This window comes from Acetobacterium sp. (assembly GCF_039830195.1).
In the GTDB taxonomy this organism is placed as follows: Bacteria; Bacillota; Clostridia; order Eubacteriales; family Eubacteriaceae; genus Acetobacterium.
The window spans coordinates 115,343-173,013 of sequence record NZ_JBDODG010000011.1; the positions used below are offsets into that span (position 1 = coordinate 115,343).

Consider the following 57,671-nt stretch of genomic DNA (forward strand, 5'->3'; position numbering starts at 1 on the left):
GCCAATATCGGGGATACTGGAACTCATGATTTCGCTTTTCCAGCCCTGACGTTCAGCATAGCGGGTCAGCATTCTAAAGAGGTCTCCGGCAAACAAGGCCGCCTCACTGCCACCAGCCCCGGCGCGAATTTCAACGATAACGTTTTTATCATCATTAACATCCTTGGGAAGGAGCAGAATTCTTAATTCTTCTTCCTGTTCCACCCGCTTTTTTGATAGTTCGTCCAGCTCAGCTTCGGCCATTTCTTTAAAATCTTTTTCCAGTTGCTTATCTTCCAGCATCTCTTTGGTGTCATCAATAGCTGACAAGGTCTCGGAAAATTCATTGTATTTTTGAATGATCGGTTCGATGTGGGCATGTTCTTTCATCAGTTTTCGCCACTGATTCTGATCACCGATGATCTCGGGATCACTGATCTTTTCATTTAATTCAGCATACTTTTCTGCTAAAAAATCTAACTTAGCTAACATAATACTCCTTATTTTTTATTAAATGGATTCGTTAATTACAAAAGTGCCGTGAGCTTCGCTGCCGGTTTGCGCGAAACAATTTCTACATTGTACGTCGTACAGTTCTACGAACTGTTCGCCTACACGTTACTAAATTGTTTGCGGAAACCAGCATCAAAGCAATTTTTGTTCGAAGTTCTTATTTAAAATGTCCCTTTAGCGCTATTCAAACTGAAAGGCCTCTTTCCATTCATCAAAGAAAAAGACGGCCAGGGTTCCGGGGCCGGAATGGGTTAAAACCGTTGAGCCCAGGGGGACTATTTTAAACCGATCGGTATCAAAACGCTTTCCTGCCATTTTTACAAACAGCTCCACCAGTTCCATGTTATCGGCATGACTGATGCCGATGGTTTGCTTCTTGATCTGGTCACCGTTTGTTTCCAGATAATCGACCATTTTTTTGATCAGCTTCTTTTCGCCTCTGACCTTATCAATTTGTTGTAGCTCGCCCGTTTTACTAACTTCAAGCAGCGGATTAATGTTCAGCATATTGCCGATAATGGCAGTACCTTTGTTCAGTCGGCCACCCCGATACAGATATTGCAGATCGGTCACCGTAAAAACATGTTTAACATGATCGATATAATAATTGATCCGCTTCATCAGTTCATCCATGCTGGCGCCCTCAGCTGCGGCTTTGGCAGCCCCATAAACAATGTGCCCCAGGCCATAGCAAACCGCTTTGGTATCAACGACTTTAAAGATCGCCGCCGGATATTTTTCGTTTAAATCCCGTTCTGCCAATGCTGCTGCCTGATAGGTGCCGGACAGCCCACTGGAAAAAGCCAGATAAATAAAGGGTTGATTCATAGATATCAGTTCTTCAAATCGTTTGTAAAAATCCCCATAGGGAATCTGCGATGTTTTATAACGCACACCTTTTCGCATATTGTCGCAAACCACCTCGGATGAAATATCAATCCCATCACGATAGGTCGTTTCATTTTCAACGACGTAAACCGGTATGATCTCAATATCAAATTTTTGTTGATCGCTTTCCAGTATGTCACAGGCAGAATCGGTGATGATTTTTATCGTCATACTCTATGTCCTTTCCCACTTGATTTCAAGAACTTATTTTATCATAGTTTAGTCATTTTTCAAAAACAATTCTTGGGCATATTGCCGGGGATCAGCAAACAGCACCCGACCTTTGCTTTCGAGGTAATCAATCAACCTATTAGCATCCAGGTTAACAATCAGTTCATCTGGGAAGTCAATGGCGTCGAGAACCTTGTCAACATAAGGAAAATCACCGATATCTGCGGCAAAATGAGTATCGCTGCCTATAATAATCGGGATCTCCAGTTCTTTACAGCGGTTTGCGATCCATTCACAGTTGGGTTTGGAACCTTTTCGGATAAAAAAAGAACCATTATTGATTTCAATCAGGGTATTGTGTTTTTTGGCATCCTGAAGGATTGCCTCATAATCCAGATCATAGGTGGGATTGCCGAGATGGCAGATAAAATCGATATGCGGATTGGCAATGGCTCCCAGTACGGCACTGGTATTGACGGTTTTCGTCTGCGGTTTAAAGGTTGGGGTATGGAGCGACGCCGAAATAATTTCCAGAGATTTGATGAAGTCCATGGGAATATCGGTATTTCCGTCGGCATCCATAATATTACTCTCAATACCTTTAAGTACTTTAACATTGTTTATTTTTCCGGGGATCACCTTATAATTGGCAAAAAACAAGGGGGTCGGAGCGCCTGGCAATTCCGGTCCGTGCTCAGTGATACAGATCATCTCCAGATTTTTTTGGGCCGCGGCATCGACTAATTCCAGGATGGTATTATAGGCATGTCCGCAGGCCAGAGTATGGGTATGGGCATCTAAAACGTAATTTCTCATTTCTAATTCTCTTTTCTCTTTTTATATTAACTGACATTTGTAAAAAAAACTACCGGTTGTTTCATGGCCCGTCTACTGCATCTCATCCTGTTTTATCTTTTCATCCAGTTTTTTCTTTTCTTCCCGTTTCTGCACTTCCAGATCGTTTTGATGGGCAACCCGATCACAAAAAACCTGGGCTGAATGATAACCATATTGTTTGGTCCGATTATTGATGGCAGCCGTTTCGATGATACAGGCCAGATTTCGGCCGCCAGATACGGGAATCATTACTTCCGGAACTTCAATTCCCAGTATGGCCAAGGTTTGTTCATCCAGTCCCAGGCGATCATAAGGGGATCGTTCATCCCAGTTTTCCAGCCGGATGACCATGTCTATTTCCACATCTTTTTTGACGGCTCTGGCCCCATAAAGGGTTTTAACGTCAATGATGCCTATGCCCCGGATTTCCATGAAATGCTGGAGCAGTTCCGGGGCTGTCCCCATCAGGTGGCCGTCCCGAATCCGTTTTACCTCAACCACATCATCGGCAATCAGACAGTGGCCGCGTTTGACAATTTCCAGCGCAGTTTCGCTTTTACCAATCCCGCTGGGCCCGGTAATCAAAACTCCGACCCCAAAAACCTCAACCAGTACCCCATGCAAACTGATCCGGGGGGCTGACAACTGGTCAATATAATTAACCAGATCATAAAACAAGGTGGTGGTATGTTCCTTGCTTTTCAACAGGGTTCGTCCATATTTTTTGGCCGCATCCACAAACAGATGGGTCTCGTCCAGATCCCAACAGACAATAAAACAGGGGAATTCGTAGGAGAAAAAGTCGTCAATCTTCTGCTTTCTCACTTCCGGATCTAGATCCAGTAAATAGGCGACTTCCACCTTACCAATCACCTGAACCCGATTGGAATCAAAATGTTGATAATAACCATGGAGCTGCAACCCCGGCCGATTGATGCCGCTATTGGCCAGGTTCAGTTCCGTCGACTGATAATAAATTTTTTCAAGTTTGATTTCTTTGCAGAAATCGTCTAAATTTACTTTACCATTCATACTTCTTTTATCTCTTTTCATTGATTTACTGCTGATTAGTTTACTCAAGTTATTCTACCTCAAAGTTTCCGTTGACAAAACATTTCATTTCTAGTTGTGAAAATACTCAAAAACCGCCTGGGCTGTTTTCACCTGCATCCCAGGAACTGATGTCAGTTCTTCCAGTGTTGCTTTTTTGATCTTATCGATCTGCCCAAAATGGGCCATCAGAGCTTCTCGACGTTTTTTGCCGACGCCGGGAATTTCCTCCAGTTGGGAGGCCAACATTTCTTTTTTTCTTAAAATCTGGTGGTAGCCCAGGGTGTAGCGGTGAACCTCTTCGGATATTTCAAACAGAAAAACGCCCAATGGGGTCGCTTTTTTAATCGGGTATTCGGTGCCTTTGTGGAAGATTCCCCGCAGCCGGTGGTGGTCGTCTTTAACCAGTCCGCACACCACGATGTCAACTGGGTATAAGGAAACGATGCTCTCGGCTGCATTCACATGGCCGATCCCACCGTCGATCATCATGATTTCCGGTAAGGGTAGAAAATTGTTGACTTCCTGGGTTTTCATGGCCCGTTCCATCCGTCTGAAAATCATTTCCTGCATGCTGGCATAATCGTTCTGACCTTCCACCGATTTGATTTTAAAGCGTCGGCAGGCTTTCCGGTTCAGCTTGCCATCGTCGAAAACCACCATTCCGCCGACGTTATTGGTGCCGCTGATATTGGAAATGTCATAGGCTTCAATGCGACTGGGCCGCCGGGTCATGCCCAACAGTTCCTGCAGTCCATCCAATCGGCTTTTGGAGCGGATTTCTTTTTCCCGCTTTTCCAGCAATTGCTGTTTCAGAGCCAGATCGGCATTGTCCGCAACCATTTCCAGCATTTTGATTTTCTGCCCCCGTTGCGGCGAGTGGACTTCGATTTTTTTACCAGCCAAATCTCCCAGCCATTCTTCAATGACCGGTTTGTCTTCCAGAGGCTCTTTCAAGATAATTTCCCGGGGGATAAAACCGCAACTGGCATAATACTGCTTAACAAAACTTTCCAGCACTTCACTGGGGCTCACATCCCCAAGCTCTTCAAGAAAGAAATGATCCCGTCCCATTAACTTGCCCTCCCGGACATGAAAAACCTGGACGCAACCGAGATCGTCACTTTGCGCCAAACCAATAAAATCCTGATCCTGTTTGGTGCTGGAACTGATTTTCTGTTTTTCGATGATGTGCTGGATACCGGAAATCTGATCCCGATATTTGGCCGCTTCTTCATAATTCTGGTTTGATGCGGCAGCTGTCATTTTATCATTCAGGTTTTTAAGCAGATCTGGATGACGACCATTTAAAATATCCAGAATTGACTGAATATCCCTGGCATATTTTTCTTTGGATACATTACCCTGACAGGGTGCCTGACACTGACCAATGTGATAGTTGAGACAAGGCCGGCCGGCTTTTTTGCCGTAAACAACCTGACGGTTGCAGGTTTTTAAGGGGTAAATCTTCAAAATGGCCTCAATGGTATTTTTTACCGCATAAGAACTGGTAAAGGGTCCAAAATATTTGGCGCCATCTTTTTTATATTCCCGGGTCATCAGAATCCGGGGGTATTCTTCATTGACGGTCAGCCGAATCCATGGATAGCTTTTATCGTCTTTCAACAGAATATTATAACGGGGATGATGGGTTTTAATCAGATTGCATTCTAAAATCAGGGCTTCCATTTCTGAATCGGTGACGATGGTTTCGATGGTTTCGATGTGAGATACCAGGACCACTGTCTTCGTGGAGAGCTGACTGGCCGAATGGAAATATTGCCGCACCCGATTGCGCAGATTTATGGCTTTACCGACATAGATTATCTCGCCATTATTATTTCTCATAATATAAACGCCGGGGCTCTGGGGCAGATCTTTTAATTTTTCTTTATCATACATATGTGGTCAACCTTAAATAAATATTTTTTTGGATTTTTTTGTTTATTCGCCACCTAATTTTGGTATAATAATAATACTTTTTTAAACATCAGATTATTATACAGAAAGGAAGTGTTACCATGTTTGAAAAAATAACTGTAGATGGCCACAACACCCTGATTTCTTTCGGTAATTTCGAAGTGAAGATTGTTCCGAAAATTTATGGTGGATTTACACTGACAAAATCAATTAAAGACAATCCCTTTAAAATCATCGAAATACGTGAGATAAGACTTCCACTTTCAGAAAAAGAAGTTATCAAGGAAGCAAAAGATCTGTTAAAACGAAAATATGATTCCATTGACTTTAACAGCTATTGTACCACATAAATCTTGAGTTCAGCTTTTTTTGATCCATCTCGTCTCTTGTCAGTCGAGATGGATCAATTTATTTGCTGCTCAAGTTTTTTCGGTAACAGGTAGCGATTATCATTCTTGATGATTCTTTAAACATTTAAAGTGTTTTTGAAATCAGTTGACATTAGCCTTAACCGGGTGTATAATGAAAAAGAATTAAAGTGTATTTATTGATTTCACATATTTTTGCAAGTCATTTTTACGTTTAGATGATTTGCAAAAATATGTGTTTTTTGTTTTTGCATCACGATTTACAAATAATATTTAGGAGGTACCTAAAATGAATAATGGTACAGTAAAATGGTTTAACGAGGAAAAAGGATTTGGTTTTATTTCAGTAGATGGCGGCGAAGATGTATTTGTACATTTCTCGGCAATTATTGCTGACGGTCGTAAAAACCTTGTTGAAGGACAACGCGTAACTTTTGATACCGAAAAAACTGACCGTGGCTTACAGGCTACAAACGTTTTTATTGCATAATTAAGTCTTTAAAAAGCCCCACCAGCTCTGCTGGTGGGGCTTTTTTTCTAAACTGCCGTACCGACCAATTGTTAATCTTAATCTTCTTTGGGCGGCACCGTTTTGATATGGCAGCCTGCGCAGCCCGCGCCGCCTTTACAACCTTCACAGGAAAAATCGCCTGCTTTCATTTTCTTAACCTTCTTGAAGATGACATAGCCTGCCGCACCTAAAATTAATGCTGCCAGAATCCAGGTAATCATTTTTCTTCCTTCTTTCTTCTATCTATAATACGTTAAACTCTAAACAAAAATCCGACTGCCGACCTGATAAACGATAAATGAAACGGCATAAGCCAAACCAATTTGATACGCCAGAGCAAAGAAAAAATCCCGCCAGTTTCCCAGTTCTTTTTTCATGGTGGCGATGGCGGCCATACAAGGTGACGCCAACAGCACAAAAATCACAAAACTATAAGCCGATACCGGGGTAAAGATTTGGCTGATGGCAACCGTAAAACTGCTATCCTGACCTGACAAAAGCACGCTCATGGTACTGATAATCATTTCTTTAGCAGCGATTCCCGTCAGCAGGGCAACCGAGGCGACCCAGTCACCAAAGCCCAGCGGGATAAAAATTGGGGCGATAATTTTACCGAACATCGCCAGGATACTTTGATCCGGCGAATCCACCATCAGGAAGCTGGGGCTAAAACTTTGTAAAAACCACAACACCACCGATGCCGCAAAAATAATCGTGCCGGCCCGAATGATAAATTCTTTAATTCGTTCCCATACCTGGGTTGCGGTATTCTTAAGCTTTGGCAATCGCAGCGGTGGAATCTCCAGCAAATAACCGGAATCCGCTCCCTTGAACCAGGTTTTTGACAGGACAAATCCTGATCCAAAAACCACGGTTAAGCTGACCAGATAAAGCGAGAATACCAACAACGTCTGATATTCGGTAAAGAATACCGAAGCCATCAAGACATATATGGGCATCTTGGCACCACAGGAAATAAAGGGTGTCAATACCGCCGTCAATTTACGTTCCCGTTCATTTTCCAGGGTTCGGGTGGCCATAATGCCGGGAACCGAACAACCCAGGCCGACAACCATCGGGATAAAGGATTTTCCCGATAAACCAAAATGTCTGAAAATCCGGTCCATAATAAAAGCGACCCGGGCCATATAACCGCTGTCTTCCAGAATCGAGATGAAAATGAATAAAACCACTAACTGGGGCACAAAGGTCAGTACTGCACCAACCCCGGTGATTATTCCGTCATTGATCAGGGCGATAATCCAATCGGCCGCGCCGAGACTGCCCAACCCGGCGGACACCGTAACCATCAGTACTTCATTGATAAACCACTCGATCGCGCCGATGGTAATATCCCCCACCAGCGTTATCGAGACATAATAAATGACAAACATAAAAAGAAAGAAAATCGGCAGGGCGGCGTATCGGTTCATTAACACCTTATCCAGTTTTTCCTGAAATTGGATGGCATTTTCTTTGGTTTTCCTGGTTGCCTGACTGATCCCTGCGGTGATAAAACGATAGCGATAATCGGCAATGGCACTGTCGACATCTTGCTTTGAGATGGCTAATATTTTTTTTCTGACCACAGCAATATCTTCCAGCAAATCACCATTTTCATGGATCTTCAGTAGTACCTCTTCGTCTTTTTCAATTAATTTGATGACACGAAACAGGTGCGGATAAGCTGCTAAGATCTCCGGATACTTATTCTGGATCAGCTCGTCAAATTCATTGAATAATGTCATTATTTCCGGGGGAAAGATTTGCGGAAATTCTTTGAGCTTTTTGATCTCCAGCGTTTTTTCAACCAACTTGATTAATTCATCAATTCCGGTTTCTTTTTGGGCGGATATTTCAATAAAGGGATATCCAAAGATTTTTTCCATCTCCCGGACGTCGATCTCAACCCCGGTTTTCTTAACCACATCCATCATATTCAAGGCTCCGACCATGGGACAGTTAAGCTCCATCAACTGGGTGCTTAGATAAAGATTTCGTTCTATGTTGGAGGCGTCAATAATATTGATAATCAGATCCGGCCGTTCTTCCAGCAGGAAATTCCGCGATACAATCTCATCCATAGAGTAAGGTGCCAACGAATAAATCCCCGGCAGATCGACCAGGGTGATATCCTTATCTGTATCTCGCAGATTTCCTTCTTTTTTTTCAACGGTTACACCCGGCCAGTTTCCGACATAGAGATTACTGCCGGTCAGACAATTAAAAAGGGTGGTCTTTCCCGAATTGGGATTTCCCGCCAACGCAATTTTATATTTCATTTCATTTCCTCATTTCCCTTGATGCCAGACTAAAATGCTGATTAAATAAATTTAAACAACGAAACCACCTATAAGGTGGCTTCTCGTTTATTACTGAACCATTAAAATATTCTCAGCATCTTTTTTCCGGAGACTGAGCGAATATCCTCTTAGACGAACCTCGATGGGATCCCCAAATGGAGCTGTTTTATTAACTTGAATCTCTACACCTGGTGTGACACCCATATCCATGAGTTTGCGACGCATTAAGCCTTCTACGGCAATAGAGCCTACACAGGCTTTCTGGCCTGGTCTTAAATCTTTCAAAGTAAACATAAACACACCTTCTATTCTTATGGTTTAAATTCATAAATGGAATCTGTCAAAATTTGTTAATGATGACTTCCTTATTTGTTAGTTTTATTATACTCTAATTGAAATTCATTGTCAATTAGAGTCTGAAACTTTTTATGGTCTTAAGCTTTATTTAAACGTATCTAAAAAAGAAAGCTGGATCAGCTTTCTTGAGATTAGTCTTATAATACCGTACCGGCCAATTGTTAATCTGTTGTCGGTACTGGGTTATCTTATATTCTATCACTTTAAGATTCTCTTGAGATATTGGCCGGTGTAGGATTCGGGGACTTGGGCGATTTCTTCGGGGGTTCCGATGGCGATGATGGTACCGCCTCCGTCGCCGCCTTCGGGGCCGAGGTCGATGATGTGATCGGCGACCTTGATCATGTCCAGCTGGTGTTCGATGACAACCACGGTACTGCCACTGTCGGCCAGCCGCTGGATCACGGTGATCAGCTGATGGACATCAGCAATGTGCAACCCGGTGGTGGGCTCGTCAAGGACGTAGAGGGTCTTGCCGGTGTTGCGTTTGCTTAATTCGGTGGCCAGTTTAACCCGCTGGGCTTCGCCGCCGGATAGCTGGGTTGATGGCTGTCCCAGGCGCACATAACTGAGACCGACATCGTATAAGGTTTGGAGTTTGTCATTAATTTTGGGGATGTTGCTGAAAAATTCCAGGGCTTCTTCCACTGTCATATCCAGCACATCGGCAATATTCTTGCCCTTATACTTCACTTCCAGGGTTTCCCGGTTATAGCGCTTGCCCCCACAGACCTCACAGGGCACATAGACATCCGGTAGAAAATGCATTTCGATTTTGATAATTCCGTCACCGCTACACTTTTCACAGCGGCCGCCTTTGACATTAAAACTGAACCGGCCTTTCTGATAACCTCGGGCCTTGGCTTCCGGGGTTTTGGCAAAAAGATCCCGGACCAAATCAAACACCCCGGTATAGGTAGCCGGATTGGAACGAGGGGTTCTGCCGATTGGCGATTGATCGATATCAATGACCTTATCGATAAATTCGACGCCCTCTATACTGTTGTATTTTCCCGGTTTTTTAAGGCTGCGATAAAGCTTCTGGGAAATCCCCTTGTATAAAATTTCATTGATCAGGGTACTTTTTCCCGATCCGGAAACCCCGGTTACACAGATAAATTTTCCCAACGGAATATCCACATCGAGATTTTTTAAGTTGTTCTCCCGAGCACCAATAATTCTAATTGTCTCGCCGGTTCCTTCCCGGCGCCCTTCCGGAATCGGGATAAATCGCTTGCCGCTGAAATATTGGCCGGTAATGGATTCAGGCACCGCCATAATTTCTTCCAGACTTCCCTGGGCGACGATTTCACCGCCGTGAACCCCGGGCCCCGGGCCAATGTCAACAATATAGTCAGCGGCTTGCATGGTTTCTTCATCGTGTTCCACCACGATCAGGGAATTCCCCAAATCGGTTAACCGCCGCAGCGTTTCCAGCAGTTTCTGATTGTCCCGCTGATGGAGCCCGATACTGGGTTCATCCAAAACATAGAGCACCCCCACCAGACCTGAGCCAATCTGAGTGGCCAGACGGATCCGCTGGGATTCACCGCCGGACAAGGTGCCAGCATTCCGCGACAGGGTCAGGTATTCCAACCCAACGTTTTTGAGAAAATTCAGACGGGCGTCAATTTCTTTGAAGATCGATTCACCGATCATCATTTCCCGATCAGTCATGATCAGGGTATTAAAGAATTCAATCAATTTGCCAATCGACATATCAGTAATTTCGATAATGTTCCGATCATGAATCGTTACGGCCAGACTGGTTGGGTTCAGCCGCTTCCCATGACAGGTGGGACAGGGCGTTTCCGACATATAGCGTTCAATTAGAGACCGCATCCGCTCTGAGGTGGTTTCAATATAGCGCCGTTCCATATTTCTAATCAGTCCTTCAAAGGTGGAGCTATAGGTTCCGGAAAACTTGCCCTCGTAGGCAATTTCCAGCACCTCGTCACTGCCATATAAGAGGGCGTTTAAAAATGCCTCGCTGGCATTTTCCAGCGGTGTTTCAATCGAAAATTGGTGTTTTTCGGCCAGGGCCTTGATTAAATTATAATAGTATTTGGAATCGCTTTTTAAGCCAAAAAACTTGATCGCCCCATTGGCAATCGATAAACTCTTGTCCGGGATCAGCAAATCCGGATCCACTTCCTGATGAAAGCCCAGGCCATGACAATCCGGACACATCCCAAAGGGATTATTAAATGAAAAGGTGCGTGGTTCCAGTTTATCCATGGCAATGCCGCAATCGGCGCAGGCCAGTTTTTCGCTGAACAGCTGCTGTTCGCCGCCAATCACATCGCAGATCACCAATCCGCCGGAAAGCTTCAGGGCAATTTCCAATGAATCAGTCAGTCTTTTACCCAGATCTTCCTTGGCCACCAGACGATCTACGACCACTTCGATACTATGCTTCTTGTTCTTATCCAGATTGATCTCGTCGTTGACCTCCATCGGTTCGCCATCGACAATAATCCGCACAAAACCTTCTTTTTTGATGTGATCAATGGTTTTTTTATGCTGGCCCTTTTCTTTCCGGATAACCGGAGCCAGAATCTGGAATTTCGTTTTTGGTGGCAGGTTAAGAATCGCATCGACAATTTGATCCACTGACTGCGATGCCACCACCTTTCCACATTTGGGGCAATGGGGAATCCCGATCCGGGCATAAAGCAGCCGCAGGTAATCATAAATCTCGGTTACTGTACCAACCGTGGAGCGAGGATTGCGGTTGGTTGTTTTCTGGTCAATGGATATCGCCGGGGACAACCCATCGATGCTCTCCACATTCGGTTTCTGGGACTGACCCAGAAACTGCCGGGCATAGGAGGAAAGGGATTCCATATAACGACGCTGCCCTTCGGCATAAATGGTATCAAACGCCAGTGACGACTTCCCCGATCCACTCAGACCGGTGAAAACCACCAGCTGATCCCGGGGTATTTTCAAGTTGATATTTTTTAAGTTGTGCTCTTTCGCACCTTTTATTTCGATGTACTTCATGATTCTCCTTATATCAGTTACTTATCTTCGGTAATTCTTAAGATGATGGATTTCGTCGCGCAGTTTAGCGGCCCGTTCGAATTCCAATGCTTCCGCCGCCGTCATCATTTCCAGTTCCAGTTCCTTGATTTTTACATCAATATCCACTGCTTCGTCGCCAACGTGATAGGTATCCGGCTCCTCGGCAACCTTGGTCGCCTCGATGATCGAGCGGATATCTTTTTTAACTGAGCTGGGGGTAATATTATGGGCCTCATTATGCGCCGTTTGAATCGCCCGACGACGATTGGTTTCGCTGATGGCCCGATCCATGGATGGGGTGATCTTATCAGCATACATAATAACGTGGCCTTCCAGGTTACGGGCAGCCCGGCCAACAGTTTGTATCAGGGAGGTTTCAGATCTCAGGAACCCTTCCTTATCGGCATCCAGAATCGCCACCAGACCAACCTCGGGCAGGTCCAGCCCTTCTCGGAGCAGGTTGATGCCCACCAGCACATCAAAGGTCCCTAAGCGTAAATCCCGGAGAATTTTCATCCGTTCAATGGTATCTACGTCCGAATGGAGATAATTCACCAGGATCCCATTCTCTTTCAAGTAATCGGTAAGATCTTCGGCCATTTTTTTCGTCAACGTGGTGACCAATACCCGATTGCCTTTGCCGGTGGTCAATTTGATTTCACCCAGCAGATCGTCAATCTGACCGGCCACCGGGCGAACCGTTATCTCCGGATCAATCAGACCGGTGGGACGGATGATCAGCTCAACGGTATTCTGACTGTGTTCTTTTTCGTATTTACTGGGTGTCGCCGTGGTAAAGACAATCTGATTGATCTTGCCTTCAAATTCGGAGAAATTCAGGGGCCGGTTATCAAAGGCCGAGGGCAGACGAAAACCATAGTCCACCAGATTGCTCTTGCGGGCCCTATCCCCAGCGTACATGCCGCCAATCTGGGGGATCGAGACGTGGGATTCATCGGCAATTATCAAAAAATCCTTGGGGAAGTAGTCAATCAGGGTATATGGCGGCGAGCCCGGGGGCAAACCGTTAATATAACGGGTGTAGTTTTCAATCCCGTTGCAATAACCCATCTCCCGAAGCATTTCAATATCGTAATTGGTCCGCTGTAGAATCCGCTGGGCTTCTACCAGGCGGTTGTTAGTGGTATATTCATCATATCGCTGTCGCAGCTCCTGCTGGATTCCGGCAATCGCCCGTTCCAGATTTTCCGGGGTAGTGGTATGATGCGAGGCCGGGAAAATCGAAACATGGTTCAGTTCGCCATAAATCTCCCCGGTCAGCGTATCAATCTCGGTAATCCGCTCGATTTCGTCACCAAAGAACTCCAGGCGAATCGCTTTGTTTGATGAGGCCGAGGGAAATATCTCGAGGATATCCCCGCGAACCCGAAAATTGTTCCGTTCGAAGGCAATATCGTTCCGGGTAAACTGGATTTCCACCAGTTTACGGATGATCGTATCGCGGTCTTTTTCCATTCCCGGGCGGAGGGACAGCATCATGTTTTCATAATCAAAGGGACTTCCCAGTCCGTAAATACAGGACACACTGGCCACCACAATCACATCCCGCCGTTCAAACAGGGCCGCCGTGGCGGAGTGCCGCAATTTATCTATTTCATCATTAATGGACGAGTCTTTTTCAATAAACAGATCCGAGTGTGGGACATAGGCTTCCGGCTGATAATAATCATAATAGCTGACAAAATATTCCACCGCATTGTCCGGAAAAAAACTCCGGAACTCATTCGTCAGCTGGGCCGCCAGGGTCTTATTATGGGCAATCACCAAAGTTGGTTTTTGGACTGCTTCAATGACCTTGGCCATGGTATAGGTTTTACCTGACCCGGTTACCCCCAATAAGGTTTGATATTTTAAGCCATCCTGGATTCCTTTAGAAATCTTTTCAATGGCCGGTCCCTGATCCCCCTTGGGTTCGTATTCCGAGACAACCTTAAATGCATGCTTCATTTCTTTCATCAGCACCCTCCAATCGATAGGATGAACATTCGTTCCATTATTCTACCACAGCTTTTTTTTAATGGCAAATGATAATCCTTCTGATTTAATAAATTCTTAATTATTCCGTTCGAAAAAGAAAGAGCATACCAATTTGGCATGCTCTCAAAATCAATTGGTTCCGCTTAGAACCTGCAGGGCTTTTTGTAGCTGGACATCTTCCTCGTCAGTAAAGAAATTATTTTTCATAAAGTCGGTGGCTTCGATGACAACATTCGGCTCCAGGCCTTTTTCGTGAATATTATTGCCGTTGGGCGTGAAATATTCAGAGTTGGTTACCTTAAACCCACCGCCATCGGTGAGACTGATGATTTCCTGAACAATGCCCTTGCCGAAGGTCTTGGTTCCCACTAACTGGGCAACTCCGGTATCTTGAAGCGCGCCAGCCAGTATTTCCGCTGAGCTGGCTGACCCGCCATCGACCAGCGCCACCATCGGTAGGTTAAGCTGTTCGGTACCGTCCGACTTATATTCGGTTTTATTGCCATTTTTGTCAACCGTGTAAACAACCATGGTTTCGCCCAGGATCCGGTCGGCAATTTCCACCGCTTCCTTTACGCCACCGCCGGGGTTGCTTCGCAAATCGATGACCAGACCGGTGATGTTCTGCGCCATCAACTCAGTAAGCTGAGTTTCAAAATCATCAGCGGTTTTATCGGTGAACTCTGATATCTGAATATAACCTTTATCGCCAATCACCCGGGATTCCACCGTTTTGGCTTCGATGGTTTTGCGCACTAATTGCATTTCGATGATTTCCTCACCTCGCGCAAAGGTGATGTTGACGGTGGTGTCCGCCGGTCCCTTCACTTTGGCAACAACTGCATCCGATCCGATGGTGGTGACATCCTCACCATCAACCTTGATAATCTTGTCTCCGGTTTTGATACCAGCCGCCTCTGCCGGTGTGCCTTTCTGGGGTGCGATGACATAGGTAACACCCTGTTCGTCTTCTGTTACCACCACGCCAATGCCTTCATAAACGCCGGTAGCCATTTCCATGTATTTCTTGAATTCTTCGGTAGTAAAATAGGTACTATAGGGATCACCAAGGCTGTCAAACATCCCCGTAATGGCACCATCAATCAGGGTCGTGTTATCCACATCTTTATAATACTCTAAGCTAATCTGTTCTTTCAACGCCAGTAGTTTTTTTATGCCGGCGGCTGTTTCGCTGCTGTCAACCGTCACAATCAGCTTGTTTCCGATCAAAAAATTGCCGGTTGTCGCCACTGTGAAGGTGATGATATTGGTAATGATCAGCACCACAATAATCACGATCAGCTTCGTTTTTTTTGATTTATTTTCCATTGTCTTCACCTAATCCCAAATTTTTATTCTGCTACAAATAAAACAGGAGAAAAGAATCATGATTCTTTTCTCCTGTTCTTTCGTTATATTCTACAATGTTTCGCTTAAAAATATCCTAAAGGATCAACAAATGATCCACCGGAAAGTACCCCAAAGTGCAGATGGGCGCCGGTAGAATCCCCGGTTGAGCCAACGTATCCGACCACATCGCCTTTATTGACGGTTTGACCAGCTGATACGGCGTAATCACTCATATGAGCATACATGGCCTGAACGCCATTTCCTAAATCAACAATGACACAATTTCCATAGCCGCCATTCCAACCTGCGGATATGATGGATCCATTACCCATGGCCAGAATTGGGGTTCCTGATGGAGCACCCATGTCGACACCGTAATGGGTTCGGTAATCACCCCAGATCGGGTGTAGTCGAGTCCCGAAGAAATCATCATCATAAATCGGGTAATAACCCGGGCAAGGCCATTGATATGTTCCATTTGATGGTACAAAGGAAGTGCTTCCGCCAGTGGTTGATCCGCCCGAGGCCGCGGCCTGAGCAGCCATCGCTGCGCGCACCTGGGCTTCAATATTCGCTGCATTGGCGGCCTCAGCTGCGACAATCGCCTGATATTCCGCGACAATGGCCTGATTCTGGGCTAATAAGCTATCTTTTTGAGCCTTAACTTCCTGTTGTTGCGCTAATGCTGTTTCCTGCTCGGACTTTTTAGCAACTGTTTGCAGACGATCTGCTTCAATTTTAGCTTTCTTTTCATCGATGATTCTTTTTGTTTCGGCTAGAGCATCCAATGATTCTTTATCCGATTCGATAATATAACGGGACATGTCTACCTTGGTGACAAAATCCGCAAAATCACTTGATGTAAACAAGAATTCCAGCATGCTACCGTTTCCGTACATGTACATGGTTCGAACACGTTCGTTCATGGCTTCTTCCTGTTCTTTTCGTTTGGCTTCCGCGATGTTCAGTTCTTCCTGTGTTTTAGCAATATTGGCTTCCAGCACTGCAACTTCAGCATTGATTTTATCAATGACGCCGGTAATCCGGCTCATTTCTTCATTGGCTTTGCCAATTTCAGCTTCAATTCCGGCAATGGTATTCTGGGTCATATCAATTTGATATTGGGCTGCCGCCTGTTTTTCATTACTCTCTGCCAGTTGTTCGGTCAGGGATGCTGCATTTACCGGAGATATCAGAATCCCCAATGTAACAATCATACCCACAATGCCTGAAATAATTCGTTTTTTTGTCATACGACAATCCTCCTGTGTTTGACCAAGTCTAATCATTTATACATCCAAGAATTTGCGAATCGCAAATACACTGCCTACTGCTCCAATAAATCCTCCATAAAGCAGGAAGAAAAATATCAATTGTCCCATTACTGCATCCGGTGAAGCCAAACTGGCATCCACTGGCAGAAAGAGATTCCCACCAACTAAACCTAAAATATAATAATAGGTGATCCGGATAATCAGGAATGCCACAATAGCTCCCATTAACCCCAGCAGGGTTCCTTCCAGAATGAAGGGTGCCCGGATGTAGGCGTTGGTAGCCCCCACATATTTCATGATTCCAATTTCCCGACGTCTGGCAAAAACGGTTAGTTTAATGGTGTTGTAAATAATAAAGATGGAAATCATCGATAACACCACCAGCACCACAATACTCAAGGTGTTGGTAAATTTATTGAAACTCACCAGCGCTTCCACATATTCCTGACCGTACCGGACATACTCAACCCCTTTGCCGGCAAAAGACATGGCCAGGGTTTGAACTTCTTCCATGTCATTCGGATCCGTTACCCGGACTACAAAAGATGCCGGCATCGGGTTGTTTTCCGAATTATAACCACTAAGCAGCGGCGCATAATCTTCCAGACTGACCGTGAATTTTTCTAATGCCTCCTCGGCACTTTCAAAGCTGACATTCTCAATCAGATCGCTTTTTTCCAGCGCCTGCTCGATGGTTTCTTTTTGGGTGTCGGTGAAATCTGACTGGAGAAATATTTTCAATTCCAGTTTCGATTCCACATCCTTGGTAACTTCCTGAACATTAATGGTTAAGATCAGAAAAATCCCCAGAATAATTAAGGCGGCAATAACCGACAGCACCGAAGCGGCACTCATCAGATTATTTCGTTCAATACTCTTTACCGTATCCCGGACAACATTTTTGGGCATTGTTTTGATGGAACTAAACTTCATAGCCGTACCTGCCTGTCGCGTCATCTACCTTTAAAACACCATCTTCCAAGGTCAAAACCCGTTTTTTCATGGTATCAACGATTTCCCGGTCATGAGTTACTACCAGGATTGTTGTTCCGCGTCGATTAATTTCTTCCAGGATACTGATGATTTCATATGATGTTTCCGGATCAAGGTTCCCGGTGGGCTCATCGCAAATCAAAATGGATGGATTATTAATAATCGCCCGGGCAATTACCACCCGCTGTTGTTCCCCCCCGGATAACTCGTGGGGATAATGGTTCATCCGATGGGATAAACCAACCATGTCCAAGGCCAGCGGCACCCGCTTCTGGATCTGCTTTTCTGATTTACCAATTATTTCCATGGCATAGGCCACATTTTCATAAACACTTTTGTTTTCCAGGAGCCTAAAATCTTGAAATACAATTCCCATTTTTCTTCTTAAAAACGGAATTTCCTTTTTTGAAAGTTTTGATACATTAAAATTATTAATATATACCGAACCTTCGGTGGCCTCAATTTCTCTTAAGAGAAGCTTAATAAATGTGGATTTCCCAGCACCGCTTCGGCCGACAAGAAAGACAAACTCCCCCTTATCAATAAAGAGACTGACATTTTTAAGAGCATCACTCTTGTTCTTATCATAACCCTTGGTTACATTTTTAAATTCGATCATATCTTAGCCACTCCTAAATTACTTATCCTTCTAGATTGCTTTGACAGGGCATTTTAACATGCCCTATCCTAGTTTCTGCTTAAATCGGCAATAAGTTAAGATTACTTTAATTATTTAATCCGGAATGTAAAAGCCTTTTAAAAAACAACAGTTCTTTCGCCTTTCCGGCATTCCTTGTTTGAATCTGAATTTATTTTAACATACTTTTTGAATAATTTCATTAAAAAAATAAATATTTTGTAACAAATGTATCTGAATTCGTCCGAATTTTTAATTTTACTTATCATAATTACTTATTAAACGTACTACTAATTTCTTGATTTTTTTGTAAAACAATAACCCGCAAAAAAAGAAAAGATGGTTTAATAATTCCCCATCTTTTCACAATTATCTTTGCAAATTATTTAAAATCATGGACTAATTGCGGTACCATACTGTCTTATTTCAAAATGTAAATGGGCACCTGTTGAATTGCCGGTACTACCAACAGCGCCGACCGTTTGTCCGGCACTTACCATCTCACCAGATGAAACATTGATCGCGCTTAAATGCGCATACACTGCCGAAATTCCATTTCCCAGATCGACGATGACACAGTTACCATAACCACCATTCCAACCAGCCGATATGACTACGCCATTTCCTCCACAAGCAACCGCGGTGCCTTCAGAAGCGCCGATATCAACGCCTGAATGAAATCGTATGGTCCCAGGATTAAGCGGATCATCACGATACCCGAAGGGACTTGTGATTTCACCATCACATGGCCACATATAGCCATTAGAATAGCTGGGTGTGGAAGTTCCGCCACCACCGGTACTCGAACCATCACCACCACTCGCGGTACCATCACCCGTTTCGCTGTTGCCGTTATTTTGAGCTGCCTGTTCGGCGGCGGCTCGCTGCTGTTCATAATAAGCCTGCAATTGACCTTCAATCTCAGCTGAGGTTGCTGCTTCAGCTTCTTCTATGGCCTTATATTCGTTCAATGTTGATTGGTTTTGAGCCAATAACTGGTCTTTTTGAGCTAACACTTCTTCCTGTTGAGTTAATACGACTTCTTGTTCATTCTTTTTTTCAACTGTTTTTAATCGATCTGCCTCAATGCTCAGTTTTTTCTCGTCGATAACTTTTTTAGTTTCTTCCAGAGCATTCAGGGAGTCCTTGTCCGCCGTCATGATGTAACGGGACATATCCAATTTTGTGATAAAATCGGAGAAGTCGGAAGCCGAGAAGATGAATTCCATGATGCTGCCGTTTCCATACATATACATGGCCCGGACCCGGTCACTCATCGCTTCTTCCTGCTCACGTTTTTTTGCTTCAGCTATTTTCAGTTCTTCCTGTTTTTTTGCGATATTTCCTTCAATGGTTGATATTTCAGCATTGATGGCGCCAATGATCCCACTGATGCGATTAACTTCCTCATTGACTTTGCTGATTTCTTCCTCAATCCCATTGATGGTGTTCTGTGTCATGTCAACTTGATATTTTGCTGCTGCCTGTCGAGCATTGCTTTGTGCCAACTGCTCGGTTAAAGACGCCGCATTGACGGGTGCTGTTAAAAATGCCAAAACCAGGGAACCAGTAACGATACCTGATACAATTCGATGTTTTTTCATTTTTCCCCTTTCCCACAATCGTAGTGTGACCTATTTATTTGTTACTTCTTCAGTTGTTTTTATTATTTTTGTAACGGTTGTATTATACCATAATAGTGCCTTAATTAAAACAAAAACAATAAAATAACTTGAAAATATTTTGTATAAAAGCGTAATAAAAGGGATGTTTTTAATTTTCAAAGAAAAAAGACACTCCGAAAATTCAGAATGTCTTCTTAAGTGTTACAGGTTATCAGGGTTTATATTAAAATGCGGCTTTATAAATAGCAATTACATCTTCTTTTGTGGGGCATTTCGGATTTCCGCCAGTACAGATATCGGCCAGAGCCAGATCAGCCAATTCACTGAAATCTTCTTCTTTAACACCGATTTCTTTGAGACCGGATGGAATACCAACATCTTTGGATAATTTTTTGATGGCATCAATGGCCATAATATTAATTTCCTTTGGTTCGCGCCGGCTAGTGTCGACACCCATCGCCTGGGCAACGTCTTTTAATCTGTCACCGACAGCATCGGCATTAAATGCCGTTACATATGGTAAAAGAATGGCATTACAAACGCCGTGAGGCAAATCATAGAAGCCACCTAACTGGTGCGCCATGGAGTGAACAATTCCCAGACCGCCGTTTGAAAAGCCCATACCAGTAACAAATTGACCATAAGCCATATCATCCCGAGCATCCAGATCGTCACCATCTTCAACGGCTTTTCTCAAACTGCCGGAAATAGCTTTGATGGCTTCCAGATTAAAGAGATCGGTAAAACGGGAAGCGCCAGCGGTGGTATAGCCTTCAATGGCGTGGGTCAGAGCATCCATTCCGGTGGCTGCAGTTAAGGATTTTGGCATTTTCAGCATTAAAACCGGATCATTGACCGCTACTGTAGCCAAACAGTTGGGATCGACAATAACCATTTTCAATTTACGGTCTTCATCCGTGATAACATAATTGATGGTTGCTTCACTGGCGGTTCCGGCGGTGGTGTTAATCGCTACGATGGGCAGTGATTTATTGGCGGTTTTCCCAACGCCTTCATAATCGCGAAGATCTCCGGGATTGGTTGCCAGAATGGCAATCCCCTTGGCGGTATCCTGGGGCGATCCACCACCGATACTGACGACAAAGTCACATTCGTTATCCTGCAATGCCTGAAGTCCGGCATTTACATTGGCAACGGTGGGATTGGGTTTAACTTCTGAAAATAGAACATAAGGAACTTTTGCCCCATCTAATACATTGAGTACATCTTGAACAATACCTGCTTCAACAAGTACTTTATCGGTTACAACTAAAGCTTTTTTCACGTTCATACGTTTGATCTCTGGCGCAATTAACTCAATTGCACCGGGTTCCATAATTACTACTGGTGGAAAATAATAGGTTCTTGCCATAAGAACACCTCCAAATTTATTCGTTTACAAGATTATATGTCATCGAAATGGCTGAATAAATGGAAATTTTCTCTTGTTTGGGATACATTATTGAAAAGACTGATTGATGACATGGAATAAACCGAACACAACAAATAATAAACAGCTTTTTGGTTCTCTCAAACTCCCGTACCGACCAATTGTTAATCTGATGTTCGCTGCGGGGCGGACAACATGATGTAACAATTGTCGGTACTACTTTTTCTGTGCTATTTAAGTTTTATTCGTTTTATATTTATCTTTTACTTTTAAGAATTGTATTATATGATTTTAAACAGAATAGATAGAATTAATTGTGTAAAAGAGGTAATTATGAAAAATATCAGTATCCTCGGGTCAACCGGTTCGATCGGAACCCAGGCCCTGGAAGTGGTTTCTGAAAACAGCGACGCTTTAAATATTGTTGGTTTAACGACCAACACCAGCATTGATTTGCTGGAAAAACAAATTGATGCCTATGCCCCCCGGATTGTCTGTGTGATGGATGGGGATGCCGCGCTGGTGCTGGAACAGCGGTTGAAAATAAAGGGCTCCGCAGTGGAAGTAGTGACTGGCTTAGAGGGCCTGATTGCGGTTGCCACCGCATCGGAAAACAATCTATTGCTCACGGCGGTATCCGGAATGATTGGTTTGCAGCCCACCCTGGCGGCCATCAATGCGGGTATTGATATTGCTCTGGCCAATAAGGAAACGTTGGTGGCTGGTGGCCAGATCGTCATCGACGCAGCGGCAGCAAAAGGGGTTTCGCTGCTTCCGGTGGATAGTGAACACTGCGCCATTTTTCAATGTCTGATGGGAAATAAACATCAAGAAATTGACCGGATCATTATTACTGCTTCCGGTGGGCCGTTCCGGGGACAAACCCGGGAACAGCTGCAGTCGGTAACCCTAGCCCAGGCCCTGAAGCATCCCAACTGGTCGATGGGGAAAAAAATCACCATTGATTCCGCCACCCTAATGAACAAGGGATTGGAAGTCATCGAAGCCAAATGGCTGTTTAATCTGAACAACAATCAGATTGATGTGGTGGTTCACCCTCAGAGTATTATCCACTCGATGGTGGAATTCATCGACCATTCCACCATGGCCCAAATGGGAATGCCGGATATGGCGCTACCAATTCAAATTGCCTTTTTCTACCCGGATCGGATCGCTAATAACCGCTTGGCTCTGGACTTCAGTCAGGTTCGGGAGCTGACCTTTGAAGAGCCCAATCGGATTGCCTTTCCCTGTTTGCAGCTGGCTTACGACGCCCTTGAAATCGGCGGTACCATGGCTTGTGTACTTAACGCTGCCAACGAAATTGCGGTGGCCCGGTTTTTAAATCAGGATATCCACTTCCTGGACATCCCCCGGATTAACCGACTGGTGATGGAAAAACATCAGCTGATCAGCACCCCTGGACTCGATGAGATCCTGGCTGTGGATGCCTGGGCCCGGGCGATCGCTCGGGAAATAAAGGCTGACTAAAACTAATTTGGTATTTAAAAAAGAGCGTGGAATCCACGCCCCAAGAAACTATAGTCATTCAGATATAGCAGTACCGACAATTGTTACATCATGTTGTACGCATCGGAGCGGACACGGCAGAGCCTGACCGATTCCGCGGCGAACAACAGATTAACAATTGGTCGGTACGGTAGTTTGCCGAAAACCTAAGAGGGCGTGGAATCCACGCCCTCTTTTTATATTAAACGGAGTTCTTAAAAAAAAGTAATTTGATTGGAAGCTGGCAACTGATTTAAACAACCCTGTTTTTCCAGGGTTTCGATAACCGATTTACTGATCTTGGTGCGGTTCTGCAAATCTTCCCGGGACATATACGGACGCAGCTGGGCTTCTTCAAAGATTCGCTGGGCGGCCTTGTCGCCAATTCCTTCCAAGGCATTCAGGGGCGGCAGCAGTGTATCGCCGATGATTCGGAACTGACTGAAATGCGACTCGTAGACATCAACATTTTTAAAGCTGTAACCGCGGCACATCATTTCATGGGCAATCTCCAGCACCGTCAACAATGATTTTTCTTTATTGGAGGCTTTTGTTCCCAGCTCTTTGATCTGATTCATCCGTTGTACCACCACACCCTTGCCCTGGCTGATCAGCTGAGCATCAAACTCGCTGGCCCGAACCGAAAAATAGGTAGCATAATAAGCCAGCGGGTAATAAACCTTGTACCAGGCAATTCGGAAGGCCATGGTGACATAGGCGGCCGCATGAGCCTTGGGAAACATGTACTTGATTTTTTTACAGGAATCAATATACCACTCCGGCACCTTGTTTTTGCGCATATCTTCTTCCCATTCCGGCTTCAGTCCCTTTCCTTTACGAACGGCTTCCATAATCGTAAAGGCCGTTTTAGCTTCCAGACCAGCGTAGATCAGATAGATCATGATATCATCCCGGGTACAGATAGCTTCTTTGATGGTGGCTTTCTTGTCCCGAATCAGATCCTGGGCGTTGTTTAACCACACATCGGTGCCATGGGACAGACCAGAAATCCGGATCAGATCAGAAAACGCCGTCGGCTTGGTATCCAGCAGCATTTCCCTGACAAAACTGGTCCCGAATTCAGGAATCCCACAAACTCCCAAGGGCGACTCAAAATCATTATCTTTAAAATCCAGGGCCTTGGTCGAGGTAAATAAGCTCATCGTTTTTTCATCGTCCAGGGGAATCCCGACCGGATCGATGGCGGTAAAATCCTTGAGCATTTTTAACATCGTGGGATCATCATGGCCCAAAATATCCAGCTTCAGCAGCCGGCCGCTGATGGACTCATAGGCAAAATGGGTGGTGACGGTATCGCTTTCGGTATCATCGGCCGGTCGTTGGACCGGACAGAAATCGTAAATATCTTTATAGGTTGGCACGACCATAATTCCGCCGGGATGCTGGCCGGTGGTTTTTTTAACCCCGGCACAGCAAGATATCACCCGCTCCAGTTCGGCCCGGGTGGCTTTGATGTCTTTTTCATCATAGTAGTTTTTGACAAAGCCAAAAGCAGTTTTTTCGGCAATCGTGGAAATGGTGCCGGCCCGGAAAACTTTGCCCTTACCAAAGAGGACCTCCGTATAGCGATGGGCTTCAGCCTGATTCTCGCCAGAAAAATTAAGGTCGATATCGGGTTCTTTATCACCTTCGAAGCCTAAAAAGGTTTCAAAGGGGATGTCAAAGCCGTCTTTATCAAGCTTGGCCCCGCAATGGGGGCAATTGGCATCTTTTAAATCCGGCCCCACCCCGACCTCGGTACTGTTGAAAAACTCGGAATGTTTACAACTGGGGCAACGGTAGTGCGGTGCCAGCGGATTAACCTCGGTGATCCCACAGAGGGTGGCCACAAAGGAGGACCCTACCGAACCCCGGGACCCCACCAGATAGCCGTCTTCCATGGAATGGTAAACCAGTTTCTGGGCAATCAGATAGAGGACCGAGTAGCCGTTACCGATGATCGAATCCAATTCTTTTTTAATCCGCTTTTCGACAATGTCCGGTAGCGGCTGACCAAAAAGCTCCCGGGCCCGGCCTTCCACCATTTCCCGGATCTCTTCGTCAGATCCCTCAATCACTGGCGGATAGGTGCCATCGGGTATCGGCAATACCTCATCGATCATTGCGCCGATTTTGCGGGGATTATCAATCACCACTTCCCGAGCGGTTTCCTCATCCAGATAGTCAAATTCATCTAACATCTCCTGGGTCGTCCGATAATATAACGGCGGCTGTTTGCCGGCATCCTTATATCCCTGACCGGTAAACAGGATTTCCCGATAAAGCGAATCTTCCTGATTGACAAAATGGACATCCCCGGTGGCTACCACCGGTTTATTCAGGCTTTTTCCTAAATCGATGATCCGTTTATTCAAGGTCTTCAGGGCTTCCTGATCCGGGACACTGTTATTATCAATCAGGTACTGGTTATTTCCCAGCGGTTGGATTTCCAGATAGTCATAAAAGCTGGCGATCTGCTGGATCTCATCCTCGGATTTATTGTGGACCATCGCGGTGAACAATTCTCCGGCTTCACAGGCCGAGCCCAATAATAGGTTCTCACGGTTTTCTGCCAGTAAAGACTTGGGAATTCGCGGTTTTTTATAAAAATAATTGAGATGCGATTCAGACACAAGGCGATACAAATCCTTGATTCCGGCCTGGTTTCTGGCATAAATAATAATGTGGTTGGTGGAATTAAGTCGGATACTCCGTTCCCGACTGGACAGCGTATTGAGGGTCTGGATTGAGGTACAGCCTTTTTTCTCAGCCAGATCCAAAAGCTTGACAAACACCTTGGCCGAGGCGGCCGCATCATCCAACGCCCGGTGATGATTCTGAATCTCAATTTTAAAATGCGAGCAAAGTTTTTTCAGGTTATGCCGGGTAATTTGGGTTAGTAGACAACGGGACAGGGCCAGAGTATCCACCGCCGTATTTTCCCGAACGATGCCGTGATCGGTTAAGGCTTTATTTAAAAAGCTCATATCAAACGCAGCATTGTGAGCGACGAGAATGGTATCTCCGGCAAACTCCAGAAATTTCCCTAAAGCATCCCGTTCTTCCATCCCATCTTCGACCATCTGATTGGTGATATTGGTCAGGTTGGTAATAAAGGGCGGTATCTCACAATGGGGATTCACCAGAGTTGAAAAGCTGTCAACGATCTGTTTGTTTTTAATGCGTACGGCGGCAATTTCAATGATCTTGTGGTTTCCCGGCACCAGACCGGTGGTTTCCAGGTCAAAAAAAGTAAATTCGCCGCAGAAGTCCTGATCCTGATCGCCGTAAACCATGTTAAGCTGGTCTTCCACCAGATAGCCCTCGACCCCATAGAGCACCTTGATTTTTTTCTTGCGCCCCAGTTCCATCATTTCCGGATAGGCCTGTAAAACACCGTGGTCGGTGATGCCAATGATGTCATGGCCAAAGTTGGAAGCTTGCTTCATAATCTGCTCCACCTTACTGACTGCATCCATGGCACTGAACTGGCTGTGCATATGAAGCTCCACCCGTTTAACCGGAGCGTCATCGGTTTTAATGGTTTCTTTGGATAGGTTGATATTCCGGGGATAAAACATCATTTCCTGGGAATACTCATCATAATTGATCTTGCCTTCAACCAGATACCAGTTGCCTTCTTTAATGCCTTCGATGACTTCTTCTTTGTCGGTAAAGATTTTACAGGTAATGCTATTGGTATTGTCCGTGATATTAAAGGTCAGTAGCGTTTTATTGTTTTTTAGCGGCCGGGTGTTGACCCCAAAAACCCAACCCTTGATGACCAGACTTTTTCCTTCGGATTCCCCATTGATATTAAAATCCACATTTTTGAGCCATTCCCAGGTCCGGGTTATCTTTTTCCCGGCGACCACATCCCCAGGTTTTTCTGCCTTAGGCAGCTTGGCTGTGCTTGATGAACTGCCTGAACTTGATGAACTGGTACTTGATGTAACCGGCTTAATAGCTGCCAATCGTTTTTCCAGATCCTGCTGACTTTTTTCAGCCACCGACCCTTCATCGGTGAAACGTACCACCAGCTCAGATTCCAGGCCATAGTGTTCAACAATCAAGCGTTTGAAACGGCTGGAAAAAATCGCCAGGGCTTCCCCATCCAGCTCGCCAGTGGACCGTCCTCTGACATAAAAGGTGTTGCCTTCGGCAATCAGGGTATTAATCAACAGAATATTGGTTATCTTCTGATTGATGCCCACCAGCAGCTGGCTGACACCTTTGCCATCAGTGGCCAGAAGATGCTCGCCATCCTGATATTGAAGCGGGGCCACCTCGATTTGCAGGGCTTTTGCATAGTCAAAAATTTCCTGCATCTCGGTTTTAATGAATTCAGTATCCGCTTGTTTTTTAGGACTGGAAAATTTAAAAATCAATTCCCCTTTACTGGAATTGATTTTGATACTATCTGTTATCAGATGATAGTCCTCTATTATTTTTTGATATCGTTCCTGTCGTCGGGTTAAAATACTCAAAGATCTCGCCTCACATTTTTTCTATTTCTTCCATCAATACAGAGATGATTTGATCCTCTGCAATGCTTTTTATAATTTCACCCTTTTTAAACAATACCGCCCTGTTTTTCCCGCCGGCAATGCCAATATCGGCGGCCTTGCCTTCTCCGGGGCCATTAACAATACAGCCCATCACGGCCACCCGAATATCTTTTTCGACTGTTCTCAGTTGCCGATCGATTTCCTGGGCAATGCCAATCAAATCAATTTCAGTACGTCCGCAGGTGGGACAGGAGATGACTTCGACCCGGGGGCGGCGGCCGGTGTATAAGCCGATGCCGCTGAGGATATCCCGGGCCACATCGATTTCTTCCAGCGGATCGCCGGTTATCGATACCCGCAGGGTATCCCCCAGGCCATTGAGCAGTAGATAACCGATGCCCATGGCTGATTTAACCGCCGAGCTTCTAAGAATCCCGGCCTCGGTGATCCCCAGGTGCAGGGGATAATCGTACTGCTCCGCAAATTGTTCATAGGAGGCAATGGTAAACCGCACGTCCGAAGCCTTCATCGAAACGACGATATTATCAAAGCCGGCATCTTCCAGAATCTGAATGTGCCGCTGAGCGGATGCTACCATCCCGGCTGGCGTGGCCCGGCCCTCGTTGTTCGCCAGGATTTCTTTTTCCAGCGAACCGGCGTTTACCCCAATTCGAATCGGGATGTTCCGTTCGGTGGCCATGGCAACAATTTCCCGGATGCCTTTTTCTGAACCGATATTACCGGGATTGATGCGCAGCTTATCGACCCCATTTTCAATGGCGGTCAAGGCCAGTTTATAATCAAAGTGAATATCCGCAACCAGGGGAATATTAATTCCTTTTTTTATATCCGCAATGGCTGTGGCTGCGGCTTCATCAGGGACCGCCACCCGGACAATCTCGCAGCCGGCGGCTTCCAGACCATTTATCTGTGCAATCGTAGCAACACTATTTCTGGTATCGGTATTGGTCATCGACTGAATCGCAATGGTATTCTCGCCGCCGATGGCAATTGAACCAATTTTAACAACCCGGGTTTGTTTTCGATTTTTCACGTCTTACTCCTATGCGGCCAACCGCATGATATCATTCACGGCAATCAGGATTGCCAAGGCAATCAGGGCAATGAATCCAAAATAATTGATTTTCATTTCCAGATCCGGACTGAGTTTCCGGCGCACTACCATTTCAATCAGCAGGATAAAAATCCGTCCGCCGTCCAGGGCGGGCAACGGAAACAGGTTGATAATCCCCAGATTCACGCTTAACATGGCGGTAAACGCCAATAAAATAATCAGCCCGCTCTGCAAAAATGTATCCACCATCGTTACCATTCCGATCGGACCGGCCAGCTGATCCAAGCCCACCTGGCCAGTAAACAACATCCCAAAGCTCTGAAAAATCAGACCGGAAAACCGCCAGGTATTTAAAAAGGCGGTGCCGATGGCATCAAAGATATTGGTATGACCGGTAAACAAGGCCACCACAATCAGGCAGACCACAGCAAAAATAATGTTCATGGCCGAACCGGCCACCAACACCAACAGCTTTTCGCCCCGACTTTTTGCCTCATAACTGCGGGGATCAATGGGGACATCAGGATCTCTGGGAATCAGGCTGCCATCGGCGTCAAATTCCGGTTCTTCACCCCGCATTTTACAGAAGCCCCCGACTGGAAAGGCCCGAATCGTAAACAGGGTCTCTTTGCCCTGCCGGCCAAACAGTTTCGGTCCCATGCCAATGGCAAATTCTTCGACGAAAATGCCGGTTTTTTTGGCAACCATAAAATGTCCCAGTTCGTGAACAATCACCAGGACACATAAAATCAGCAATGTAATGAGGATAGTATATAAATTCAAATTTTCACCTACGCGATGCCAATGGTTAATTTGGCAAAAATATAAATTAAAGGAATGATAAAGAGGATACTGTCAAAGCGATCCAAAATTCCGCCATGACCAGGCAGTATGGTACCAAAATCTTTTATTTTAGCTTTTCGCTTAATCATCGACGCTGTCAAATCCCCGCACTGTCCGGCAATGCTTCCAAAAACGCCAACAACCAGGTATAAGTACCAGGGTAAATCAAAACTGAAGTAAGAACTGAGAATGGTTCCGTAAAGGATCGTGCACAAGGCCGCAACGAACACCCCGCCAACCGAACCGGCTATCGTTTTTTTAGGACTGATCAGCGGCGCAATCTTTCGGTTGCCGATCGATTTTCCAATGAAGTATGCGGCCGTATCGGTTGTGAAAGCAATCACAAAAATCAGCCACATATAATAGGCTCCTTTATTGACTGTTTCAAAAAGGAACAGGTGGCCAAACATAATCGGCACGTAGATCAATCCCATCAGAGTGGCACTACCCCGTTGAATACCTACATTTCCCGATAAAATTTCATAACAGAAAATAATGATAAAGGCCAGCAGCAAAACCGGCATTAAAAAGTAATAATCCAGTTTAATGGTAACCATCAACATAATGGATAGAACGATCATCAAAATTACATTTATTTTAGGACGAACCAGCCGGTTAATGGCGCGGGTATATTCCATTGTCCCGACAAAGGCCAGGATGGACACCCCGACAACTAGAATAAATCCGCCGAGGTACATAATCAAAATCAACAGTGGCAGACCAATCACCCCTGTCCAGATTCGGGTTTTCATGGAACTCTTATCTGCCCGTCTGCTCTCCGCTCTGGATCGTTCCGCCCGGCGGCTCTCCAGACTGCTACTCGGCCGATCCATAGCGCCGATTCCTGTTCTGAAAATTTTTGATCATTTCATAATATACTTCGACATCGAAATCTGGCCAATAAATATCGGTAAACATAAATTCTGAATAGGCCATCTGCCACAGCATAAAGTTACTAAGTCGACTTTCTCCGCCGGTTCGAATCAACAGATCCGGATCCGGCTGACCTTTAGTATAAAGATGATCGCTGATATGCTGTTCCGTCACTGCTTCCGGGCTAATTCCCTGGGCCATGAGCTCCTTGACCGCATGCAGAATTTCGTCTCTGCCCCCATAATTCAGGGCAATATTCAGCACCAGTCCGGTGTTTCCGACAGTGGTATCCATGGCCTTTAAAGCAGCTTCTCGGACTTTTCTACCCAGCCCATTCAGATTTCCGATGACGTTAATTTTGACATTATTTTCATGTAATTCCCCAACTTCTTTATGGAAGTACTCAACGGCAATATTCATTAGTCCGTCGACTTCTTCGGGACTCCTTTTCCAATTTTCAGTGGAAAAAGCATACATCGTAATTATTTTAATTCCGGCATCTGAGGATGCCCGTACAATTTTTTTCAATGTCTTCATGCCGGCATTGTGGCCAAATAAACGGGGACGATTTTTTGCTTTCGCCCAACGGCCGTTTCCGTCCATGATTATGGCTATATGCTCAGGCAGGTTATCTTTATTTAACTGACTCGTCATATTGCACCCCTATTTCTAATGTATTTACGCATTTTTATTTCACTTTTTTTCTTCTACCCAGTATTATATGCTATTTTTTAAGTTTTGTAAATTCTATCGCCCGGGGATGAGTTGAAACAAGATTTACTTAAGACTCAATTTTTCAGGTATATTGCATCTCAGTAACCACATCAAAAAAGGAAAAGACCTCAGACATAGCCTGAGGTCTTCCTGGAAATTATTGTGAAAATGAGAATTATTGATATCAATATAACATCTTTTTAACAAAAAGTAAACGATTAAATAAAAATAAATTAAGTTCCTATATAATTAAGGTTAACCTTAATCTTCTTAACGTTCAGGTTAACCTTATATCTATTACTCTATTGTAACTTATCGTCTCCGAGCTGTTTCCCACGATTATTCTTTAGTTAACGAAATATAGCGATAAAGGGTGGGCACTGATACCCCCATACACTTGGCCAGATACCAGATGGTTCCCTTAACCGAAAAGGTTCCCATTTCATCCAATTTCCCCACCAGTTCGACTTTTTCATCCTTGGATAACAGCATCAATTTTTTCAACAGATCCGGAGAGATATGGTTAAGATTATTATCCACCAGCTCTTTTACATCAATATTTATTTTCTCCGGACCTTTTGCTTTGAGCGCCGTCTCAACCAGCGGCGGTTGAATCATCTTATCCAGGAGCTCCCGGGCGGCAATCAAGTCATGACAATCTGAATTGATGCAGATCATCCCAATCAAAGCTTCATTTTCATCCTTGATAAACCAGGACGCCGACTTGATCGACTCTTTTTTCTTAAATTTTTTGGGATCATTGTTCATATAGGGCACTTTTTTATGGACTTCGCTTCGGAGAATTCTCAGGTTTGTTTCTGTGATCGGATCACCAACCTTCCGCCCGCTGATATGGCCGTTGCGAATGGCTACCACCGAATGATGCCAGTCGGTCATATCATGGAGTACCACTTCGGTGTTTTCTCCCATAAATTCTGCTAAAAAATCCACCAGTGTCACATAGCTCTCCAGTTTTTTATTCAAAATTTCCCTCGCTTTTTTTCGTATTTTTAATTAATCAAGAAGATACCCATGGGCATTTGCCGGTGCGGCATGACCATGGGCTCTTTATTATCGAAGCTATTTTATTTTTTGTTTTAGAAGTTTTATTTAACAGCGATGGCTTCAATTTCGAAAAGCGCAGCCTTGGGCAAAGCTGCTACCTGCATACAGGAACGAGCGGGATACTCAGCCTGCCCTTCGAAAAATTCAGCATAAATATCATTTACAACCCCAAAGTCTGCCATATTGGCCAGAAATACTGTGGTTTTAACAATATCTCTGCGGCTGAACCCGGCTGCTTCCAAAACCGCATTTAAATTTTCCAGACCTCTTTTGGCCTGTTCCGCCACGCCTTCGGCCAATTCACCGGTTTCCGGTATCAGACCCAGCTGACCCGATGTATACAAGGTCTCCCCAACTAAATAGGCATGGGCATAAGGGCCCACCGCTGCCGGTGCCTTATCGGCAATAATTGCTTTTTTGTTCATTTTGATTTCTCCTTATATTTGTTTCCGTTTATAGTACCAGTTTAACACACCAAAAAGAAATTTTGACCAGGTAAGCCTTTACAATTTTTTAGAATTGTTACTTACAGCATTCTTTTTTTAGAATCTGGACCGGTTTGTCGGAAAAGGTTAAGATAACATGGGCTAAACGTCTGATTTCATCTTCGTTATGACTGACAAAAATTACTGTCCGTTTGTCCTGCTCCCAAATCTTTGAAAAATCCTCAATCAACCGGTTTTTCAGCGAGCAATCCAGACTGCTGAAGGGTTCATCCATCAGCAACAATTCAGAAGGGTAAAGAAAAGCCCGGGCAATGGAAACCCGCTGGCGCATCCCGCCGCTGAGCTCATGAGGATAATAATCCCCCACCGTTGCCAATCCCACCAATTCCAGCATGGCATCGATATCGACATCATGAGGGCCCGGTTTTTTAATCGCTTTTTCTTTAAAGACAAAACGGAGGTTTTCCCGCACGGTCCGCCAGGGCAACAATCGTGGTTCCTGAAAAATGTAGGAGATCGACTGGAAATTAATCCCTTCAATGGTCCCGCGATCCGGCTGTTCCAAACCGCTACAAAGATTTAGAAGGGTGGTTTTTCCTGATCCGGATGGTCCCAGAATTCCGGTTATTTTGTTTTTTTCAAAGACCAGATTAAAGTTTTCGAAAATCGTCTCTTCCCCATATGTTTTACTAAGGTCTGTTATGATAATGGACATTGACCATCCCCCTTTCGACTATTCCCAATCATATAAAGGGTAATCTTCTCGATGGCAAGACTGCAGATCACAATCACCAGGGTCCAGGAAAAAAGCAAATCGGTTTCCAGATATATTTTTGAATAATAAAGATTCATTCCGATCGATGGCAGGGCATTGGCCAGCACCTCGGCGGTGACGGTAACCTTCCAGCCCAAGCCGATAGCGTTCATCAAAGCTGAAACCGCATAGGGTTTTACTGAGGGTACATAAATATCGCGGATGATTTTTGATTGTTCCACATTATAAATTTTTGCCATATCCAGCAGCTTTTTATCAGTGGCTCGTACCCCCTGCACCACGTTTGTCCAGGTTACCGGAAAGCAGATGAGAAAGGTGACCACCAGAGGCACCAGACCGGAGGCAATCCACAGATTAATCAGAATAATTACCGAAACCACTGGTAGCGATTTGATGGTACTGACGAAGGGATTCACAAGCTCGAAAAAAGGCTTGTTGAGCCCCCCGGCCAGACCCAGCACCAGACCCAGCACTACCGAAATCAAAACGCCGCCAAAAACCCGCAGTAAGGTGACCCCAATACTCACAAAAAACTCAAAATCCCCAGCCAGGATGAGTACTCCTGCCAGGGTTTTAAGCGGCGATGGCAATACCAATGGGCTGTTGACCCATTGGGCTGCCAGGGCCCAAAGGAGTACCCAGAAAAGGGCCACTCCTATTTTACCAATTATTTTTTTTAATGGTTTGTCCTGCTTATTTTCCAAGAACGTAGAAATCTTCACCCGGAACTTTTCCTCCAACCGCTTTTGGTTCAAATCCAGCTAAGATGGTATAGTATTCATTCAGGGATTCCTGAGCATCTTTAACCGGAATAAAGACGATATTACAATTCGGTATCGCTTTTTCGGCCAGGGCTGCATCAGCCATAATTCCCGCTGCAACGATATTTTTAGCGCCCTCTGCGGGATTTTCATTCACTGAATTGATGGACGCTTCGTAGGCTTCCATGAATTTGTCCAGCACCTTAGGATTGGCTTGTGCCCATTCCTTATTGACAACCACTGCCGTCATCTGCAATTGGGAACCATTGCTGGCGTCTTCCCAGGCTTTTGACATATCTACTGCTACTTTAATATTCGGTTTTTTTGTTGTGATTGTGGTTACAAATGGTTCCGGAAGCATCGCAATGGTGGCCTGTCCGGCAGCCAATTGCGTTACTGCTTCACTGTGTTCGGCCACATAGTTAATGGTGACATCCACGCCTGGGGTCAAGCCATTTTTTTCCAGTAAGTAGTTCAGCACATATTCCGGGGTCGAACCCTGTCCACTGCCAAGAATGGTCTTTCCTTTTAAATCAGCGATACTGGTAATACCGGCAGATTCATCAGCCACAATATACAACACCCCCAAAGTATTGACAGATCCCAGAACAACCTGACCTTCGGTTTTATTAAACAATACTGCCGCTAAATTACTAGGCAATGCGGCGATCTGGAAGTCACCGCTGATCACACTGGCGGTCAATTGATCGGGAGCTCCAGCCACAGTAATTTCTGTGGTAATATTTTCGCCCAGATCCACGCCGTTGACAATCATTTCTGCCATTCCCATTCCGGTTGGTCCGGCCAGGGTTCCGACTTTAACCGTTTGCGGTTCGGCTGGCTTTGCCTGACAAGCAGTAAAACCTAGGATCATCACCATCATCAAACCAGCCAGGATCATTAATTTCTTAGCATTCATTTTTTGACTCATTTTCTTTTTCATCTTTTCTTCCTCTTCCTTTTTCTTTGATACCGCTTCACATCAATCTCATTTGTCCGGTAAACGGTATTCGTTTCAATAGTAATCATTCTAACATGAAGATAGTTTATTTAAAAGAAAAAGAAGGTGGAAAAATTCGATTTTTTGATCTGACTCTTTTAAATTGGCCGACGGAATGCAATACACTCTTTTCTTTTAATGAAACGACAGCCCGTCTTAATAAATCTATTTGCAAGCCAGGCCTATAAATTCCAAAATCATCCCCCACCAAAATCCCATTCAAAGATAAATATAAGGTTATCTCAGGTTAACTGTGATATAATTCATTCAGCAATTATTTAAGTCTTTATACTGAGTCTTTATGACGATGCAGCGTAACACGCTTATAAATATCCAAGGAGAATTCCATGAAAAGTAAAACAAAACACCGCCTGGCTTTGTTCGGTATTGTGCTGTCGCTATTATTCGTACCATCCCCGATCCTGGCCAATGCAGCCGTCCAAACCGATGACAGTCCAAATTCCAGCAAAGTGAGGGTGCAAGAACAGATGACCATCAATACCCTATCTGAAATTCCCGATGTGGGCAGTAATGGCAATATCGATCAGCAGGTCGTTATTATTTATAAAAATATCAGCCCCTTTAATGTTCAAAGTCTCTCTTTATCCACCAATGAGATCGCATCCGGGGAAACCGTATCAGATCGGGTGGACGTATTAGAGATAAAAAACGATGTGGACATTGACGCGTTTATCAAAACCATGAATGAAAACCCCAATGTTCTGGTCGCTGACCGCAATCGTGTAATAAGAACTTTTTCGCTGCCTGATGATCCCTACGTGACCGATGGCAAAGCCTGGCAATTCCAGAGTATCGGTACTGATAAAACCTGGGATCAGGTAGTCAACTCCGAAACCATCGGCGTTGCGGTTTTAGATACCGGGCTCAATACCAATCATCCGGATCTGGCCGGCCGGATTATTTCTGGTTATGACTATGTTACTAAAAGCACCGAAATCACTGATCAAGATGGCCACGGCACCATGGTCAGCGGTTTTATTGCTGCTACCGCCAATAATGGCATTGGCCTATCCGGGGTAGCCGGTACCGCCGATGTGAAAATTGCACCCTACCGGGTTGGCACAAAAGGTCTCACCGTTGCCAATATCTGTGCCGCCTTGATTGATGCTGCCGATCGTTCCGAAATCAAGGTCATTAACATGAGCTATGGCGGTTATGAGTATAATAACAGCGAAGCCGCCGCTATTCAATACGCCAAAGACCGGGGCAAGGTGCTGGTTGCTTCAGCCGGCAATGAGGGCGAGCCAACTGATCCGGAAAGGGGATTGCCTTCTTATCCCGCTTCCTATGATGGCGTTATTTCGGTGGCTGCCACCACCCTTTCCAATAACCGGGCCTCTTTTTCACAATATAACACTATGGTGGATCTGGCTGCCCCCGGAGAAAATGTTTATACCACCTCCTTTACCGGCGGTTATACCACAGATAGCGGAACCTCTTTCTCATCGCCGATTGTTGCCGGAGCCTGCGGTGTGTTACTGGCTGCCAATAGCAGCTTAAGTGCCAGTGATGTGGAAACAGTTCTAACTACCACCGCCCTGGATCTGGGCGATCCGGGCAAAGATGATTATTTTGGTCATGGTTTGATCCAACTGGATCAGGCCCTGGCAAAGGTTACAACCGACAAGCCTTTAGCAGCTCTGTATAAAACGCATATTCAAAATATTGGCTGGGAACCGGATTTTAAAAGAAACGGTGAAACCAGCGGTAGCTCTGGTTTCGGTTACCGGTTGGAAGCTATAAAAATTGATCTGGATAATCCCGGCTATGATGTGGGTGTTACCTATCGAACCCATATCCAGGATATTGGCTGGCAGGAATGGCGATATAATGGTGACCTCAGTGGAACATCCGGCGAAGGCCGCCGGCTCGAGGCGATACAGGTTAAACTGACCGGCGCCGATGCTGATCAATTTGATCTCTATTATCGTACCCATGTCCAAAACCTGGGCTGGCTCGGCTGGGCCGCTGCTGATGAACAATCCGGTACTGCCGGCTATGGTTACCGCCTGGAAAGTATTCAAATTATGGTGGTCCCCAAAGGGACCCCCTTTGATACCTCTGGCGATTCGTTTATCACCAACCCGTCCTGATCTTACTACTGCTTAATATCTAACTAATTTAATAACAATCGATTTAAAGCCGACTGGAAATTCAATTTCCAATCGGCTTTTATTATTTTAGAGTTAATTATTCGATTGATTTTAGTGATTCCACCATACTGATTCGTTTGATAATCGGCGTCATCAGAATATTGACAATAAAGGTAAAGGCCAGGGTAAAGACCACGGAATAGATAAAACTGGTGGGCTCAATTTCCCGGGCGAACATGGCGATATCGGTTTCCACGGTGGTGATGATAAAGCCATCAAGCAGAACACCTAAGAATAAGCCAACGACGATTCCAATCACCGAAAGTACTATATTTTCCCGGAAAATGTATTTATACACCTCCATGTCATAAAATCCCAGTACCCGGATGGTGGCAATTTCCCGGACTCGCTCGGAAATATTGATATTGGTCAGGTTGTATAAGACAACCGCTGCCAGGGCTCCTGCGGAAATCAGCATCACCACGACCACAATGCTCAAACTGCTGAGGCTGTCTGATGATGACTTGACGATATTACCAGTGAAGTTCACCGCCACCACGCCTTCTTTGGCCAGCCATTCATTGGCAATGGCATTTTCCAGGTCAGTTGAGGTGTCAGGAATATTAACATAGGCCATATTTACGGTCAGAGGTTTTCCAAAGGCTTCTTCGTAAACCGCCGGGGACAGATAGAGATAGTTCTCCAGATAGTTTTCGGTGATGGCACCCAAAACCACCTCATGACTTTCATCATCATTAAAGATCCGGATGGTATCGCCCACCTTCAGGCCCAGGCTGTTCGCGACTTTTTCTGATAAAACAGCACCAGCCGCTTCCAGATTAATGGCTTCTCCCGATTTCCGATCTTGCAGGTGAATAAAATGATCAATCTTCGCAGCTGTTTCCGGCACAAATAGATAGGCCGCTTTACCAGTCTCTGTTCCGGCTTTTTCAATGGTCATTTTGGCTTGATGAGCTAACATGTTTTCACTAAACCGGGTATCATTATCCAATATTCTTTTGAAGTCAGCCTTTTCGGACAGGGTCTCTTCATTTTTTAAGGCCATGTAGCCATCAAAAACGGTTATGTTCTCAAACTGCCGGGGGATCATCGAGAAGATTGCATCCTGCAACCCGAACCCGGCTAAAATCAGAGCGGTACACCCGGCAATGCCAATCACTGTCATAAAAAACCGACCCTTATAACGCAACAGGTTTCGAGCGGTGACCTTTTCAATAAAACCCAGCCGTTTCCAGATAAAGGGTATACTTTCAAGAAAAATCCGTTTTCCGATCTTCGGGGCTTTGGGGCGCATCAGTTCCGAAGGGTGCTCTTTCAGCTCATAATGGGTAACGATCAGGGCCGCTGCCACGGTACAGGAAATCGCAATTAAACAGGAAACGATAATCGGCAACCATGGTGGCGCGATGATTAAATCGGGAACCTGATAGAGCAGTCCGTAGGCACCGGCGATTAAATGCGGCAGGGTGTTGATACCAACAACCAAGCCGATCACTGAACCGATACTGCCCGCTAACAAAGCATAGACAAAAAACTTCGCACCGATCTGATAATGTCGGTATCCCAATGCTTTTAAGGTTCCAATCTGGGTCCGTTGTTCTTCCACCATCCGGGTCATGGTGGTGAAGGATACCAGTGCTGCCACCAGCAGAAAGATCAGCGGAAACACGCCGGATATATTGTCAATCCGCTGGGCATCTTCGCCGTAACTGGTATAACCGGGATTATCATCACGGTTGAACAGATACCATTTTCCAAACTCCAGGTCACCAATTTTCGCCTCGGCCGTGGCCAGCTCATTGGCAGCGTTGGTCAGTTCGGCCTCACCCTCTGCCCGTTTCTGCGCCAGCTGGGCTTCTCCATCACGGAGCTCCGCCCAGCCAGCTTCTAATTGATCCTGAGAGGCAATCAGAGTATTCAGTCCTTCTTCCCGACCCGCCTCAAAGGCTGCAATTCCGGCCTTCAGCTGGTTCTTGCTGGCAGCCAGAGTCGCCCATCCAGCCGACAGCTTATTCTCGCCGTCGATAGCCGCCTGGGCAAGGGCCGCTTCGGCCTGGGGCAGGGTTGCTTCCAATTCGGCCAGCTGGGTTTTCATTCCCGCCAATTGGGCCTGAAAGCCGTAGATCTCATCAATGCCCTGCTGGACCTGGTCTTTTCCGGCGTAAGCTTGATCTAACCCTGCTTCAACTCCGGTAATCTGGCTGATAAGCTCCGCCAGCTGGGCTTCCAGAGCGGCCAGCTGAGCCTGATGATCTGGGGCGGCCGGATCCAGATTCTGAATCTGAGCTTCGACTCCCGCCTTCATGGTCGCCAGATTTGCCAGGGCACTTTCGCCCTCGGCTATCTGGGTTTCCAGCGCGGCCAATTGGGCTTCCAGCGCCGGTAACTGATCGGAGGGATCCTGGGCTTCCATTTGAGCAATGCCACTTTTTAAATCGATGATACCCTGGCGCAGGGTTTCCAGTTGGGTTTCACCCTTGGCCAACTCCTGTTTTAAGGTAGCGGCGCCATTGATCAGATCGGTCTCACCCTGGACGATCTGATTCCGGGCATCATCAAGCTGAGCCTGGGTCTGGGCTATGGTGAAGTTATATTCATCCCAACCGGCACTCAGTGCCGCTTCTCCGTCAATTAACTGGTTTCTGGCATCGGCCAGACTGGCCTCGCCCTGGGCAATGCCCTCATTAAACTGGGTCACCCCATCGTTGTACTTGGCCCGGCCCTTATCCAGTTCAGCCTGGGCCTTGGCCAGAATATCGGTATGATTAATTTCCAGTTGCTGAAGGCCCAAAGCTTCAAATTGTTTCTCCAGTGTGCCAATCATTTCTTCGTATTCTGCTGAAAAGGGATTAACTCCGTCGGCTGAGGCCTGAGACAAGAGATACACTTCGGTGAAACGTTCAAAAGCAAAATTATCAGCGGGGATAAAACCGTAATAATCCACTTCACCCCGGCCGACCGTGGTACTGCCCCGCTCAATAGAGACAAACTGCGGCGATCGGACAAAACCGACAATGGTGAATTGATCCCGTTTGATCGATTCAGACAAAGCTTTATCGCCCACCTCCGGGTATAGCTTGATCATTTCGCCCAGTTGATAAATATGGCTGGAAACCCCCATTCCCTTATCTTCCTGGGGTTGTTCCATCAGAATTTCGCCGGCATTTTCCGGCAACCGACCTTCTACCAGCACCGGCTGATTCAGGACCTGGTCTGACTGGTAGGCCATCAGTTTGATGACCGGCCGTTTATCGCCCCGCTCAATGATCACATCCGCCGAATAGCTGGGCATCACGGTTGCCACCCCGGGGGTGTTCTTAATGGCATCCACATCCGCCGGCAAAAATCCATAGGTCGAAACCAACCGCATATCCATCAGCTGCTGGTTCTGATAGTACTCACTGACTGTATATTTCATGCTCGGACCGGTTGTTTTAACCCCCACAAAAAAGCAGATCCCCAGAGCAATGATGGCGACAATGGATAAAAAACGGTTGATCGATTTTTTTATTTCTCTGAATGTATCTTTCTGCAATGCTTTCATTGGTATGTCCTTTATTATAAAATTTTATCTAAAACAGTGCTGCTGATTGATCAGCCCAAGCTGTCCAACATCGATCAGCTCTTTTAATCATGTTTATTTACATTTTACCATGTTTTGATTAAGAAAACACCCAAATCCCCGTTAAAATAATTCACTTATCAGTGAATGCTGATATTTTCATTCATAGTAATCAACCCGATTATTTTTTCCTTCACTGGGATGCCAGTCAGATCAGTGAGGGCTTGGGCATAAAGACTGATCTGAATTTGATAGCCTTTAATCGTCTCTTCCCGCTGATGGAGATCTTTAAAATAATCGGTCTTATAGTCGATAATGACCCATTGATGATCTTCGATAAAGGCACAGTCAATAATCCCCTGAACGATAATTTTTTCTGGTATCCCCGCCCATTCGGTCCGGATCTCAGCTGGATCAACGGCATAATTAAAGGGTATTTCCCGCCTGATTTGCGCTGCCGACAGCAGCCTGATTCCCAGGGTGGAGGTGTAAAAGCTGATCAATTTATCAATGCTGATGGTCCGAGCCAATGCCTCTGGCAAAAATTCTTTTTGGATCAGGGCTTCAATCTGGTTGGCCAGGTATTTTTCCAGAAAGATTGGCAATGCTGACTGGCCATTTTTTAACAATTCGTTCCGGATGGGTTTTAAATCGACTACTTCCATTAACAGATGGAGCGCAGATCCCCGTTGGGCGGCCGTGAAATCAGTCTGTTTTTGTTCCAGAAACTGGGGCTGCTCCTGTTTTCGGGAAAGGGTCCTGAACGATTCGGGCGGTTCAGCCTGATCGTTTTTTTGATAGTCTTTAATTTCGGTCACACTCATCTTACTGGGCAGGACATTCTCGGCCTTGGCCGGATAGCGGAAATCCAGACGCTGGTGAATGGCCTCCCGGTCGGCTTGAGAAATACTGATGGGGGCCATTTCTGCTGCTGTTTCCGGAATATCCCGCTCCGGTAACACGTCAGCATTCTCTAACGGTGCTTCGCCTTTCCTTGCTGTGGTAAGCTGATCAGCCTGGTGGTAGGCAATGCTGAAATCTGCCAACTCCAGATTGGTCTGCCCCGGATCTCGACCAGCTAATACCCCCATCATTACCCAGTCCAGCAAACTGGCGGCATTGAGGAGGTGGTATTCATCCGGCTCATTATGCCATTTTTGCCAGGCCCTGTCGCGGTTTTTTACGGTCCCGACGATCATCAGTTTTTCCTCGGCCCGGGTCATCCCAACATACAGCAGCCGCATTTCTTCGGAAAGCATTTCCATATTGCTCTGGGCTTTGCAGACCTCTTTGGCCAGGGAATTATGTTTATAGCGTTTTTCCAGATTGACATAATCGGGACAGATGCCCAAATCCTTATGAAATAACACCTGGTTGTAATTACTGCGCTTATTGAAGCCTTTTCCGGTTCCGGTTAAAATGACGATCGGAAATTCCAGGCCCTTGCTTTTATGGATCGTCATCAACCGCACTACCGCCTGATCATTGCCGACCATCGCTGGTGGTGAAATATCCTGTTTGTGTTTTTTCATGTTCTCGACAAAGCGAATAAATTGATACAGCCCTTTCAGGGTCGATTTTTTATAGTCCCCAGCCCGTTTCAACAAGATTCGTAAATTGCACTGCCGCTGTTCACCACCGGGAAGGGCGCCAACAAAGGCATAATAACCGGATTCCAGATAGATTTTCCAGAGAAAATCTTCTACCGCCATCAGCTTGGATTGATACCGCCAATCGCTCAGTTTTTGATAAAAGGCCCCCAGTTTTTGGGACAGCTCGTCACTCTCTTCCTGGCAATAAGCTTCCACCGCCTGATAAAAGAATCCCTGGGGATGGGCAATCCGCAGCCGGGTACATTCGGTGGTGGTAAAATTGCCGATCGGCGAGGTCATAATGCTCAGCAATGGCAGATCCTGATGCTGGTTATCCATCAGGTTGAGCAGGTTTAAGATCATCGTGATTTCCAGCGACTCGTAGTAATTGGTACCGCCGTCAAAATAGGTGGGAATCCCCATTTCACTGAAGACCCTGAGATAAACGTCCCCTCTTCCGGCAACACTGCGCATCAATACGCCAAAATCACCATAGTTGATAGCCCGCTCCTGATTATGGCGGGTATCAAAAAAAGTGGTGCCTACCAGTGTCTGAATCTGATTAGCCACAAAGCGGGCCTCGACTTCTACGGCGGTCAGATCTTCCCGGTCTTCGTCATCATAAATCTGCAGATCACCGGCCTCAGCTTCCTTTGTTTGCTCTTCAATGATATGGATCGCGGTTTTTTGATAGGGTCCTTCATGGGGCAGCCCCTTGTTAAGCCGGGCCTGTTCGTCATAATTTATTTCCCCCAGCCCGGTGCTCATGACCTGCTCAAAAATGGCATTGACCCCGTTGATCACCCCCTGGGCAGAGCGGAAATTCTGATTGAGCGTAACCAGACTGTCGTTGGGGTTTTCATCCCTGCCAAAGCTTTCATACTTACCGATAAAGATGGTCGGATCAGCCAGTCGAAAGCGGTAGATACTCTGTTTTACATCGCCGACCATAAAATAATTATTAGCCCGGACAATCCGCTGGAGGATCGTTTCCTGCATTTCATTGGTGTCCTGATATTCGTCCAGAAAAATATAGCGATAGCAGCCGCGGACCTCATCAGCCACTTCCGGATCCATTAGAACTTTAAGGGTCAGCTGTTCCAGGTCATTGTAATCGACCAGATTTTTCTGGGCTTTTTTCGCCTGAAAGGCAGTCCAGAATTTCTGCGTCAGTGCGACCAGATCGGCCATCGGTTTTTTCAGATCATTGAGTTCCTCGACCATTTCAGCCATATTGATGGCAAAACGTTTCTGCAGTTTGGTAATACTGGTCTTGGCTTCATCCCGATATTTTTTGATCTGCTCATTAAGTTCTTTATCCGCTTTAGCCGCCCCTTTAAAGCGCTCGTAGCTCAGGTTTTTTAAAGCTTCCAGCCCCTGCACCAGATCGGCTTGCAGCGTTTTTTCCAGGGTTTCCAGCATCAGTACTTCACCTTTTAGCTGCTCATGGGTTTTCTCAAAACCGGCAGCAATACTGATCTCCCTGGCTTTAATGGCCGCATCCAGGGCGCCCTGAAGCTCAGTTTTAATTATATTTTTTAAGGAGCTTCCCCACACCGAGGTTTCCAGGCTTTTTTGATCGCAATCAAACAGCGCCAGGGCCTGGTGGCTCCAACTTTCGGGGTTGGGCTGGGTGGCCAGAAAGCGATACAAGGTTTCCACCGTGTCTTTTAATGCCTGATCATTTTTATTGCCACTGTATTTCTCAATTAAATCCAGAAAATCAATGGCCGGTTCGCTTTTATCCTGACCCTCGCCAGGCTCTTCCCCATTATTCTTTACCATATCTTTATTAGCGATCGCCAGCTGGTATTCATCTTCAAAAACCTCTTCCAGGGTTTCTTTGAGCATCAGCGCAATTTCAGTATCGTTGCCAATGGCAAAGCCGGGATCGATGTTGCCCTGATGAAAATACTGGCGTAAAACGCTGAGGCAAAAAGAGTGAAGGGTGGAGATTGAAGCCCCCCCTAGAATATTCATCTGTTTCATTAAAAAGCTGCGGTCATTTTCGGGGTTTTCCAGTTCCCGGGCTAAAGCCTGGCTGAGACGGTTTTTCATTTCGCCGGCGGCGCCCCGGGTAAAGGTCAGTATCAACAATTCATCAACGCCGACCTTTTCTTCGAGAACAATGCGAATAATCCGCTGGATCAGCAGGGCTGTTTTGCCTGATCCGGCCGCGGCTGAAACCAACATGTTGGTTTCCCGGTTTTCGATTGCTTTTAGCTGATCACTGGTCCATTTCATCGCTTTCACCTTCCTGAATTAATGTAAAAAACTGCTCTTTCTTCATCGCTGCTTTGAGCACCTCATAACCACCCCGGGTGATCGCATCATCAAACTGGCAGATGCCCTTGTAATCGCAATACTGACAGGCATAATCATGACCTTTTTTATAGGGTCGGATCTTGATATCACCCTCATAAATGTTTTTGATCTGACGGACCACGGTTTTGCGGACATAGTCGATAATACCGGCAAATTCTTCCCGGTTCAGTTTGAATTCTGACCGGTAAACCGGCAGAATATCGGATGTTTTAGCATCCGCTTCATGATCCATCGCGGCGATAACCATTTCGTCGTCCAGTAGCAGCCCATTGAGTTTAAAGGACTTATTGATGGCCGCCAGAACATTCTCGCCAAAATCCAACCGCGGCATCGGGTCATCGACATAAAAGTAGAAGGTTCCGCCCGGCAGAATATCCTCAGCCGGAATGACGGTCATCGCCCCATCCAGATAGACCAGCAATTGCAGTGAAAGGCCATAATAGATATCATCATAACCCAGTTTCTTGCTGCCGGTTTTATAGTCGATTACCTTGACCCAGGTATGACCGTCTTTTTCATAGAGATCCAGGCGGTCGATCTTGCCATAAATCTTCACCTCGCCCAGTTTTGCATCCGGCAGGCTGATCTCCTGTTCAAAACTGAACTCAGTAGCCTGGGGTTCAAAATCCCCGGCACATAGCTGTTGTACCAGGATATCAATGGACTTTTTGCCGACCCGTTCCAGTTTTTTTCCCAGATACTGATTTTGGCCAGTACTATTAAAGACATTGGTTTTTATCTGTGGCAGACAGCTTTCCATCACTCCTTCCAGCAGGTTATCGCGCTTGCTCTTTGGCAGGGTGCGCAGATCCAGTTTCTGTTCCTGCACGACCCGAAAAAAGCCGTCAATCAGTTCATGGAGCAGGGTGCCGATTTCTGGCGCCGCAATATTATAAACCGGTCGACTCTCGGGTTTTAAGCCATATCTGACATAATGGGAAAAGGGACATTGGCGGTGGGTTTCCAAGCGGGTAATACTGGTCCGCAGATTTTTGCCGTAGAGCACAGCCGCCTCGGTTCCGGTCATGGCCTGGGAAACCCCGCTATAATTCAGGGCCTCCGTCAAACTGTGAATCTGTTGCTGGTAATTCGGGTTATGCTGATACCAGGCTTGTACTTCTGCCCACAAGGCTGCTTCCTGCGGCCTTACAACGGACTCGGTCCGGCTGTCGCGAAGATGGCTGATCAGATGCCAGAGCGTCGCGTCTGGGGTGCTGAGGGTATTCCAGAATGCCGCCACCCCATCATTAAGGGTTGAGACGATCTCGATTGTCGGAAAGATTCCCAGAATCTGGCTGAGTAGAATACTGGGCTGCTGGCTATTGCCTTCCAGATCGGCTAAAGCCCAATGGAGAGCCAATCGGGACTGAGGCTTTGTCAGCAGATCATAAACCAGAAACCGTTCCTGATCCATCTGAAAACTGCGATTGTTTTGCAGTTGGATCTGGTGCGCCCCGAGAATCTGCCGTTCCAGATCTGAGAAAAGGTTGGGCTCACTACCAGCGCCGGGGATTTTGCCTTCGTTCAATCCAAAAACAACCAGAACCTCAAAGGCCGAGCTGCGGCTCCGGCGCAGATCAGTGATGCTGACATAGTCCCGATAAGGCGGGATGATTCCCAGACGATAGCCCTGAAATCCGCTTTTTAGAATCCGCAGGTATTCTTCACTGCTGGTTTCATCATTTCCCATGGTTTCGACAATCTGATCAAAAACCTCCATCAGAATATTCCAGATCTGGTGGTAGATTTCCATAGCTTCATAATTACCGGCTTCTGACAGCTGTTCCACCAGAGCCTCGATTTTTTCCGGGGTTTTGATCGTGACCAGAAATTCATAGAGGGCTCGGGTATAATCCTGACAGGTCTGGCTGGCCTTCAGCTCTGCTTTGAGCTGGGTCAGGGGGGTAATCAGTTTAACCCGCAGCTCATTAAGGCTGCTAAGCTCCAGGGCCGGATTCTGGCTGATTTTGGTAAATTCCTGGTCCCATTGTTTGCCCCGAATGCCAAACTCCAGGGCGTAGTTTTCCAGATCTTCGCATTCGGACAGGGTAATCGGTGAAAAGCCGGTTTTAACGAAACCAAAAATATCATCAAAGCGGTAATTATTCTGGATCGCCTCCAGGGCCGTCACGACTGCTTCGACCAGATGGTTATCCCCGATGGCGCGCAGATCATCCATAAAATAGGGGATCTGATACTGGGCAAAAATACGCTTGATAATGCTGCCGTATTCATCGAGATCACCGGCCAAAACCACCATATCGCGAAAGGACAGACCTTCTGCCCGAATCAACTCAAGAATCTTGCGGGCCCCCATTTCCACCTCTTCCCAGGTATTCTGGCATTGGGTCAGGCTGATCTGGTTAACCACTTCCGGGTATTCCAGCTTGGGATAAGCAAAGAGATTGGCCTCCAGATGGGCCAGCTCCGGACTTTTTTGATTTTGTTTTGAGATTTGTTCCAGTTTGAATGAAACCCCTGCTCTGGCTCCGATTTCTTTGATGGTATTCATGGTATTGGCTGTTAATTGAAAAACTTCCTGATCCCGTGCTGATGGATCCGGGTCCCAGGGCAGGGCAATATGGACTTCTTTAGCTGTTTCCACCAGATTTCCAATCATCCGGTAATCCTGGGCGGAGAAATTCTGAAAACCATCGATCCAGATTTCACTATTCTGCAAAAACTCTGCCGTTGGTATTTTCTCGCAGACGAAATTTCGAAAGTCTTCTTCATCTTTACGGTCATCTCCCAGCAATTCCTGGAAATGGCGATAGATTTTAATCACATCCCCCAATTTCTGAGGCATGATCCCCTGATTCAAGGTTTTTTGGGTTTCCTCCAAATTTTCCGGGGCAATCTCATTCTGCTTGAGTTCACCAATCAGATCGGCAATACTGATCAGAAATCCGGGTTTTTTAACACTGGAACGATAAATCGTCAATTGCTCCTGAACATCCCCCAAGGTTTTTTGGAGCAGCATATTTTTCCCGTGGCTATCCATATAGGTCTTGGTCAGACCGCCGGTTTCCTGCAGCACCCGATTCCCCAGCCGCTTGGGACTCAATACTTCCACGTTCAACAGCCCAGCCAGCCGATTAGCCTTGATCAGGGCCTCCTCGGCACCCAGGGTAAACTGTTCCGGAACCATTAAATAGAGTTTTTCTTTGCCCGCCTCTAGCGCCGCACCGATCTGGTGATAGACCGCCTCACTCAAAAGCTGAGATTGCCGGCCCACGATCATCGTAATTCCCATCCGTTTTTCCTTTCTCCATTTTACATCACGAATTATCCGCTATTTTAAAAAATCACCATCCTTATTATAAAAGATGGTGATCAAAACTGTCGATAGATACAACGTAGTACCGACAATTGTTATATCATGTTGTACGCATCGGAGCGGACACGGCATCGCCTGTCCGATTCCGCAGCGTACAACAGATTAACAATTGGTCGGTACGGCAACATTACGTGCACCCTTATTATACGGTCACAAAACCTACTTTTTTGCGCACCTTTGACAGGGTTCGCCAGGCAATCTGGGAAGCCTTTTCGGCATGGACATGCATAATCTGTTCCAGATAAGCCTTCTCACTCAGCAGCCGATGATACTCGTTTTGAACCGGTAGCAGGGTATCGGCGACCGTTTCGCCAACAGCCAGCTTGAAATCGCCATAGCCCTTACCGTCAAATTCCCGGGTGATTTCCTCGAGGCTTTTTCCAGTGGCACAGGAATAGATTTCCATTAAGTTGGAAACCCCGGGCTTTTCTTCGCGATTATGATAAACGGCCATATCCGAATCGGTGACGGCCCGTTTAAACTTTTTGACAATGGTCTTAGAGTCATCCAGTAACGAAATAAAAGCATTGGCGTTTTCATCTGACTTGGACATTTTTCGGCCTGGTTCCTGAAGACTCATGATCCGTGCTCCGGACTCGCCAAAATATGCTTCCGGCACCTTGAAGACATTGCCGAAATTCTGGTTAAAACGAATGGCGATGTCCCGGGCCAGTTCGACATGCTGGCGTTGGTCATTGCCCACCGGTACTAAATCGGTTTGATAAAGCAGAATATCGGCAGCCATCAGCACTGGATAGTCAAAAAGACCAACCCGGATATTTTCTCCCTGCTTTTGGGATTTATCTTTAAACTGAGTCATCCGGCTCAGTTCGCCCATATAGGTTGAACAATTTAAAATCCAGGCCAGTTCCGAATGCTCCGGCACCATCGATTGGACATAAAGAATCGATTTTTCGGGATCAATGCCCAGTGCTAACAGCAACGCAATCGACTCATAGGTCCGTCTGCGCAGATCGGCCGGATTTTGAGGCATGGTGATGGCATGAAGATCCACCACACAGAAAAGACTGCGATAGTCCTCCTGCATCGTTACCCAGTTTTTCATGGCGCCAAAATAATTGCCGATGGTAAAGGTTCCCGATGGCTGAATGCCACTATATACTATTTTTTTTACTGGTGCTTCTGTTGTCATAGTTACTCCTTATTTTAATGGCAGTTCATTCTTAGTATCAAGCAACTGCCATGATCTCTTTAAAATGCTGTGATCAGCTGAATCAGGGTAGGTTCAGTTCTGTCAGTTCCAGAGCATCACAATCAAGTTCCAATTCTTTGATCATTCGCTCGAAAATATCATAATCGGCGGTGGTCAGAATTTTGGTGCTGCCCACCTCGTCCTGGGTGTTGAAATAGTTAAACTCGGTCAGGTGTTTGTTTAGCTGCCGAACCAGGCCATTGGCCGGGTTGATCAGCTCCAACTCCGGGTACATCTGTCGAATCGTGACTGCCACAATCGGAAAATGGGTACACCCCAGTAGCAGTTCTTCAATGACGATGCCTTTTTTGATGCCCTTTAGTAAAATTGGTTCAACGGCTTCACGAATATTATTTTTTAAAATTTTCAAATCACCTTGACCATCATTGATAACCTTGGCCAGGGTATGGGTTCCCTGGGCAATATACTCGACCTCCCGGGTCCACAGCTCCAGTTCCTTTTCATAGCCCCGATTTTTAACCGTGGCTGTGGTAGCGATCAGTCCTACCAGGCCGCGGTCCCGCCAGTTGAGGGTTTCCTGAACACCAGCTTCGATGACGCTGAACAGCGGTACCCGGGCGCTCAGTTCAACAATCAGAGATGACAGGGTATTGCAGGCTAAAACCACGGCTTTAACCCCTCTATTTTCCAGATCACTGATTATCGTATTGGCCAACATGATCAACTCGTCATTTTCCCGCTCGCCATAGGGCATCCGCATCGAATCGCCAAAATAGAGATAATTTTCATTGGGCAGTCGGTCTTGCAGTGCTTTCAGGACGGTAAAACCACCGATACCCGAATCGATGACGCCAATGGGTCCATTGTTGTCCATCTTTTCACTTCTTTCCTGATTGATCACGGAAGATTATTCCTTTTTCCTCACTCATGTCGTCAATGATTGCCAAAGATTCCAAAGCGATTCCCTGCTGTCGGATCAATGCCCCACCATCCTGAAAGCCTTTTTCAATGGCAATGCCGACACCCACCAGGGTGGCACCGGCCTGATTAATTAATTCGATTAAGGCTTCGACCGCCTTGCCATTGGCCAGAAAATCATCGATAATTAAAATACGATCCGTTGGGTTTAAATATTTTTTTGATACCATAATTTTATAGGCCTGCTGTTTAGTATAGGAATAGACATCACTGGAATAAATTTCCTCATCTAAATTTAGCGACACATATTTTTTTCCAAAAACCACCGGACAATAGTCAAAGTACCTGGCGGTACTGGTTGCAATGGCAATTCCTGATGTCTCGATGGTCAGGATTTTATTGACTCCCTCTCCGGCAAAGCGTTTGGCAAAAGCCTTTCCCATTTCTTCAAATAGTTCCACATCCAACTGGTGATTTAAAAAAGAATCCACCTTGAGGATTCCCTGGCCTTTGACGCGACCTTCTTGTCTGATTTTTTGCTCTAATAATTCCATTGACTGCTCCTTCGTATCCTAATCGAATTATTATAACATACTCTTATGGATTTGGACAACCACGATTCCACTCCGTTTCATCGCAGAAAGAAAGGCGGGAATTTCTTCCCGCCTCAGTTTAAAGTCAGCTTTATTGTTCTTTTTCTTTTTGTGCCGCAGCAATGACTTTTTCTGCAATGATCATCGGCGCTTCTTCGTAACGGACAAACTCCATGGCGAACTCGCCGCGGGCCTGAGTCATCGAGCGCAGCTCGGTGGCATACTTAAACATTTCTGCCAGAGGTGCCTCAGCCAGAATTCGTTGTTTTCCGCCTGATGCTGATTCCATGCCCATAATGCGTCCGCGTTTTTTGTTTAAATCGCCCATAATATCGCCCATATACTCTTCCGGTACGGTGATATCAATGTGATAAATGGGTTCCAGGATAACTGGCGCTGCTTCTTTCATACCTTTACGGTATGCCGCAGTAGCTGCCATTTTAAAGGACATTTCATCGGAATCCACGGCATGATAGGAACCATCGTATAAAGTCGCTCTGACACCGGTTACCGGATAGCCAGCCAGAACCCCTTCAATCATACAGTTTTCAAGACCCTTTTCAACGGCCGGAATAAAGTTTCGGGGTACCGCACCGCCAACAACCTTATCAACAAATTCAAACGGTGCATTCGGATCATTACCCGGTTCGAAATCAATCCAGACGTGGCCAAACTGGCCGCTTCCACCGGATTGTTTTTTGTGTTTTCCTTCTGCTGTTGCTTTTTTCTTAATGGTCTCCCGGTAAGGAACCTTCATGTCTACCAGATTGACATCAACCCCAAATTTCTGTTTCAGTTTTTGGGAAATAATTTCCAGATGCATTTCGCCCAAACCAGATACCAGGGTTTGCTTGGTTTCCTTATTACGGCTCACCGTCATGGTCGGATCTTCTTCCACCAATCGATGCAGTCCGGTGGCCAGTTTATCAATATCTGCCTTGGTTTTTGGTTCAATAGCCATGGCGATAATCGGTTTTGGTAATTCTATTTTATCATAAACAATCGGCGATTTGATGCTGGTTAATGTATCCCCGGTGACCGTATCATTTAACTTGGAAAACGCTCCAATATCCCCGGCTTCCAATTTTTCAACCTCGATCTGTTTGTTTCCTCTTAAAACATAAATATGATTAGCTTTTTCTTTCACTTCCTGAGTCGCATTATAAACCTCGACAGAATGATCAAGGACCCCTGACATCACTTTGAAAATTGATAACTTGCCAACATAAGGGTCAGCGATGGTTTTAAATACCAGTGCCGAAAAAGGTTCATTGTTGCTGCATTTACGTTCGATTTCTTTTTTATCACGAGGATCTTTCCCGACTTCAAATTTCCCCTTACCTGGCGATGGCAGATATTCAATAATCATATTTTCCAGGGTTTCAACGCCAATGTTTAAGGTTGCTGAAGTACATAATACCGGGATTATTTCACCGTTATCGATCCCCTGACGAATACCGGTATGGATTTCATTCCGGGTCAGTTCTTCACCTTCGAAATATTTTTCCATCAGACTTTCACTGGTCTGGGCTACTGACTCCATAATCATGTCCCGATAGGGTTCCAGTTCTGCTTTCATTTCGTCCGTGATGGGCACATCAAAGCAGCGGTTATCTTTTCTCTGGCTACCAGTTAAATCAACGATGTTAACAACACCATTCATCTCTTCGCCCTCACCCATCGGTAATTCGAACGGAACGACCTTATTACCAAAGGTTTCTTTTAACTCGTCCATGACCTTTGAAAAGGTGGCATTTTCCCGATCCATTTTATTAACAACGATGATTGCTGGAATATTTGCTTTTTCTAAAAGTTCAATGGCTTTTTCAGTTCCTACCTGAACGCCAGACAGAGCGTCAAGTACGATAACAACGCCATCAGCCACGCGAAGCGCCGCATAGGCATCCCCAATAAAATCAAAATAACCTGGCACATCAATAAGATTGATCTTATGTCCACCAAATTCTAAAGGAATAATAGATGATGAAATTGAAAACTTTCGTCTTTTTTCTTCTGGATCAAAGTCCGATAGGGTATTTCCCTCGTCAATTTTTCCCATACGATCAACGGCACCTGCATTAAATGCCAATGCTTCAGTCAAGGTTGTTTTTCCGCTCCCACCGTGACCTAGTATAAGAATGTTACGGATGTTCTTTGTTGGATACGTTTTCATGCTGTTTCCCCCTCGCTTATTTTGCCAATGATTTAATTGGTTTTTTTTGTATAAAGCTATTTTATAATATTTCTAAAAAATAATCTACAAAAAGATTTATTTATAGATCCTCTTTTATCTTTTTCATCACTTTCTTTTCAATGCGCGATACAGTCATCTGGGATTTATTAATATACTCTGCCACTTCCTTTTGTGTTTTTCCCCGGAAAAACCGCTGTTCCACAATAATCCGTTCGACCGGATTAAGTGACTGAATTTTTTGCTTTAAAAGATCAATGTTCTCAACATTTTCCATGTTGTTATCCAGGTTTCCCAATAGATCCATCAGACTTACTTCCTGGCCATCCTGATTGCTTTCGTATTCCATTGATAGCGATTTGGGATAATAAGCATTGCTGCTTTCCATGGCTTTGATTATGCTTTCCTCTGATATTTCCAGATAAACGGCAATTTCGGAGATGGTTGGCGACCGCATCAGTTTATGTTCAAGGGTTGTCCGGGTTTGATTAATTTCACGGTTAAGATCCTGCACCTTCCTCGGTATGCGAATCAGCCACTCCCGATCCCGGTAATAACGTTTAATTTCGCCAATTATCGTTGGTGTCGCAAAGGTATCAAACTCATAGCCGCGACTGACATCAAAGCGCTCCACGGCATACATCAAGCCTAAACAGGCAACCTGGAAAATATCTTCATTATCGCCACTTTTATGCCCATACTTTCGTGATAGAATCTTTGGTATATAAAGATAATTCTCGATAATCAGGTCCCTTAATTCGCGATCCCTGGTCTCTTCGTACTCGGCAAATAACTTTTTAACATCTTCTTTACTGATTTTTCGCTCATACTTCATGGGTCGTCGATAGGTTCTTTATCATGGTAATTGAGGTTCCTGATCCTTGCTCACTAATAATCTCCACCCTATCCATTAGTGATTTGATGATAAATAAACCAAAACCACCTAGTTGCTTGCCGTTTAGATCCGGCATCGCCACAGTCTCAGGTTCAAAACCGACGCCTCGATCTGTTACTGTAAAGACCAATTTCTGATTCTCCACAACATAGGTCAAATCATAAGTCGTATCCGGGTTTTTACTATGGTTTAAGGCGTTTGTACAGGCCTCGGATACGGCAACTTTTAAATCTTCCACATCACCTATGGAAAAACCCATATTGTTTGCTACTGACGCAATTGTAAGACGTGCCAGACTGACATATTCTGGTTTTGTTGGCAGTGTCAGTTTTATACTATCCATTCTTCTTCCCCTTCTCGATTTGCTTAATTAACAGGATTGTCCACGATTTCAATTATTTTATCAACCCCTGTAAGAGCTAATAATTTTCTGATATTAGGCCGGGGATTCATCATAATAATCTTTTGACCCAATTCTTTTGTTTTATTGCGGAGTTCAATTAAAACACCCATACCAGTACTGTCCATATAGGATAACTCGGAACAATCCAGAATAATTTCCGGTGCCTGTGTCTTTATTTTTTCTTCAATGGTTTCTCTGAATTTTTCAATAGAATAAATATCGATTTCGCCCCTAATGCTGACCATATTTGTTTTTCCCATTTCAATTATGTTCTTACTGTTCATATAATCTCCATTTCACAATTAATCGCTATCCAAAACTAGACCCAATGAGGTGTTCACCGTCATTGGGCCTAGGGCTGTAATCCACGGCCTATACCTTATCTTTTCTATTCCTGTTTTGAAAAACTCCCAAGCCTCTTTTTAGCACCGATGCAGCTTTCACCACTGGATCAATCACATCCTGCTTAATCGTATTCAAGGCTACTTCAACCTCATCTACCATCAAACTGGACTTATCCACAATATGAGCTGTCGATTTGGTTATTTCATCGGCATTTTCCATCATACTGCGAAGCGCCAGACGATTGTCTTCCATCAGCTTGGTGGTTGTGTCAAAGGTTGCCGCCAAACTTTTAAACAGTTTCACTAAATAAACCGTTCCAACCACAAAGGCAACCCCCACTAATAACAGAGCTAATTCCCACAAGCTAAAATTTAACGTTATCATTTATTGTTCCAACCCTTACGCTTCTTCTTTATCTGCAGTTTCAGCTTCTTCAGTCAATTCTGCTTCTTCTTTTTCTAGGGCTTCCAGTTCTTCGTTTAAATCAGCAATATCCTGTTCAACTTCATCCTGAATTTCCTGAATTTTGCTTTCGATCTGGTTTTTGTATTCATTAACCCGTTCAGTAAATTGTTCTTGCATGTCCTGGAATTGTTCTTTGAGATTTTCACCATATTCCACGGCTTGATCATAGGCATTGCCCAGGGCTTCTTCTGTGCCTTCAGCTAATTTTTTTCGGGTTTGCTCTCCAGCGTCAGGGGCCAATAATACACCCAGTGTTCCGCCAATGATGGTTCCCAGAAAAAGTCCGCCAACAAAATATAATTTGTTACTGCTCATTTTAAATTCCTCCACTTTTCATTGTGATATTTACTACATTTTACCTCAAAAGACCCTTAATTAACAGTTATTTATTTATTTTTTATTTCAAAGAAACTATTCGCCAAATTTATCATTGATTAATTGTACCAATGCGTCTACTGCTTCAGTTTCATCCTCGCCTTCGGCCTGAATTTCAATGGTTGTTCCCTGGGATATTCCGCCAGCCATGATGCCCATAATACTTTTTGCATTAATTGAATTTCCTTCTTTAATCACAAATATTTTTGACTTGAACTTACCGGCAGTTTGAACAAACATTGACGCAGGTCGTGCGTGTAAACCTGTTGCATTTAAAACGGTGACTTCTTTTTTTATCATTGTAATTCCTCCTAATGTTTCTTATTCTATAAATTTATATTTAATTTTTTCATTGAGTCTTGAACAAAGTCTAATATTTCTTCGCCGGTTTCCATATTTAGAGCAGCATCAGCAATATCTTTCGCATCTTCATAACGGACATTGCGAATAATCTTTTTAATCTGGGGAATCGACAGGGCGCTCATGCTGAATTCATAAAGACCTAATCCTAACAGTAATACAGCTGCCAAAGGATCCCCAGCCATTTCGCCGCACATCCCGGTGAAAAAGTTGTCTCGCTTATCCGACGCTGCGGTGACCTGTTTAATCAGGCGTAAAATGGCCGGATTAAATGGATCATACAGGTAGGACACTTCCTGATTCATTCTGTCCACCGCCAGGGTATACTGACAGAGATCATTAGTACCGATGCTGAAGAAATCAACCTCTTTTGAAATAATATCAGCGGCAATGGCAGCCGATGGAATTTCGATCATCACTCCTACCTTGACAGCCTTGTCATATGGTAGCTGTTCTTCATCCAATTCTTTCATGCAATCCAAAAGGATCGCCTTCGCCTGCCTGACCTCGGTAATTGATGAAATCATCGGAAACATGATGTAGGCATGGCCATAAACACTGGCTCTTAAAATTGCTCTGAGCTGAATTTTGAACAAACCAATCTCTTTAAAACAAAGACGGATTGCCCGTAAACCCAAAAATGGATTCAGTTCTTCATCCATTGGCAAATATGGCAGTTTTTTATCGCCGCCAATATCCAGAGTACGAATTATTACCGGGCCGTTGGGAAAAGATTCCAAAACCGAACGGTAAGCAGCGAACTGCTTTTCTTCACTGGGCATCACATCGCTATTCATGTATAAAAACTCAGTTCGATAGAGTCCCACCCCGACGCCACCGTTCTTCAATACTCCAGCCACGTCATTGGGCTCACCGATATTTCCGACTAATTCGACTTTTCTGCCATCTAAAGTGATGGCATCCAAATCTTTGAGCTCTTCCAGTTCTTTCAAATAATTCTGGTATTTCAGTTTTTCTTTTTCATATGATTCTAACTGTTCACTCGTGGGATTAACGCACACCTTTCCGGTCAGTCCGTCAACAACCATCAAATCGCCTGTTTTGACAGTTTCAGTGATATCACCCAAGCCGAGCACCGCTGGTATTTCCAGGCTTCGTGCCATAATGGCGGTATGGGATGTTCGACTTCCAATATTGGTGGCAAAACCCATCACCCGTTTTTTATCCATTTGTGCCGTATCTGATGGAGTCAAATCGTCGGCAATAATAATTACATCTTCATCCAATTTGGACAAGTCTGCTTGGACAATCCCTAGAATATTCTGGAGTACCCGGGTACCTACGTCTTTAATATCGGCTGCCCGGGCGCTGAAATAGGGATCATCCATCTGATCAAAGATTTCATAAAACCGGTCCGTGACGATCTTAACCGCATAATCAGCACCCAGGTGATTGTCATTGATTTCTGCTTCGACACCTTCTACGAATTCCGGATCATCCAGAACCATGGCATGGGCTTCAAAGATTGCTCCTTCTTCTTCCCCAAGCTCACTGATGGCTTTTATGCGAATCGTCTCTAATTGTTCATGGCTTGTTTGTACCGCATTCTGAAATTTGACAATTTCGGTATCGGTATCTTCAACTTTATTCTTGTTTACTTCGATCAGGATCTTTTCGTAAACAAGTGCCTTAGCAATAACAATACCCGGTGATGCAATAATTCCTTCTTTTACAAACATCTTTAATTCTCCTTTATTTAAAGGTTAGCTCATTTCTTCCTTCAAAGGCTTTGATTAATGTGATTTCATCTGTATATTCAAGGTCCGCACCGATGGAGATACCCTTAGCCAAGCGGGTAACCTTGACGCCAAGCGGACTGATCAGATTTCCTAAATACATGGCTGTAGCTTCGCCTTCGACTGTCGCGTTTGTCGCCATGATGACCTCTTTAATATCGCTTTCGCCAATACGCAATAGTAGTTCTCGGGCTTTAATGTCCTGGGGACCAATCCCGTCAAGTGGTGAGATAGCGCCATGCAGGACATGATAAAGGCCGTTGTATTCCCGGGTTTTTTCAATTGCGAAAATATCCCGGCTGTTTTGGACCACACAAATGGTTTGCTGATCCCGCTTGGGATTCTCACAGATATCACAGATTTCTTTATCCGTGATGGTAAAACACTTCTGGCACAACACTATTTTTGATTTTGCTGACACTAATGCCTCGGATAGGCTTGAAATTTCTTCCTCTGAGAGATTGATAATATGAAATGCTAGTCG

At 45.2% G+C, this 57,671-nt stretch carries 45 protein-coding genes (2 of these 45 running past the window's edge); 4 read left to right on the plus strand and 41 right to left on the minus strand.

Going from position 1 to position 57,671, the window contains the following annotated elements; all coding sequences use genetic code 11:
• From prfA to uvrC, 5 genes are all read right to left on the minus strand, one after another.
• A protein-coding gene (gene prfA / locus ABGU93_RS04200; protein ID WP_347412248.1) for a peptide chain release factor 1 crosses the window boundary here: on the minus strand, positions 1-471 show its beginning. It extends 600 nt beyond the left edge of the window; the window shows 471 of its 1,071 coding nt (coding positions 1-471); its start codon is at positions 469-471; its stop codon lies off the left edge, out of view.
• Between the two features lie 201 nt (positions 472-672).
• Complete coding sequence (locus ABGU93_RS04205; protein ID WP_347412249.1) at positions 673-1,551, minus strand: DegV family protein; 879 nt, start codon at positions 1,549-1,551, stop codon at positions 673-675.
• Between the two features lie 48 nt (positions 1,552-1,599).
• Positions 1,600-2,367 carry a phosphatase gene (locus ABGU93_RS04210; RefSeq protein WP_347412250.1) on the minus strand — a complete coding sequence of 256 codons (768 nt, stop codon included), beginning with the start codon at positions 2,365-2,367 and terminating at the stop codon, positions 1,600-1,602.
• A 72-nt stretch (positions 2,368-2,439) separates the two neighbouring features.
• Positions 2,440-3,420 carry an HPr(Ser) kinase/phosphatase gene (gene hprK, locus ABGU93_RS04215; protein ID WP_347412251.1) on the minus strand — a complete coding sequence of 327 codons (981 nt, stop codon included), beginning with the start codon at positions 3,418-3,420 and terminating at the stop codon, positions 2,440-2,442.
• A gap of 90 nt (positions 3,421-3,510) precedes the next feature.
• On the minus strand, positions 3,511-5,340 hold the full coding sequence (uvrC, locus tag ABGU93_RS04220) for an excinuclease ABC subunit UvrC (RefSeq protein ID WP_347412252.1): 1,830 nt from the start codon (positions 5,338-5,340) through the stop codon (positions 3,511-3,513).
• A gap of 119 nt (positions 5,341-5,459) precedes the next feature.
• On the opposite strand from uvrC, the gene ABGU93_RS04225 reads away from it, so the two are divergent.
• On the plus strand, positions 5,460-5,708 hold the full coding sequence (locus ABGU93_RS04225; RefSeq protein WP_347412253.1) for a hypothetical protein: 249 nt from the start codon (positions 5,460-5,462) through the stop codon (positions 5,706-5,708).
• Positions 5,709-6,015: 307 nt separating this feature from the next.
• On the plus strand, positions 6,016-6,216 hold the full coding sequence (locus ABGU93_RS04230) for a cold-shock protein (RefSeq protein WP_014356887.1): 201 nt from the start codon (positions 6,016-6,018) through the stop codon (positions 6,214-6,216).
• Between the two features lie 77 nt (positions 6,217-6,293).
• Here ABGU93_RS04230 and ABGU93_RS04235 read toward each other — a convergent pair whose 3' ends face one another.
• From ABGU93_RS04235 to ABGU93_RS04285, 11 genes are all read right to left on the minus strand, one after another.
• The gene (locus tag ABGU93_RS04235; RefSeq protein WP_347412254.1) at positions 6,294-6,458 is read right to left on the minus strand and encodes a FeoB-associated Cys-rich membrane protein; all 165 of its coding nucleotides are present in this window, start codon (positions 6,456-6,458) and stop codon (positions 6,294-6,296) included.
• Between the two features lie 39 nt (positions 6,459-6,497).
• Positions 6,498-8,519: a ferrous iron transport protein B gene (gene feoB, locus ABGU93_RS04240; protein ID WP_347412255.1), complete on the minus strand. Its 2,022-nt coding sequence runs from the start codon at positions 8,517-8,519 to the stop codon at positions 6,498-6,500.
• A gap of 90 nt (positions 8,520-8,609) precedes the next feature.
• Positions 8,610-8,834 carry a ferrous iron transport protein A gene (locus tag ABGU93_RS04245; RefSeq protein ID WP_026395981.1) on the minus strand — a complete coding sequence of 75 codons (225 nt, stop codon included), beginning with the start codon at positions 8,832-8,834 and terminating at the stop codon, positions 8,610-8,612.
• 261 nt (positions 8,835-9,095) lie between these two features.
• Positions 9,096-11,903: an excinuclease ABC subunit UvrA gene (uvrA, locus tag ABGU93_RS04250; protein WP_347412256.1), complete on the minus strand. Its 2,808-nt coding sequence runs from the start codon at positions 11,901-11,903 to the stop codon at positions 9,096-9,098.
• A 21-nt stretch (positions 11,904-11,924) separates the two neighbouring features.
• Complete coding sequence (gene uvrB, locus ABGU93_RS04255) at positions 11,925-13,901, minus strand: excinuclease ABC subunit UvrB (RefSeq protein ID WP_347412257.1); 1,977 nt, start codon at positions 13,899-13,901, stop codon at positions 11,925-11,927.
• 150 nt (positions 13,902-14,051) lie between these two features.
• Positions 14,052-15,251: a S41 family peptidase gene (locus ABGU93_RS04260; RefSeq protein WP_347412258.1), complete on the minus strand. Its 1,200-nt coding sequence runs from the start codon at positions 15,249-15,251 to the stop codon at positions 14,052-14,054.
• Between the two features lie 104 nt (positions 15,252-15,355).
• Positions 15,356-16,525 carry a peptidoglycan DD-metalloendopeptidase family protein gene (locus ABGU93_RS04265; protein ID WP_347412259.1) on the minus strand — a complete coding sequence of 390 codons (1,170 nt, stop codon included), beginning with the start codon at positions 16,523-16,525 and terminating at the stop codon, positions 15,356-15,358.
• Positions 16,526-16,561: 36 nt separating this feature from the next.
• Positions 16,562-17,503, minus strand: a complete 942-nt coding sequence (gene ftsX, locus ABGU93_RS04270; RefSeq protein WP_347412260.1) for a permease-like cell division protein FtsX — start codon at positions 17,501-17,503, stop codon at positions 16,562-16,564.
• Positions 17,469-18,158, minus strand: a complete 690-nt coding sequence (gene ftsE / locus ABGU93_RS04275) for a cell division ATP-binding protein FtsE (RefSeq protein ID WP_111887678.1) — start codon at positions 18,156-18,158, stop codon at positions 17,469-17,471. Before ftsE ends, ftsX begins: the two co-directional genes overlap by 35 nt.
• Positions 18,159-18,568: 410 nt before the next feature.
• Entirely contained in the window at positions 18,569-19,780 is a 1,212-nt protein-coding gene (locus ABGU93_RS04280; RefSeq protein WP_347412261.1) for a peptidoglycan DD-metalloendopeptidase family protein, read from the minus strand.
• 244 nt (positions 19,781-20,024) lie between these two features.
• Positions 20,025-21,173, minus strand: coding sequence for an iron-containing alcohol dehydrogenase (locus tag ABGU93_RS04285; protein WP_347412262.1), 1,149 nt, complete (start codon positions 21,171-21,173; stop codon positions 20,025-20,027).
• Positions 21,174-21,521: 348 nt separating this feature from the next.
• Here ABGU93_RS04285 and ABGU93_RS04290 point away from each other — a divergent pair, with 348 nt between their 5' ends.
• Entirely contained in the window at positions 21,522-22,682 is a 1,161-nt protein-coding gene (locus ABGU93_RS04290; protein WP_347412366.1) for a 1-deoxy-D-xylulose-5-phosphate reductoisomerase, read from the plus strand.
• Between the two features lie 233 nt (positions 22,683-22,915).
• Here ABGU93_RS04290 and ABGU93_RS04295 read toward each other — a convergent pair whose 3' ends face one another.
• The 10 genes from ABGU93_RS04295 to ABGU93_RS04340 form a co-directional block, all read right to left on the minus strand.
• Positions 22,916-27,187 carry a PolC-type DNA polymerase III gene (locus ABGU93_RS04295; RefSeq protein WP_347412263.1) on the minus strand — a complete coding sequence of 1,424 codons (4,272 nt, stop codon included), beginning with the start codon at positions 27,185-27,187 and terminating at the stop codon, positions 22,916-22,918.
• A 10-nt stretch (positions 27,188-27,197) separates the two neighbouring features.
• Positions 27,198-28,262: a flavodoxin-dependent (E)-4-hydroxy-3-methylbut-2-enyl-diphosphate synthase gene (gene ispG, locus ABGU93_RS04300; protein WP_347412264.1), complete on the minus strand. Its 1,065-nt coding sequence runs from the start codon at positions 28,260-28,262 to the stop codon at positions 27,198-27,200.
• A 9-nt stretch (positions 28,263-28,271) separates the two neighbouring features.
• Positions 28,272-29,066 (minus strand): site-2 protease family protein, encoded by a 795-nt coding sequence (locus ABGU93_RS04305; RefSeq protein ID WP_347412265.1) that lies wholly within the window; start codon positions 29,064-29,066, stop codon positions 28,272-28,274.
• Between the two features lie 8 nt (positions 29,067-29,074).
• A complete protein-coding gene (locus ABGU93_RS04310; RefSeq protein ID WP_347412266.1) occupies positions 29,075-29,959 on the minus strand; it encodes a phosphatidate cytidylyltransferase in 885 nt (294 codons plus the stop codon).
• On the minus strand, positions 29,943-30,653 hold the full coding sequence (locus ABGU93_RS04315; protein ID WP_347412267.1) for an isoprenyl transferase: 711 nt from the start codon (positions 30,651-30,653) through the stop codon (positions 29,943-29,945). The genes ABGU93_RS04310 and ABGU93_RS04315 overlap by 17 nt, the downstream gene beginning before the upstream one ends.
• A gap of 399 nt (positions 30,654-31,052) precedes the next feature.
• Entirely contained in the window at positions 31,053-31,697 is a 645-nt protein-coding gene (locus tag ABGU93_RS04320; protein ID WP_347412268.1) for a helix-turn-helix transcriptional regulator, read from the minus strand.
• A gap of 122 nt (positions 31,698-31,819) precedes the next feature.
• A complete protein-coding gene (locus ABGU93_RS04325) occupies positions 31,820-32,203 on the minus strand; it encodes a RidA family protein (RefSeq protein WP_347412269.1) in 384 nt (127 codons plus the stop codon).
• A 97-nt stretch (positions 32,204-32,300) separates the two neighbouring features.
• Complete coding sequence (locus ABGU93_RS04330; protein WP_347412270.1) at positions 32,301-32,939, minus strand: ABC transporter ATP-binding protein; 639 nt, start codon at positions 32,937-32,939, stop codon at positions 32,301-32,303.
• Complete coding sequence (locus ABGU93_RS04335) at positions 32,924-33,703, minus strand: ABC transporter permease subunit (RefSeq protein ID WP_347412271.1); 780 nt, start codon at positions 33,701-33,703, stop codon at positions 32,924-32,926. Before ABGU93_RS04335 ends, ABGU93_RS04330 begins: the two co-directional genes overlap by 16 nt.
• A complete protein-coding gene (locus tag ABGU93_RS04340) occupies positions 33,693-34,703 on the minus strand; it encodes an ABC transporter substrate-binding protein (RefSeq protein WP_347412272.1) in 1,011 nt (336 codons plus the stop codon). The genes ABGU93_RS04335 and ABGU93_RS04340 overlap by 11 nt, the downstream gene beginning before the upstream one ends.
• A gap of 404 nt (positions 34,704-35,107) precedes the next feature.
• On the opposite strand from ABGU93_RS04340, the gene ABGU93_RS04345 reads away from it, so the two are divergent.
• Positions 35,108-36,874 (plus strand): S8 family serine peptidase, encoded by a 1,767-nt coding sequence (locus ABGU93_RS04345; RefSeq protein WP_347412273.1) that lies wholly within the window; start codon positions 35,108-35,110, stop codon positions 36,872-36,874.
• Between the two features lie 97 nt (positions 36,875-36,971).
• On the opposite strand, the gene ABGU93_RS04350 is transcribed toward ABGU93_RS04345, so the two are convergent.
• The 15 genes from ABGU93_RS04350 to recR form a co-directional block, all read right to left on the minus strand.
• Entirely contained in the window at positions 36,972-40,439 is a 3,468-nt protein-coding gene (locus tag ABGU93_RS04350; protein ID WP_347412274.1) for an FtsX-like permease family protein, read from the minus strand.
• A 158-nt stretch (positions 40,440-40,597) separates the two neighbouring features.
• Positions 40,598-44,293, minus strand: a complete 3,696-nt coding sequence (gene addA, locus ABGU93_RS04355) for a helicase-exonuclease AddAB subunit AddA (protein WP_347412275.1) — start codon at positions 44,291-44,293, stop codon at positions 40,598-40,600.
• On the minus strand, positions 44,277-47,627 hold the full coding sequence (locus ABGU93_RS04360; protein WP_347412276.1) for a PD-(D/E)XK nuclease family protein: 3,351 nt from the start codon (positions 47,625-47,627) through the stop codon (positions 44,277-44,279). Before ABGU93_RS04360 ends, addA begins: the two co-directional genes overlap by 17 nt.
• Before the next feature lie 226 nt (positions 47,628-47,853).
• Positions 47,854-48,864 (minus strand): tryptophan--tRNA ligase, encoded by a 1,011-nt coding sequence (gene trpS, locus ABGU93_RS04365; protein WP_347412277.1) that lies wholly within the window; start codon positions 48,862-48,864, stop codon positions 47,854-47,856.
• An 82-nt stretch (positions 48,865-48,946) separates the two neighbouring features.
• Positions 48,947-49,759 carry an aspartate/glutamate racemase family protein gene (locus tag ABGU93_RS04370; protein WP_347412278.1) on the minus strand — a complete coding sequence of 271 codons (813 nt, stop codon included), beginning with the start codon at positions 49,757-49,759 and terminating at the stop codon, positions 48,947-48,949.
• Positions 49,760-49,763: 4 nt separating this feature from the next.
• The gene (locus ABGU93_RS04375) at positions 49,764-50,357 is read right to left on the minus strand and encodes a xanthine phosphoribosyltransferase (RefSeq protein WP_347412279.1); all 594 of its coding nucleotides are present in this window, start codon (positions 50,355-50,357) and stop codon (positions 49,764-49,766) included.
• Between the two features lie 130 nt (positions 50,358-50,487).
• A complete protein-coding gene (gene fusA / locus ABGU93_RS04380; protein WP_347412280.1) occupies positions 50,488-52,569 on the minus strand; it encodes an elongation factor G in 2,082 nt (693 codons plus the stop codon).
• Positions 52,570-52,669: 100 nt separating this feature from the next.
• Positions 52,670-53,422, minus strand: coding sequence for a SigB/SigF/SigG family RNA polymerase sigma factor (locus tag ABGU93_RS04385; RefSeq protein WP_207725423.1), 753 nt, complete (start codon positions 53,420-53,422; stop codon positions 52,670-52,672).
• Positions 53,412-53,825: an ATP-binding protein gene (locus ABGU93_RS04390; RefSeq protein WP_347412281.1), complete on the minus strand. Its 414-nt coding sequence runs from the start codon at positions 53,823-53,825 to the stop codon at positions 53,412-53,414. Before ABGU93_RS04390 ends, ABGU93_RS04385 begins: the two co-directional genes overlap by 11 nt.
• A gap of 23 nt (positions 53,826-53,848) precedes the next feature.
• Positions 53,849-54,169: an STAS domain-containing protein gene (locus ABGU93_RS04395; protein ID WP_347412282.1), complete on the minus strand. Its 321-nt coding sequence runs from the start codon at positions 54,167-54,169 to the stop codon at positions 53,849-53,851.
• Positions 54,170-54,257: 88 nt separating this feature from the next.
• Positions 54,258-54,614: a DUF948 domain-containing protein gene (locus tag ABGU93_RS04400; protein ID WP_347412283.1), complete on the minus strand. Its 357-nt coding sequence runs from the start codon at positions 54,612-54,614 to the stop codon at positions 54,258-54,260.
• 15 nt (positions 54,615-54,629) lie between these two features.
• Entirely contained in the window at positions 54,630-55,010 is a 381-nt protein-coding gene (locus tag ABGU93_RS04405) for a YtxH domain-containing protein (RefSeq protein WP_347412284.1), read from the minus strand.
• A gap of 96 nt (positions 55,011-55,106) precedes the next feature.
• Entirely contained in the window at positions 55,107-55,370 is a 264-nt protein-coding gene (locus ABGU93_RS04410; protein ID WP_347412285.1) for an HPr family phosphocarrier protein, read from the minus strand.
• A gap of 26 nt (positions 55,371-55,396) precedes the next feature.
• Positions 55,397-57,130 carry a phosphoenolpyruvate--protein phosphotransferase gene (ptsP, locus tag ABGU93_RS04415; protein ID WP_347412286.1) on the minus strand — a complete coding sequence of 578 codons (1,734 nt, stop codon included), beginning with the start codon at positions 57,128-57,130 and terminating at the stop codon, positions 55,397-55,399.
• A 13-nt stretch (positions 57,131-57,143) separates the two neighbouring features.
• Positions 57,144-57,671, minus strand: the 3' portion of a protein-coding gene (gene recR, locus ABGU93_RS04420; protein ID WP_347412287.1) for a recombination mediator RecR. 81 nt of this gene lie beyond the right edge of the window; the window shows 528 of its 609 coding nt (coding positions 82-609); the start codon falls outside the window, past its right edge; it ends in the stop codon at positions 57,144-57,146.

Bases quoted from the DNA above. Each gene is read 5' to 3' on its own strand.
- addA (WP_347412275.1), bottom strand. From the start codon at position 44,293: ATGAAATGGACCAGTGATCAGCTAAAAGCAATCGAAAACCGGGAAACC.
- ABGU93_RS04385 (WP_207725423.1), bottom strand. From the start codon at position 53,422: ATGAAGTATGAGCGAAAAATCAGTAAAGAAGATGTTAAAAAGTTATTT.
- ABGU93_RS04265 (WP_347412259.1), bottom strand. From the start codon at position 16,525: ATGACAAAAAAACGAATTATTTCAGGCATTGTGGGTATGATTGTTACA.
- ABGU93_RS04315 (WP_347412267.1), bottom strand. From the start codon at position 30,653: ATGACGAGTCAGTTAAATAAAGATAACCTGCCTGAGCATATAGCCATA.
- ABGU93_RS04345 (WP_347412273.1), top strand. From the start codon at position 35,108: ATGAAAAGTAAAACAAAACACCGCCTGGCTTTGTTCGGTATTGTGCTG.
- feoB (WP_347412255.1), bottom strand. From the start codon at position 8,519: ATGAAATATAAAATTGCGTTGGCGGGAAATCCCAATTCGGGAAAGACC.
- ABGU93_RS04330 (WP_347412270.1), bottom strand. From the start codon at position 32,939: ATGTCCATTATCATAACAGACCTTAGTAAAACATATGGGGAAGAGACG.
- uvrC (WP_347412252.1), bottom strand. From the start codon at position 5,340: ATGTATGATAAAGAAAAATTAAAAGATCTGCCCCAGAGCCCCGGCGTT.
- ABGU93_RS04285 (WP_347412262.1), bottom strand. From the start codon at position 21,173: ATGGCAAGAACCTATTATTTTCCACCAGTAGTAATTATGGAACCCGGT.
- ABGU93_RS04225 (WP_347412253.1), top strand. From the start codon at position 5,460: ATGTTTGAAAAAATAACTGTAGATGGCCACAACACCCTGATTTCTTTC.
- ABGU93_RS04395 (WP_347412282.1), bottom strand. From the start codon at position 54,169: ATGAACAGTAAGAACATAATTGAAATGGGAAAAACAAATATGGTCAGC.
- ABGU93_RS04245 (WP_026395981.1), bottom strand. From the start codon at position 8,834: ATGTTTACTTTGAAAGATTTAAGACCAGGCCAGAAAGCCTGTGTAGGC.
- ABGU93_RS04280 (WP_347412261.1), bottom strand. From the start codon at position 19,780: ATGAAAAAACATCGAATTGTATCAGGTATCGTTACTGGTTCCCTGGTT.
- ABGU93_RS04310 (WP_347412266.1), bottom strand. From the start codon at position 29,959: ATGGATCGGCCGAGTAGCAGTCTGGAGAGCCGCCGGGCGGAACGATCC.
- ABGU93_RS04410 (WP_347412285.1), bottom strand. From the start codon at position 55,370: ATGATAAAAAAAGAAGTCACCGTTTTAAATGCAACAGGTTTACACGCA.
- uvrB (WP_347412257.1), bottom strand. From the start codon at position 13,901: ATGAAAGAAATGAAGCATGCATTTAAGGTTGTCTCGGAATACGAACCC.
- ptsP (WP_347412286.1), bottom strand. From the start codon at position 57,130: ATGTTTGTAAAAGAAGGAATTATTGCATCACCGGGTATTGTTATTGCT.
- ftsX (WP_347412260.1), bottom strand. From the start codon at position 17,503: ATGACGCGACAGGCAGGTACGGCTATGAAGTTTAGTTCCATCAAAACA.
- ABGU93_RS04340 (WP_347412272.1), bottom strand. From the start codon at position 34,703: ATGAAAAAGAAAATGAGTCAAAAAATGAATGCTAAGAAATTAATGATC.
- ftsE (WP_111887678.1), bottom strand. From the start codon at position 18,158: ATGATCGAATTTAAAAATGTAACCAAGGGTTATGATAAGAACAAGAGT.
- ABGU93_RS04235 (WP_347412254.1), bottom strand. From the start codon at position 6,458: ATGATTACCTGGATTCTGGCAGCATTAATTTTAGGTGCGGCAGGCTAT.
- ABGU93_RS04210 (WP_347412250.1), bottom strand. From the start codon at position 2,367: ATGAGAAATTACGTTTTAGATGCCCATACCCATACTCTGGCCTGCGGA.
- ABGU93_RS04360 (WP_347412276.1), bottom strand. From the start codon at position 47,627: ATGGGAATTACGATGATCGTGGGCCGGCAATCTCAGCTTTTGAGTGAG.
- ABGU93_RS04205 (WP_347412249.1), bottom strand. From the start codon at position 1,551: ATGACGATAAAAATCATCACCGATTCTGCCTGTGACATACTGGAAAGC.
- ABGU93_RS04370 (WP_347412278.1), bottom strand. From the start codon at position 49,759: ATGGACAACAATGGACCCATTGGCGTCATCGATTCGGGTATCGGTGGT.
- uvrA (WP_347412256.1), bottom strand. From the start codon at position 11,903: ATGAAGTACATCGAAATAAAAGGTGCGAAAGAGCACAACTTAAAAAAT.
- ABGU93_RS04390 (WP_347412281.1), bottom strand. From the start codon at position 53,825: ATGGATAGTATAAAACTGACACTGCCAACAAAACCAGAATATGTCAGT.
- ABGU93_RS04230 (WP_014356887.1), top strand. From the start codon at position 6,016: ATGAATAATGGTACAGTAAAATGGTTTAACGAGGAAAAAGGATTTGGT.
- ABGU93_RS04405 (WP_347412284.1), bottom strand. From the start codon at position 55,010: ATGAGCAGTAACAAATTATATTTTGTTGGCGGACTTTTTCTGGGAACC.
- ABGU93_RS04375 (WP_347412279.1), bottom strand. From the start codon at position 50,357: ATGGAATTATTAGAGCAAAAAATCAGACAAGAAGGTCGCGTCAAAGGC.
- trpS (WP_347412277.1), bottom strand. From the start codon at position 48,864: ATGACAACAGAAGCACCAGTAAAAAAAATAGTATATAGTGGCATTCAG.
- ABGU93_RS04350 (WP_347412274.1), bottom strand. From the start codon at position 40,439: ATGAAAGCATTGCAGAAAGATACATTCAGAGAAATAAAAAAATCGATC.
- ABGU93_RS04325 (WP_347412269.1), bottom strand. From the start codon at position 32,203: ATGAACAAAAAAGCAATTATTGCCGATAAGGCACCGGCAGCGGTGGGC.
- ABGU93_RS04260 (WP_347412258.1), bottom strand. From the start codon at position 15,251: ATGGAAAATAAATCAAAAAAAACGAAGCTGATCGTGATTATTGTGGTG.
- hprK (WP_347412251.1), bottom strand. From the start codon at position 3,420: ATGAATGGTAAAGTAAATTTAGACGATTTCTGCAAAGAAATCAAACTT.
- ABGU93_RS04400 (WP_347412283.1), bottom strand. From the start codon at position 54,614: ATGATAACGTTAAATTTTAGCTTGTGGGAATTAGCTCTGTTATTAGTG.
- fusA (WP_347412280.1), bottom strand. From the start codon at position 52,569: ATGAAAACGTATCCAACAAAGAACATCCGTAACATTCTTATACTAGGT.